We start from the raw sequence: 57,671 nt of genomic DNA, 5'->3' as shown, positions 1-57,671 counted from the left end.
GGAGTTCACCTGGAACAAGATCCGCCAGCAAAACCGCAATCCGCTGCTCAATTCGATGGAAGGCGCTGACGGCCTGAAGACCGGCTACACCAAGGAAGGCGGCTACGGCATGGTCGGCTCCGCCGTGCAGAACGGCACGCGGCTGATCGTCGTCGTCAACGGACTTGACGATCCCGAGGACCGCGCCACGGAAGCCAAGAAGATGCTGGAATGGGGTTTTCGCAATTTCGAGACCCGCACCCTGATCGCAGCCGAGCAGCCGGTCGGCTACGCCAAGGTGTTCGGCGGCGAGAGCCGGTCGGTCAAGCTCATCGCCAAGACCCCTGTGAAGGTGATGGTGCACAAGAACGGCAGCGACAAGCTGATTGCGCGCATCGTCTATAGTGGCCCGGTGCGCGCGCCGATCGAGGCCGGCCAGCGGGTCGGCGTGGTCAGGGTCTGGCGCAGCGGCAACATCGCGGTCGAGACGCCGGTCTACGCCGCGGAGGCGATCGGCACCGGCTCGACCATGCGCCGCGCGATCGACGGCGCCAGCGAGCTCGTGATCGGCATGTTCCGCGCAGGCGCCGAGAAGCTCTGATCATGAGTGAGAGCGCTGCACAGCGGCCGTCCGGACGGGGACGCTTCATCACCTTTGAAGGCGGCGAGGGCACGGGCAAGTCGACCCAGATCAAGAAGCTCGCCGACCGCCTGAAGGCGGCAAAGCTGCGCATCCGCGTGACGCGGGAGCCGGGCGGCTCGCCGGGCGCTGAAATCATGCGTCATCTGGTGCTGTCGGGCATGGGCAAGCTGCTCGGCCCCGAGGCCGAGACGCTGCTGTTTGCCGCCGCGCGCGATGACCATGTCCGCACCGTGATCCAGCCGGCGCTGAGCCAGGGCGTCTGGGTGCTGTGCGACCGCTTCGCGGATTCGACGCGGGCGTATCAGGGCAGCCTCGGCCAGGTGCCCGATGGCCTGATCAACGCGATGCAAAGGGTGACGATCGGCGACCTCAAGCCGGACCTCACCATCATCCTCGATTTGCCGGTCGAGATCGGCCTGCAACGTGCCGCCGCGCGCCGCGGCAGCGGCACGCCCGACAGGTTTGAGGCTGAGAAGCTCAGCTTTCACCAGGGCCTCCGCGAAGCCTATCGCAAGATCGCGGCGGAGGATCCCGCGCGCTGCGTGCTGATCGACGCCAATTCCGATCCGGACACGGTCGCCGCGCGCGTCTGGACGGCGCTGCGCGAGCGCCTGCTGCCAACGCCTGCGTCAGTGGTGTCGGTATGAGCCCGCGTCAGGCCGAGCGCGAAACCGCCATACCGCATCCGCGCGAGACGTCGCAGCTGTTCGGCCATCGCGAGGCGGAGGCCGCGCTGCTTGATGCCTATCGCAGCGGACGCATTCCGCATGCCTGGCTGATCGGCGGGCCACAGGGGATCGGCAAGGCGACGCTGGCCTATCGCATGGCGCGCTTCGTGCTCACCCATGCGCAGCCGCTGGCGCCGGCCGTGCAGCGCGCCGAAAGCCTTGCGATCGATCACGACGACGCCGTGGCGCGGCAGGTGGCGGCCGGCTCGCATGGCGGCCTGCTGACGCTCGAGCGCACCGCCAACGAGCGCGGCGTGATGCGCACCGTGATCACCGTGGACGAGACGCGCGAGACGATCGGTTTCTTCGGCTCGACCGCCGCGGCCGAAGGCTGGCGCGTCTGCATCGTCGACACCGTCGACGAGCTCAATCCGAACGCGGCCAACGCGCTTCTGAAGATCTTGGAGGAGCCGCCGCAGCAATCGCTGTTCCTGCTGGTGAGCCACGCGCCCGCGCGGGTGCTCGCCACGATCCAGTCGCGCTGCCGCAAGCTGCGCCTGCGGCCGCTCGCGACGAACGATGTGATCGGCGCCGCCGCTTCGGCGGCTGAGCTCGATCCGAACGATGCCGCGCTGCGCGAGGCGGCCGAGGCCTCCGAGGGCAGCGTCGCACGGACGCTGACGTTGCTCGGTGGCGAGGCCCTGAAGCTTCAGCAGCGCACGGCGGCGCTGCTCGCGCGCCTGCCGCAGGTCGATCCGCGCGAATTGCACACGCTCGGCGATTCGCTCGGCACCAGCGACCGCGTGGCGCTTGCGGCCTTCATCGACGGCATCGACCGCTGGATTGCGGAGCGCCTGCATGCGGATGAGGCCAATGCCAACCAGAACCTGCCGCGCCTTGCGCGGCTAGCTGAGGTATGGGAAAAGATCGTCCGCGCCGCGCGCGACACCGAAACCTACAATCTGGAGCGAAAGCCCTTGGTTTTCTCGGTGTTCGGCTGGCTGGCGGACGCAACGCGCTAAAGCATGATCCGGAAAAGTGCGCAGCGGTTTTCCGAAAGATCATGCGCAAAACAATAACGGAACGCCGAGCCGTTTCCAAAATTCGAGAAGCCGGTAAAGGAATTCGTGGTGGCAACGCGAGCTAAGAAATCCGTCAAACGCAAGAGCGGCAAGAAGGCTGCGAAGAAGGCCGTCAAGAAAGCCGCGAAAAAGGCCAAGGCGCGCGCGGCCAAAGCTGCCAAGAAGGTCAAGAAGACCAAGAAGGCTGCCGTCAGGAAGAGCGTGAAGAAGGGCGCCGCAAAGAAGGCCGCGAAGAAGCAGGTCGTCGCCAAGAAGGCGGTGAAGAAGGCTGCCAAAAAGCCGGCCAAGGCTCCGGCGAAGAAGGTCGCGAAAAAGGTAGCTTCGCCTGCCGTGACCGCCGCACCGGCTCCCGTCGTGACGCCTATGAAGCCAAAGGCGCGGAAGCCAAAGGCTCCTCGTTCGCCGAAGCCCGTCGCTTCTGCGCAGGTTGCCGCGCCTGCGGTTGCCGCCGCGCGCGACAACGTCTTCTACATCACCACCGCGATCGCCTATCCCAACGGTAGCCCGCATATCGGTCATGCCTATGAGGCGATCGCGACCGACGCGCTGGCGCGCTTTGCGCGGCTCGATGGCAAGGATGTGTTCTTTTTGACCGGCACCGACGAGCACGGCCAGAAGATGATTCAGACGGCGGCGAGCGAAGGCATGTCCACCGCCGCGCTCGCGATGCGCAATGCCGGCCGCTTCAGAGAGATGGACGAGCGCCTGGACGTGTCGTTCGACCGCTTCATCCGCACCACCGAGGAGCAGCATCACCGCTCTAGCCAGGAGATCTGGCGCCGCATGGAAGCGAACGGCGACATCTACGCCGACACCTATTCGGGCTGGTACTCGGTCCGTGACGAGGCCTATTACGCCGAGGACGAGACGCGTGTGAACGACGATGGCGTGCGCTTGGGGCCGCAGGGCACGCCGGTGGAATGGGTGGAGGAGAAGAGCTATTTCTTCCGCTTGTCGGAGTACCAGGACAAGCTGCTCAAGCTCTATGCGGATCAGCCCGACTTCGTCGGGCCGGACTCGCGCAAGAACGAGGTGGTGAGCTTCGTCAAGGGCGGCCTGCGCGATCTCTCGATCTCGCGCACCACGTTCGATTGGGGCGTGAAGGTGCCCGGCGACGAAGAGCACGTGATGTATGTCTGGGTCGATGCGTTGACCAACTACATCACCGGCGTCGGTTTCCCCGATGAGAGCGACAAGAACTGGCGCTATTGGCCGGCCGACGTGCACGTCATCGGCAAGGACATCATCCGCTTCCATGCGGTGTATTGGCCGGCCTTCCTTTTGTCGGCGGGCATCCCGCTGCCGAAACGGGTCTATGCCCACGGCTTCCTGTTCAACAGGGGCGAGAAGATGTCGAAGTCGGTCGGCAACACTGTCGATCCCTTCAACCTCGCCGACCAGTACGGCGTCGACCAGTTGCGCTACTTCTTCTTGCGCGAGGTGCCGTTCGGCCAGGACGGCAACTACAATCACGAGGCGATTGTCGCGCGCATCAACGCCGATCTCGCCAACGATCTCGGCAATCTCGCGCAGCGCTCGCTGTCGATGATCGCAAAACAGCTCGGCGGCGTGCTGCCCGAGCCCGGCGAGTTCAGCGACAACGACAAGGCGATCCTGGCGATGGCCGACGGCATGATCGCTGCCTCGCGTGAAGCCATGGCGACGCAGCAGATTCATCAATGGCTCAACGCCGTCTGGGCCGTGGTCGCGGAGGCCAACCGCTATTTTGCGGGTGAAGCGCCGTGGGCGCTCGCCAAGACGGATCCGGCCAGGCAGAAGACGGTGCTCTACGTCACCGCCGAAGTCGTGCGTCAGATTGCGATCCTGGCTCAGCCCGCGATGCCGACCGCCTCCGGCAAGCTGCTCGACAGCCTCGGCATCCCCGAAGCCGAGCGCAATTTTGACATGCTCGGCGGCGCCAAGCGCATCGCGCCCGGTTCGACGCTGCCGGCGCCGATGCCGGCGTTCCCGCGCTACGTCGAGCCGGCGGCCTGAAGGCGTTCGCACGATGCTGGTCGACAGTCATTGCCATCTGGATTTTCCGGACTTTGCGGAAGATCTCGACGGTATCGTGTCGCGGGCGCGAGCCGCCGGGATCGCCCGCATGGTCACGATCTCGACGCGGGTCCGGCGGCTGCAGGACCTGCTCGCCATCGCGGAGCGCTATGACGACGTCTATTGCTCGGTCGGCACCCATCCGCATCATGCGGACGAGGAGGACGGCATCGCGCCGGATGAGCTGATTGCGCTGACCCAGCATCCCAAGGTCGTCGCGCTCGGCGAGGCCGGGCTCGATTATTTCTACGACAACGGCTCGCCGGAGGCGCAGGCGAGGGGCTTTCGCGCCCACATCGCCGCCGCCCGCACCACCGGCCTGCCGCTGGTGATCCATACCCGCGAGGCCGACGAGGACTGCGCGCGCATCCTGGAAGAGGAGGCCGCAAAGGGATCGTTTTGCGCCGTCCTGCATTGTTACACGGGCGGGCGCGAGCTGGCACTGAAGGCGGTGTCGCTCGGGCTCTATATCGGCTTCACGGGAATCCTGACCTTCAAGAAATCGGAGACCTTACGCGCGATCGCAGCCGAACTGCCGCCCGATCGTATCCTGGTCGAAACAGACTCGCCCTATCTTGCGCCCGGCAAATTTCGGGGCAAGCGCAACGAGCCGGCCTACGTGGTCGAGGTCGCAAAGGTGCTCGCCGAGACGCGCGGCGTGTCGCTCGACGAGATCTCGCGCCAGACCAGCGAAAACTTCTTCCGCCTGTTCTCGAAGGTGAAAGCTTGAGACTGGGAGCCACATGACGCTGACGCTGACGATCCTGGGCTGCGGCTCCTCCGCCGGCGTGCCGCGCCCGGCGCTCGGCTGGGGCGCCTGTGATCCCAACAATCCCAAGAACCGCCGTCGCCGCTGCTCGCTGCTGGTCGAACGGACGTCCGAGCATGGCACGACACGCATCGTGATCGACACCTCGCCGGACCTGCGCGAACAATTGCTCTCGACCAATGTCGACCACATCGACGCGGTGTTCCTGACGCACGAACATGCCGACCAGACCCACGGCATGGATGATCTGCGCTCGGTCGTCATGCACATGCGCCGGCGCATTCCAACCTATTTCAACCAGTCGACCGCCAAGGACATCCTGTCGCGGTTCTCCTATTGCTTCATCTCGCCCGAGGGCAGCGATTATCCGCCGATCCTGACGCGGCATTCGATCGAGGCGGGAGAAAGCCAGACCATTCTGGGGAAGGGCGGCGCGGTGACGATGACCGCCTTTCTGGTGCAGCACGGCAACATCCCCGCGCTCGGCTACCGCATCGGGGATGCGGCCTACACGCCTGATCTCAATGATATCCCGCGCGAGAGCTGGGAGGCGCTGGAAAATCTCGATCTCTGGATCGTCGACGGCCTGCGTTACACCGGCCATGTCAGCCATTTCAGCATCAACGACGCGCTGTCCTGGATCGAGAGCTTCAAGCCGAAGCGCGCGGTCATCACCAACATGACCGCCGACGTCGATTATGAGGTTATCCGACAGTCGCTGCCCCCTGGCGTGGTGCCGGCCTACGACGGGCTGCGGCTCGAGACGCACTAAACCCGCGGTGGAAATTCTCCTGCCAGCCGGCATAGACCTTGCTTGCACCGGCCCCATCATGTTGATCTAACGTCTGAAAGACAGGCGTTGGGCAGGGCGATATTCAAACAGGACCGGCAGTCGGATGCTATCGGTCCGTCGAGTCGCCTCGTGTGAGGATGGGGATCGCGTTGGCAGAGGACGATGTAGCGACTCAGGGACCGGTACGACGCGCGCTGGACCTCCTCTATCTCGGCGCGGGCTATGCCGCGGGCGTCTTCCTGGTCGCGATCTTCGCAATCATGATGGTGATGTCGGTCGGGCGCCAGTTTGCGCTCAACATTCCCGCCGGCGATGATTTTGCGTCCTGGTGCATGGCCGCGATGGCGTTCCTCGGCCTCGCTCACACCTTCAAGCGCGGAGAGATGATCCGCGTCGGCCTGCTGCTGGAGCGTTTGCACGGACGGACCAAGCAGATCGCGGAGGTCGTGGCGCTCGGTATTGCCGCTGCCTTCATTCTCTACTTCACCCGTCATGCTGTGCAGATGACCTACGATTCCTGGCGCTTCAACGACGTGGCGCAGGGCGTGGTCGCGCTTCCGCTCTGGATTCCCCAGCTCGGCTTCGCCGGCGGCCTCGTGATCCTCTCGATCGCGCTGATCGACGAGATGGTCAACGTCATCGGCGGCAACCGTCCGAGCTACGAGAAGGGCTCGCCCGACGAAACTCCGGAAGAGTTCGTCGAACGCATCTCGCAGGGCGGTGGGGGCTGACCATGGCCAGTCTCGGCATGATCGAGCTGTCGTTCGTCCTGCTCGGCGTCATGATCCTGCTGCTGGGAAGCGGCGTCTGGATCGCGGTCTCGCTCGGGCTGGTCGGCTTCGTGGCGATGGCGCTCACCACGAGCCTGCCGCTCGGCACCGTGCTTGCGACCACCACCTGGAGCGCGAGCTCATCCTGGACGCTGGCGGCCCTGCCGTTGTTCATCTGGATGGGAGAGATTCTCTTCCGCACCAAATTGTCGGAGGAAATGTTCCGCGGCCTGTCGCCCTGGGTGCAGTGGCTGCCGGGACGGCTGACACATGTGAACGTGATCGGCTGCGGCATCTTCGCGGCGGTGTCGGGTTCGTCGGCGGCGACCTGCGCGACGATCGGCAAGATCGCGCTGCCGGAGCTCGACAAGCGCGGCTATGATAAGGGCCTGAGCCTCGGATCGCTGGCGGGCTCGGGCACGCTCGGCCTGCTGATCCCGCCGTCGATTCCGATGGTGGTCTATGCCGTCACGGCGAACGTCTCCGTGCTTCAAGTGTTTCTCGGCGGCTTCCTGCCGGGATTGCTCGTGATCGCGCTCTATTCCGGCTACATCATCATCTGGTCGCTGCTCAACCCGACAAAGGTTCCGCCGCGCGATCCGCCAATGCCGCTCCGGCAGAAGCTGCGCGAGTCCGCCAAGCTCGCGCCCTGCCTGCTGCTGATCCTGGCGGTGTTCCTGTCGCTCGTTCTCGGCTTTGCGACGGCGACGGAATGCGCGGCCTGGGGCGTTTCCGGCGCGCTGCTGCTGGCTTGGTGGAGCGGCACGCTCACGCGCAAGAACTTCCTCGAGAGCATCATGAGCGCGACGCGCCTGACCTGCATGATCATGCTGATCCTGGCAGGCGCGGCCTACACCACGGCGGCGATGGCCTATACGGGGATTCCGGCCGCGCTCGCCACCTGGGTCCAGGGCCAGCAGCTCACGCCGAGCATGCTGGCGCTGTATCTGAGCATCATGTACATCATCCTGGGTTGCCTGATCGACGGCATCTCGATGATCGTTCTGACCGCTGTCATCGTCCTGCCCATGGTCAGGCAAGCCGGCCTCGACCTGGTCTGGTTCGGCGTCTATCTGATCATCCACGTCGAAATGGCGCAGATCACGCCGCCGGTGGGGTTCAACCTGTTCGTGCTCCAGAACATGAGCGGCCGCGATACGTTCACGGTCGCGCGGGCGGCCTTCCCGTTCTTCGTGCTGTTGCTCGCTGCGGTCTTCATCATCACGGAGTATCCGCAGATCGTGACGTTCCTGCCGAAGCTCGCTTTCCCAGACTGAGCGTACCCGTTCTCTAGATCGACTGTGAGGAGAAGTCCGATGATGTCTCGTTTATTCCACGCATCCTTGATTGCCGGCGTTGTGCTGGCCGCGACACCTGCCTCGGCTCAGAGCAAATGGAACCTGCCGGCAGCGTATCCTGCGGACAATCCGCACTCCGAAAACCTGGTCGCGTTCGCCAAGGACGTCGAAGCCGCCACCTCGGGCAAGCTCCAGATCACGGTTCATCCGGGCGCCTCGCTGTTCAAGGCGCCCGACATCAAGCGCGCCGTGGTGACCGGGCAGGCGCAGATGGGTGAGGTGCTGCTGTCGATCCACGAGAACGAAGACCCGATCTTCGGCGTCGACGTCGTGCCGTTCCTCGCGACCAGCTTCCCCGAGGCGACGAAGCTGTATCAGGCCTCCAAGCCTGCGATCGCCAAGAAGCTCGACGCGCAAGGTCTCAAGCTGCTGTTCGTGGTGCCGTGGGCACCGCAGGGCGTCTACGTCAACAAGCCGCTGGCCACGATCGAGGACATGAAGGGTCTGAAGTGGCGCGCCTACAATGTCGGGACCGCGCGGATCGGCGAACTGGTCGGCGCGCAATCGGTCACGATCCAGGCTGCGGAACTGCCACAGGCGTTGGCGACCGGCGTGGTGAACTCCTTCATGTCGTCGGGCGGCACCGGCTACGATTCGAAGGCGTGGGAGTCGCTCAAATACTTCTATGACGTGCAGGCCTGGATTCCGAAGAACTACACTTTCGTCAACAAGGCTGCGTTCGAGGCGCTCGACAAGCCGACCCAGGAGGCCATCCTGAAGGCCGCCGCCACCGCGGAGACGCGCGGCTGGAAGGCTTGGGAAGAGAAGGCCAATTGGTACCTCGGTCAGCTCAAGGCCAAAGGCATGACTGTCGAGCCGCCGAGCCCGGCACTGAAGGCCGGCTTCCAGAAGATCGGCGACCAGCTCACGGCCGACTGGCTCAAGAAGGCAGGGGCCGACGGTCAGGCGGTGCTCGACTCCTACAAGAAGATGTGAGGATGAGAGAGCTTCCGCCCGCCGCAGGCGGGCGGAAGCTTCTTTGGCCGCTGGTCAGGCCGAGATCGCCTTCACCGAGCCGACTTCGTTGCGCAGCAGGAACTTTTGGATCTTGCCCGTGGACGTCTTCGGGATCGGCCCGAACACGACCGCCTTCGGCGTCTTGAAGCCGGACATCTGGCTGCGGCAGAAGGCGATGATATCCGCCTCGCTGGCACTGGCGCCCTCTTTCAGTTCGACGAAGGCGCAGGGCACTTCACCCCATTTCGGATCGGGCTTTGCCACCACGGCCGCGAACAGCACGGCCGGGTGCTTGTAGAGGATGTCCTCGACCTCGACCGAGGAAATGTTCTCGCCCCCGGAGATGATGATGTCCTTGGAGCGATCCTTGATGATGACGTAGCCGTGCTCGTCGAGCACGCCGAGATCGCCGGTGTGGAACCAGCCGCCTTCGAAAGCTTCCCTGGTCGCCTTCTCGTTCTTCAGGTAGCCCTTCATCACGATGTTGCCGCGGAACATGACCTCGCCGATCGTCTCGCCGTCGCGCGGCACCTGCTGCATCGTTTGCGGGTTGATCACGGTGACGCTTTCCTGCAGCGGGTAGGGCACGCCCTGCCGGCGCTTCATGCGCGCGCGCTCGGCGGCGGGCAGGTCATCCCAGCCCGGCTGCTCGGCGCAGACGGAGGCGGGGCCGTAGACCTCGGTCAGGCCGTAAACATGCGTCAGCTTGATGCCGATGCTTTCGGCGCCTTCCAGCACCGCGACCGGTGGCGCTGCGCCCGCGATCAGGCCGACGACGCGGCGGGCCGCATCGCCCTTTGGTGCATCGGGCGCGTTGATCAGCGTGTTGTAGACGATCGGCGCGCCGCACATATGGGTGACGCCGTGTTGCTTGATCAGCTCGAAGATCCTGGTCGGCTCGACCTTGCGCAGGCAGACATTGATGCCGGCGGCCGCCGCAATGGTCCAGGGAAAGCACCAGCCGTTGCAGTGGAACATCGGCAGCGTCCAGAGATAGACCGGATGCTGGCCGAGATTGCCGGCGAGGATGTTGCTGACGGCGTTCAGATAGGCGCCGCGATGATGGGTAACGACGCCCTTGGGATTGCCCGTCGTGCCCGAGGTGTAGCTCAGCGCAATCGCGTCCCATTCATCGCTCGGCGTGATCGGCGCGAAGCCTGGATCGCCTTCGGCGACGGCTGCCTCGTATTCGATCTCGCCGATGCGGGTGCCGCCCTTGAACGATGCATCGTCGACGTCGACCACCAGCGGCTTGGGGCCGGTCATCTGCGCCAGGGCCGCAGTGATGACGCCTGAAAACTCTGGATCGACCAGGATGATTTTCGCGCCGCCATGATCGAGCTGGAACGCGATCGAAGGCGCATCGAGGCGGATGTTGAGCGCGTTGAGCACGGCGCCGGTCATGGGCACCGCGAAGTGCGCCTCGTTCATCGCGGGAATGTTCGGCAGCATCGCCGCGACGGTGTCGCCGACGCCGATGCCCTTGCTCGAAAGCCACGAGGCGAACCGCCGGCAGCGCTCATAGGTCTGAGCCCAGGTGAAGCTGCGGCCTTCATAGACCGTGCTGACGTGATCGGGATAGACCGCGGCGCTGCGCGCGAGGAAGCTCAGCGGGCTCAGCGGCACATAGTTGGCTTGCGTCTTGTCGAGGCCGATATTGTACGGATTCTGTCGCTCGCTCATCGACACCCTCCTTAAACCGCATCAAAGAAATCCGATCGAGATCCACGGGAAGATCGCGACGATGATCAATCCCACCAGCAGCGCCAGCAGATAGCCCCAGATCGGCCTGATGCCTTCGGCCGGATCGACGCGCCCGATGGCGCAGGCGGCATAATAGCCGACGCCGAAGGGCGGGGCGAATAGCCCGATACCCATGGCGAGAATGATCACCATGGCGTAGTGCACCTCGTGCACGCCGACGGCGCGGGCGATCGGAAACAGCAGCGGTCCGAACAGCACGATCGCCGGGATGCCCTCCAGCACGCTGCCGAGGATGGTGAAGGCCAGGATCGACACGGCGATGAAGGTCGCAGCCCCGCCCGGCAATCCCGTCATGGCTGCAGCCAGCGAGCGCGAGAAGCCGGATTGGGTCAGGCCCCAGGCCATGCCGGTCGCCGTGCCGATGATCAGGAGGATCGCACCCGACAGCGCGGCGGTCTCGACGAGCATCGGAAACAGCCGCCGCCAGTCGAAGCGGCGGTAGATCAGAAGGCCCACGAAGGCGCCATAGACGATGCCGATGGTGGAGACTTCGGTGGCGGTCGCGATGCCCTCGACCACGGCATAGCGGATCACGAAGGGCAGAGCGAGCGCGGGCAGGGCGACGACGAAGGTCTTGCCGATCTCGGATGCCGTCGCGCGGCGGACGTGGCTCATGTCCTCGTGGCGGTAGCGCCACCACACCAGCATGCAGAGCGTTACGGCGAGCACGACGCCGGGCAGGAGGCCGCCGGTGAAGAGGGCGGCGATCGAGACGCCCGTGACCGAGCCGATCGTGATCAGCACGAGGCTGGGCGGGATGGTCTCGGTCTGGGCGCCGGTGGCCGCCAGCAGCGCGACGAGATCGCCGGGCTTGGCGCCGCGCTCTTTCATCTCCGGGAACAGCACGGGCGCGACTGCCGCCATGTCGGCCGCCTTGGCGCCAGAGATGCCGGAGACGAGGTACATCGCGCCGACCAGCACGTAATGCAGGCCGCCCCTGATATGGCCGAGCAGGCTTGCCAGGAACGCCACCATGGCCCGCGCCATGCCGGTCATCTCGATCAGTAACCCCAGAAACACGAACAGCGGCACGGAAAGCAGGATGAGGTGGCTCATGCCCTCGTCCATCCGCCCGACCAGCACCATGACCGGCGTGCGCGTGGTCAGCGCGAGATAGCCGTAGATCGCAAGACCAAAGCCGAACGCAATGGGAACCCCGGCAAACACGCAGAAGCCGGCGACGCCGACGAAGAAGATGATGAGGTTGAGATTGCCGAGCGGTCGCAGCAATGGCTCGGCCAGCCAGAACAGGCCGATCACGACCGCAACCGACAGCACGGCGGCCGCAACCATGCGGTGGTCGGCGGCGCGCGCGAGCCGCAGCAGGGCAAAGGCCGCCATCAGGCCGATGCCGGCCGGCAGCGCGGCGGCGCGCCACATATTGGAGATCTGCAGCGCCGGCGTCGTGATGTAGCTTTCTTCATAGGCGTAGTCGCAGGCCGGCCACGCAATCAGGATCAGGAACGCCAGGGCCGCGGAGGTCGCGACCAGATCGAGATAGGCGCGCATCGCCGGCCTGGCGCTGGCGACGACCGCCGTCATGCGCATGTGCTCGGAGCGGCGGAACGCAACCGCCGCGCCCAGCATGGCGAGCCACAGGAACAGAATCGAGGCGAGCTCGTCCGACCAGATCAGCGGCCGGTGCAGGCCATAGCGTGCGACCACCCCGGCAAACAGGATCACGATCTCGGCGATCACCAGGATCGCCGTCGGGATTTCGACGACGAGGCCGAGCACGCGCTCAACTGAGGCCAGCAGCGAAGGTCGGCGAGGGGACTGCAACGTCACCTCGCCCACCGCTTCGGTCAACTCGATCTCGACGTGAGCCATCCTGATACCGACCTCGACGGCCCCAATGCGCTACGACAGCTTGCCGACGGCTTTCTCCAGAAGCTCCCAGGCCTGATCGCCATATTTGCCCTTCCATTCGGCATAGAAGCCGGCGGAGCGCAGCTTGTCGCGGAACGGCGCGATGGGCGGCTGGTTGAAGGTCAGGCCCTTGCCCGCGAGTTCCTGCTGCAGGTTGGCGTTCAGCTTGGCGGTATCCTCACGCTCCTTGACGGCGGCGGCATTGATGTTCCTGGCGACGACGGTGCGCACGTCCTGCGGCAGCTTTTCCCAGGCTCTGCGGTTGGCCAGGAACCAGAAGCCGTCCCACATGTGGTTGGTCAGCGAGCAGTACTTCTGCACCTCGTAGAGCTTGCCGGTCGAGATGATGGCCAGCGGGTTCTCCTGGCCCTCGACGATCTTGGTCTGGAGTGCGGAATAAACCTCGCTGAAATTGATCGAGGCGGGCGCGGCATCGAACGCCTTGAACATCGAGGTCCACAGCGGCGAAACCGGCACGCGGATCTTGAAGCCCTTGAGATCGTCAGGCCCGGCGATCGGCCTGGTCGACGACGTGGTCTGGCGGAAGCCGTTGTCCCAGATCTTGTCCATGACCTCGAGGCCGGCCTTCTTGATCTCGCCGCGGACATGGGCGCCGAGATCGCCGTCCATGGCCTTCCAGACCGTGTCGTAGTCCGGGAACGCGAAGCCGATGCCGTTGATGGACGCCGCCGGCACCAGGGTCGACAGGATCAGGCCGGACAGCGTGAAGAACTCGACGCCGCCGGAGCGGATCTGGCTCAGCATGTCGGTGTCGGAGCCGAGCTGATTGTTCGGGAAGATTTGCAGGTCGAACTTGCCGCCTGTCTCGGTCTTGATCGCCGCCGCCATCTCCTTGGCACGGACGTTGAGCGGATGGGTGTCGGGCAGGTTATTGGCGTACTTGTAGGTGAACTCGGCGCTCTGGGCGCGGGCCACATGGGGCGCACCGAGGCCGCCGAGGACCGCGGTCGCGGCGGAAGCCTTGAGAAGCGTGCGTCGGGAATAGCGCGTGGAAAGGACCATGGGTCTGCTTCCTCGGAAGGTTTGTTGTTGTTCTGAGATGCAAACCTATACGGGCGGTCGGCCTTAGGGTCATCTGCGATCTCGCGGATGCCTCGCTTATTGCAGCCGGACAAGGTCACGGCAATATCGGCTTTCGCAGACCTCGACCCGTTTCAAAACCTGAAAAACAACCCCATGCACAGTAGACATCAAGAGCTAAGACGACGGCCGACGCGCAGACGGAGATACGGGCTTTGGCGAAGGTCGGATGTCAGCAATTCCGCCTAAATAACTGATCCGATTGTACATAAATATATTCCATAATATACCTTATGCGAATTGTGGATTTTGCTCTGGCGACGGCATCCGACCGCTCGCATCGCACCGAGGCCCACCTTGAGATTCCGTCTGGGACGCTTTCGACGGCCTGCCGGCCACTGTCCTTCGGACAAGCCGCCATGCGATCGACGGCACCCATAGCCACGATTGCCGCAAGCGCGTTACGCCGCCGACAGCGATCGGAGCCAAGCCAATCTCGAGATCGCTTGCTCTGCCAGTCGCTGCAGGCGTTCGAGGTGGGCCGCATCGGTCGCCCGTTCGGCGCCTTCGAGGTAGCCGTCGACGAGCGCTTCGGCGACCTCCAATGGGCCTTTGCGTTCCATGGGCGCCGGAAAGCTTCCCGCACCCACGGCGGCGTCGGCCATCTCGATTGCCTGTTGGCGAATGCCCCTTATCCGGACCGCCGCTGGCCCGCTCAGGCGTGGTTCCATCTCGGCAAGTTGCGCGGCCAGGCGGAGCTCGAGCCGCTGCGCGTCGATATGCGGCGGTCGAGGCTCCGCCGACGTCTCGGCACGGCTCCGTTCGTGTTCGTGGCGATATGCGCGCCGCCTCTCCTTCCGCAGCGCGGCGACATGGCCGAGTTCCTCCCTTGCCATGGCCTCAGACGCCTTCTTGACTTCAGGATCCCGGGAATAGGCTGCCAGGTAGGACCAGAACGCGAAGGCCCGTTCCTCATTGCGCACTGCCATCGCTAACGCGCGGTACGGCGTCAAAAGCCGCGAGGTGTTCACCTCAGCGGCGGTCTCTGCATCGAAGGTCTCGGGCGCTTCCCAGCGCACCAGCGCAGGATCCGGATCCTTGCCGCAGCGCGATTGCGACCATCGTGCGACGCTGTCGACGTGCTCGCGTTCCGCGGCTGCGAGTTGGGTGAATACCGCCGCCAAGTCGTTCTTGTTCTGCCGACGCATCTCATCGGCAAATCCGCTGTACCTGTTCGCGGCCTCCTGTTCCATGGCATGCGCGAGCGCGAACAGCTCATCAAGCGACTGCAAGGTACCGGTCGGCTCGGCTCCCAGGAGAGCCTTTCGAAGCAGAGGCATTGCCGAATTCCTTCGCTGTTTGATCCAGCGCAATGAGGCATCGTGTCCGGATACTAACAAGGCTGTATTGACGCGAGTCAATTCGGCTCAGGCAATGAGCCTGCCAACCCGGCGTCAGCGGCGATCCCGGGACATCAAACTTTCGAAATCGAATGAAAAGCTGTCCTCGTTTGGGGCGGCTGTTCCACCTGTGGTGCTCATGGCCCGGAGTTGTTCCGCAACCGCAAACGATTGGCTCGGCGGCCCGTTGCTCGCCGTCCTCTTTGCGATCTGTGCAACGCTGTGGCTCGAACCCGCATGCGCCGCAGGAAATCTTGCCGGTTATCTTTCCAAAACATCGCCTGCTGACTTCTTCCCAAGCGCCGAGCGGTTCGGACCTCCGCAGGGCGATCCGCCCATCGTGCCCGTCTATCGTGGCGACCAGCTCCAAGGTTTCGTGTTCCTGAACTCCGACTTCGCCAACACCGTCGGCTACTCCGGCAAACCGATTCACTTGCTGGCTGGAATCGACCCCAACGGCGTCATCACCGGCATCAAGCTCGTCGATCACAAGGAGCCGATCGTGCTGGTCGGCATTCCCGAGGCGCGCATCATCGCTGCCGTGAACGCGCTGATCGGCAAGGACATGAAGCCGGTCGCAAGTGGTGCCGAGAGGCCACCGCAGGTCGACATCGTCAGCGGCGCAACCGTCACCGTGCTGGTGATGGGCGACAGCATCGTTCGTGCGGCGTCCAAGCTGATCCGAAGCGGCCGTGTTGGCGGCGGCAACGGCGCGGCGGTTTCAGCTGCCCTGCCCCCCGCCATCAAGACGCTGGATCTCGAACACAGCGAAGTCCGCGACTGGGAGAGCCTCGTCGGCGACGGTTCGATCCGCCGGCTTCATCTCGGGATCGGCGACATCAACGACGCCTTTGCAAAATCCGGCAGCGCGGCGGCGACTCAATATCCCGAACCGGGTGACGCGAACGACACCTTCATCGATCTTTACGTCGCCCTCGCGAGTGCGCCCACGATCGGCCGCAGCCTCCTTGGCGAGGATGGCTATCGACGCTTGAAGGAGGGCCTTAAGCCCGGACAGCAGGCGATCATCGTCGCCGGCAACGGCCCCTACTCCTTCAAGGGCTCGGCCTATGTGCGCGGTGGTATCTTCGATCGGATCGAAATCCTGCAGGAAGGCAACAGCACCCGCTTCCGCGACCGGAACCATACCCGCCTTGGTGCGCTGGACGCGGTCGGCGCGCCGGAGTTCAGGGAAGTCGCGCTGTTCGTCACGCCTCCCGAGTTCACGCTGGATCCAACGCAGCCGTGGCAGCTTCAGCTCCTGGTGCAGCGCAGCCTCGGCGGCCGCGACAAGGCATTCCTGACCTTCGACGTCAACTACACCCTGCCCGATAGCTACATACGCCGCGAGCAGCGGGCCGTGACCGTGCCAGAGAGCGCAGCGCCTCCGCCCTCGCAGGCAGCCGTCGCGGCCGCCCCGCCGGCGGAGGCGGACGAGCCACTCTGGATGCGGATCTGGCGATCGAGCACGGTCTCGATCGCCATCACCGCCTTCATGCTGGCCGCCCTCACCGGCGTCTTCTTCTTCCAAAACCTCTTGGTGCGCCGCCCGGTGCTCTACACCTGGGTGCGGCGGGGCTATCTCGCCTTCGTTCTGGTCTGGCTCGGCTGGTACGCCAACGCGCAGCTCTCCGTCGTCAACGTCGTCACCTTCACCAACGCGCTGGTGACCGGCTTCCACTGGGAATTCTTCCTCGCCGCGCCGCTGATCTTCATTCTATGGGCGGCGACGGCCGGCGGGCTCCTGTTCTGGGGGCGCGGACCGTTCTGCGGTTGGCTGTGTCCCTTTGGCGCACTGCAGGAGCTCACCAACACGGCTGCGAAATGGCTGAAGGTGCCGCAAATAACGGTGCCGTGGGGACTGCATGAACGGCTATGGCCGATCAAGTACATCATCTTTCTCGGACTGTTCGGGCTGTCGCTCTACTCCGTCGAGATGGCCGAGCGATTTGCCGAGGTCGAGCCGTTCAAGACCGCGATCATCCTGAAATTCTCACGAAGCTGGCCGTTCGTGGCCTATGCAGTCGCCCTGCTCGTCATCGGCCTCTTCATCGAGCGCTTCTTCTGTCGCTACCTCTGTCCGCTCGGCGCGGCGCTCGCGATTCCCGGGCGCATGCGGACGTTCGAATGGCTGCGCCGCTGGGAAGAATGCGGCTCGCCGTGTCAGCGCTGCGCCAAGGAATGCCCGGTGCAGTCGATCCATCCCGAGGGGCACATCAACGTCAACGAATGCATCTACTGCATGCATTGTCAGGAACTCTATTACGACGACCACCGCTGCCCGCACATGATCCAGGTGCGGCTCAAGCGCGAGAAGTTCGCGGCGATGTCGTCGCCCTCGATGCGCTCCGGCGGCAAGGGTCCCGCGACCGTCATTACCGCCGGTGGCAAGCCCGTTGCCGCATCGGCAGTCCTCTCTCCACCCCCAAACTGAACCCGAACCCGAGGAGGCAATCATGAGTGAAAACGAAAAAACCAAGGGCGTCAGCCGACGAACCGTGCTCGGAACGACGGCGGCCGCAGCGGGCGTGGGCCTTGCCGGCGGAGTGATGCTGAAGGACGGCGGATTCGTCGCGCCTGCGGACGCGCAGACCAAGAATGCCGCGCCGAAAGCACCGGCAGCCCGGCCGGCCGTTCACAAGGCCGAGGTCGCGCCCGGCGAGCTCGACGAATATTACGTGTTCTTCTCCAGCGGCCAGTCCGGAGAGATGCGGGTCGTCGGCCTTCCCTCGATGCGCGAATTGATGCGCGTTCCGGTTTTTAATCGCTGCAGCGCGACCGGCTGGGGGCAGACCAACGAAAGCATCAAGGTTCTGACCGAGGGGATGCAACCTGCGACCCGCGAGTTCCTGAAGAACCGCGGCGGCACCTACCTGAACGGCGACCTCCACCACCCGCACATTTCGTTCACGGACGGCACCTATGACGGTCGCTATGCCTTCATGAACGACAAGGCCAATAGCCGCGTCGCGCGGGTGCGGCTCGACATCATGAAGTGCGACAAGATCATCGAACTGCCGAACCAGCACACTGTTCACGGCCTCCGCCTGCAGAAATATCCGCGCACGGGCTATGTCTTCGCCAACGGCGAGGATGGCGTGCCGCTGCCCAATGACGGCAAGATCCTGGACGATCCCAAGCAGTATCGCTCGATCTTCAGTGCGATCGACGGCGACACGATGAAGGTAGCCTGGCAGGTGATCGTCAGCGGCAACCTCGACAATGTCGATGCCGATTACCAGGGCAAGTACTGCTTTGCGACCTGCTACAACGGTGAGGAAGGCGTCACTCTCGCGGAAATGACCGCCAGCGAACAGGACTGGGTCGTCATCTTCAACATCAAGCGGATCGAAGAGGCCGTGAAGAAGGGCGACTTCAAGGAGATGAACGGCGTGCCCGTGATCGACGGCCGCAAGGGTTCGGCCTACACCCGCTACGTTCCGGTCTCGAACAATCCGCATGGCATGAACACCGCTCCGGACGGCATCCACATCGTGGCGGCCGGAAAGCTCTCGCCCACCGTGACTGTGATGGACGTCCGCAAATTTGACGACCTGTTCGATGACAAGATCAAGCCGCGCGACGTTGTCGTTGCAGAACCGGAGCTTGGCCTTGGCCCGCTGCACACGGCCTATGACGGCAAGGGCAACGCCTACACCACCCTTTTCCTCGACAGCCAGGTCTGCAAGTGGAACATCGACCTCGCCAAGCGCGCGTTCAAGGGCGAGAAGGTCAACCCCATCCTCCAGAAGCTCGACGTGCACTATCAGCCGGGCCACAACCACACCTCGATGGGCCAGACCAAGGAGGCGGATGGAAAATGGCTCATCTCGCTGAACAAGTTCTCGAAGGACCGCTTCCTGAACGTCGGCCCGCTCAAGCCGGAGAACGATCAGCTGATCGACATCTCGGGCGATCAGATGAAGCTCGTGCATGACGGCCCGAGCTTCGCCGAGCCGCATGACGCGACCATCGTCCACCGCTCCAAGATCAACCCCGTCTCGATCTATGACCGCGCGGATCCGATCTTTGCGGATGCGGTCAAGCAGGCCAAGGCCGACGGCATCAACCTCGAGGCGGATTCCAAGGTGATCCGCGACGGCAACAAGGTGCGGGTCTATATGACTTCGACCGCGCCGGCCTACGGACTCGATCAGTTCCAGGTCAAGCAAGGTGACGAAGTGACCGTCTTCGTCACCAACATCGACGCGGTCGAAGACCTGACGCACGGGTTCTGCATCGTCAACTACGGCATCAACATGGAGATCGGGCCCATGGCCACCGCGTCGGTGACCTTCACGGCCGACAAGCCAGGCGTCTACTGGTATTATTGCTCCTGGTTCTGCCACGCCATGCATATGGAGATGAAGGGCAGGATGTTCGTCGAACCGAAATCGGTCTGATCGGAGTGACTTCGTGCGACTTCTGTTACGCATGTTTCCGGCGGCGCTGGCCGCCGCCGGATTGTCGGGCTTCGCCGAAGCGAAGACCTTGACGGCTGCGCCCGGCCAGCCGCTGCAAGTCGTGCTGGATCATGCGCGCGCCGGCGACGTCGTCGAGCTTGCGCCGGGCGAATATCATGGTCCGATCCGGATCGACCGCTCCTTGCAGCTGGTCGGGAGTCGGGACGCTGTGCTCGATGGCGATGGTTCCGGCAACGTCATTACCGTCAGCGCGGCCGATGTGACCATTCGCGGCTTGACCATTCGCGGGTCCGGCCGCGACTTGCAGGCGATGAATTCCGGGATCTTCCTGCAGAAGACGGCCGAGCGCGCGAGGATCGAGGACAACCGGCTGGTGGAAAACCTGTTCGGTGTCTATGTGCATGGCGCCAGGGGCTCGCGGGTGGCGCGCAACGAGATCGAGGGACTGCGCGGCGGGCGTCTCAGCGAGGCCGGCAATGGAGTCTCGCTGTGGAACGCGCCCGATGTCACCATCGCTAACAATACGTTCCGCTATGGCCGCGACGGCATCTTCTCGATCTCCAGCAGCAAGGACCGCTTCATCGACAACCGCTTCGAGCAGGTTCGCTTCGCGGTCCACTACATGTACACCAACGACAGCGAAGTCAGCGGCAACGTGTCGATCGGCAACCACGTCGGTTACGCCATCATGTACTCGAACCGTCTGGTGATCCGCGGCAACAGCTCCGATCGCGATCGCGACTATGGACTTCTCTTCAACTACGCAAACTACGCCGTGATCGAAGGCAACCGGGTCACCGGCGGCCAGCTGAACCCGACGATGCAGAAGCCGGAGGACGGGCCGGCCGAGGAGCGAGGCATGCTCCCGCAGCAGAAGCGGGAGAGCTCTCTCAAGACCGGCCCGGAAAAGTGCGTGTTCATCTACAACACCAACCACAACAAGTTCCGCAACAACTGGTTCGAGCGCTGCGCGATCGGCGTGCACTTCACGGCCGGCTCCGAAGGCAACGAGATCACGGGCAACTCCTTCGTCAGCAACGCCAACCAGGTGAAATATGTCGGCACCCGGCATCTCGACTGGTCGATCGGCGGGCGCGGCAATTACTGGAGCGACAATCCGGCTTTCGACCTGAACGGAGATGGTATCGCCGATACGGCGTATCGGCCGAACGACCTCGTCGATCGCGTGCTGTGGACCGCGCCGGCCGCGAAGGTCCTGATCAACAGCCCCGCAGTGCAGGTGATCCGCTGGGCGCAGGCGCAATTTCCCGCGCTGCTGCCTGGCGGCGTCGTCGACAGTCATCCCCTGATATCTCCGCCCGGGCGTCGCGTCGCCGAGGAGGCGCGACGATGAAGACGGTGCGCCTCTGCGACGTCACCAAAGACTACGGCAGCGTCAAAGCCGTCCGCGGCGCCTCATTCGAGCTCGGCCACGGCGAGCTCGTGGCGCTGATCGGCCACAACGGCGCCGGCAAGACCACGCTCATGAAGCTCATGCTCGGGCTGATCCGGCCGACCAGCGGCTCCATCGAGGTTCTCGGGGACAATCCCGCGGCTGGCGAGTTCGCCGGACGTCAGCAGCTCGGCTATCTGCCTGAAAATGTCTCCTTCGACGCCGCCCTCACCGGCCGCGAGACGCAGGCTTTCTACGCACGGCTGAAGCGGGAGCCGGTCGCAAGGGCTATGGAGCTGCTCGATGTCGTCGGCCTGGGCGCCGCCAGCTGCCGGCGGGTCGGCACCTATTCGAAGGGCATGCGCCAGCGGCTCGGGCTCGCGCAGGCGCTGCTGGGTCGACCGCGCGTGCTGCTGCTGGACGAGCCGACCACCGGCCTTGATCCGGAACTGCGCCAGACCTTCTACGATGTCATCGCGCGGCTCGCAGCCGAGGGCGCGACCGTGCTGCTGTCGTCGCACGCGCTCACCGAGCTCGAGGAGCGCGCCGGGCGGGTCATCATCATGAACCGCGGTCTCAAGGTCGCGGACGGCACCATCGACGAGCTGCGCCGCCTCGCCCGGCTGCCGACCCGGATCCGTCTCAAGGTTTCCGGGCTGGCCCCGCACGAGATGCCGGCCTGGGCGCCGACCGACACGACCTGCCGCCGCTTGAACGGCCACATCGTCGAGATCGACGCCGCACCGGAGCGGAAGATCGAGCTGCTGCATCGCGCCACCGCCTCCGGCAATGCTGTCGAGGACGTCGACGTGGTCCCGCCGAGCCTCGACGAGCTCTACGCTCACTTTCTCCGACGATCGGAGCAGGCCTCATGAATATCCTGATCATCGCAGCCAAGGAGATCCATCAGGCGATCCGCAATCGCTGGGTGCTTGCGGCAACGCTGCTGCTGGCCGGGCTTGCCCTGTCGCTGACGTTTCTCGGCAGTGCGCCGACCGGCAATGTCGGCGTGCGCACGCTCGACGTTGTCATCGTCAGCCTGTCGAGCCTGACCATCTTTCTCGTTCCGCTGATCGCGCTGCTGATGTCTCACGACGCCATCGTCGGCGAGATGGAGCGGGGGACGATGCTGTTGTTGCTCAGCTACCCGGTGGCGAGGTCGCAGGTGCTGTTCGGCAAGTTCCTGGGCCATCTCGCCGTTCTCGCCTTCGCGACCTGCCTTGGCTACGGACTTGCCGTGGCGGCGCTGGCGGCGACGGGCGGCCGTATCGATGGCGACAGTCTCGTGGCCTTCGTGGCCATGATCGGCTCCTCGGTGCTGCTCGGAGCTGCGTTTGTGGCGATCGGCTATCTGGTCAGCGCGCTCGTGCGTGATCGCGGAACGGCTGCCGGCATTTGCATCGGATTGTGGCTGCTGCTGGTGCTCATCTACGACATGGCGCTGCTGGGCGTACTTGCGCTCGACCAGGGTCGCAGCATCTCTGCGGTCGCGCTCAACGTCATGCTGCTGGCGAACCCGACCGACGCCTACCGGCTGATCAATCTGACCGGCTTCGCCAATGTCAGCACGTTCGCCGGCATGGCCGGCCTCGCCCAAACCACGTCGCTGACGGTGCCGGTCCTGCTGACCGCCCTGCTCGGCTGGACGCTGCTGCCGCTGGGCCTGGCCGCGCTCGCCTTCTCGCGGAGGGAGCTATGAGGCGCCGAACGCTGCTGCTCGCCCTGCTGCTGCCGCTCGCGCTCGCGGGCTGCAACGACAAGCAGGCTGCCAATATCCCGCCGCCGCATCGGATGACCGCGGAGGACATCGGCCACTACTGCGGCATGAACGTGCTCGAGCATCCCGGACCCAAGGGTCACATCTTCGCCGCGAGCTTGATCCAGCCCGTCTGGTTCTCGTCGGTGCGCGATGCGATCGCCTTCACCATGCTGCCGGATGAGCCCAAAGACATTTTGGCGATCTACGTGTCCGACATGGGCAAGGCGCCCGACTGGGACAAGCCTAGCGCCGACAATTGGATCGAGGCGCGCAAGGCGCTGTTCGTGATCGAGAGCCGAGTCAAGAGCGGCATGGGCGGCGACGAGGCCGTGCCGTTCTCGGACCGGGCCGCCGCCGAGAGATTCGCAAGTGAGAACGGCGGCAGGATCGTCGGCTTCGACGAGGTGCCGCGGGACTACGTCCTCGCTTCCGCGAATGCCGGCGGCGCGGCGCCGGACGAAGCGTCCGAAGGGGCGCCGGGTGACGGAGCGAGGAGGACGCCATGACGCCAATGCTGTCCCGCCGACGCTTCATCCGGATCAGCGCCGCTGCCGCGGGGCTCGGCGCGCTGTCCGTCGGACGTCCCGTTTGTGCAGAGGCCGCGCCGGTCACCTGGCGCGGCACGATGCTGGGCGCGGTCGCAGCGCTGGAGATTCACGACGAAGACCGCCGCCGGGCCGAGCGGCTGATCGCGCTGGCCTGCGCCGAGGCGCGCCGGCTCGAACGGCTGTTCAGTCTCTATCTCGACGATTCCGCCCTGGTCGCGCTGAACCGGACGGGTGTCCTGGTTGATCCGGCCGCCGAAATGGTCGATCTGCTTTCAACCTCGCAGCGCTACGCCAGGCTGACGGGCGGTTTGTTCGACGTCACGGTGCAGCCGCTGTGGGAGCTCTATGCCCGCCATTTCGCGCGAGCTGACGCCGATCCGGCCGGCCCTCGCCTAGCCGAGATCGAGGCTGCGCTGGCGCGCGTCGACAGCAGCCGGCTGTCGGTCAGCCGCGACCGGATCGTGATGCCCAAGGGCATGGCCGTCACCCTGAACGGGATCGCGCAGGGCTACGTTACGGACAAGGTGGTCGACCTGCTGCGGGCGCACGGCATCTCGCACAGCCTGGTCGACATGGGCGAGGCCCGGGCGATCGGCGCGCGTCCGGACGGACGCCCCTTTGACGTCGGTATCGCCGATCCGGACAGCGCGGGCCACACCAAAACGGTGCTGCCGATCGTCGACCGCGCCGTCTCCACCTCAGGCGGTTACGGTTGCCAGTTCGATTCCGGGGCGCGCTTCAACCATTTGTTCGATCCCCGATCGGGCGGCTGCGCCCACCGCTATCGCAGCGTGACCACTGTTTCCCGCAGCGCGACTGCAGCGGACGCCTTGTCGACGGCGTTCAGCCTGATGCCGGACGGCCAGATTCGATCGCTGTTGCGGCGTGTCGATATCGACCGCGTGCACGTGATCGACGCGGCCGGCAAGTCGGTCGAATTATTGGCATAATACCCAACGACGACGCTCGTTTCCTTCCGGCGACTTCCCGGTTTGCGACCGCGAAGAAAGTTCGGAATTGTGGGCCAGTTCATAAAAGCTGGAGAGCCGCAGCCGCAGAGTTGATCCGCTCTGGCTCGAGCTGCCGCAACGACCAACTTCGCGACCGAAATGCCTGCATTAAGTCCATGAGCGCATTGGAAACATTGCGAGCCAGATTGCACGTTTGAGGAAGTGAAGCCGTAATTTTCACATTTTGGGAGCGCGCAGCGAAGAGACGCTCGCAGCAGGGGAGCCAAAAACATGCGTCGTGATTTGACCATCAAGACCGGCAGCATGGCCGGCACGTCCGATTTCAGGGTGATGGCTCCGATCAAGAAGGGGTTCGTGCCGTCCCTGGATGCGACCACGTACAAGACCCGCGTCAAATACGTGCTACGGGCGCTGAATGGCGGACGCGCCAACGCGTATGAATACGAGCTCGCCCGCGTGCTGACCGATTCCGTTGACCGCGTCGGGCGGATCCACTCGGTGGGCATCGCCGTGCTCGAACCCGAGGACGAATCCGCCGACGGCGTGGACTATGTGCTGCTGACCGCCACGTTCGACGGCTCCTGGGAAGCCTATGTCCGCGTCATCTGGCAGAAGGCCGCCCGGCTGCTCGACCTCATCTTCTGCAATACCGAAGGTTATGTGCTCGGATACGAGAACACGTACGAAAACTGGGGTATCTGGCTCAAGAGCAAGCAGACCGAAGCCTATTTCCTCTATGCCACCCCCGACCTGACCGTGGATGACACGCGCTTCCTGCGGATGGAGGAGCGGGTCTATCGGCGCGCCTCTGGCGCCGGCGCCGACAAGATCGTCACGCGGATCAGGATTCCCTCGCCGGAAGACATCGCGCGACACTCGATATTCGAGGTCGACGGCCAGGTCGGCGTCGATCCGAGCAATGCCGGCTTCAGCAAACCGCTCAGCATCGAAGCCGCCGCCCGGCCTCCGTTTCGCCACGGCATCCGCGCACTGGCGGGACTCTACCGTCTGGCCGACTTCTATCCGCCGGGGACGCATGACGGGGTGCTTCTGCATCGGGCCGGCCACGAGCTGCTGCCGGAATTCGTCACCATGATCAACGACCCCACCTACGCGGAAGGCGTCAAGCGCGCCCGCCGGCGCTATGATGAGGCCCTGCGCTGGTTGATGACCCCGCCCGATGTGGCGCCGGTACGGCGCAACCTGCCCCTCGCCCCGCCGGCAAAACTGCCGTTGCAGGATCCCGGCAACGTGCAGGGCGGAATTCTGACCGCCTACAATTCAGATCACGGCTGCCTGCTGCTGCTGCAGTTCGCCAACCCGGCCGCACTGGCCGCGTTTCTCGACGTCCTCGAGGTGACGTCCGAAGCCGACGTTCTGACGCCGGGGCAGATCGTCACCAACATCGCATTCACGGTCGAGGGACTGCGTCAGGCCGGCCTGTCCGACGAAGAGGTGCGCACTCTGCCGGAAGAGTTCGTGCAGGGCATGGAAAGACGCGCCGGCCTGCTCGGCGACGTGCGCTGGAATCATCCGCAGCGATGGCGCCTTCCCGCCAGCAACTGGGCGCTCGGGACCGACGCGCCGGACCTGCCCGAAGGCAACCCGGCGCCGCGCATCAGCATGAGCTCGGTCCATGCCGTCCTCCAGCTCCGCCTGTTGCTGTCCAAGGATGCGCAGCCGACGGCGGATGCGAGACAGGCGTTGATGGCCGAAATGAACCGCCTGGTCGGGGTCGATGCGGGTATCAGGCCCCTTTCGATCCAATGGATGCAGCGGCAGCGCGACAAGAGATCCCGCGACATGCAGGACCATTTCGGGTTCGCCGACGGCAGTTCGAACCCGGTGCTGCGAGAGTGCGAGGCCGGCACGTACTATTCCAATCAGGTGCATCTCGGCGAAATTCTGTGCGGCTATCCGAACATCGCCGACGAGACGGCGCCATTCGGCAACGCGACCAATCGTGCTCACGCGATGCTCCGCGACGGCAGCTTCATGGCGCTGCGCAAGCTGCGACAGGACGTCGAGCAGCTCGAGGATGTGCTCGCCCGCGCGACGCGACAGGCAGCCGAGATGGCCGGACCGGACGCACCTGCCCTGACGCGCGAGACGCTGATGGCCAAGATGATGGGACGCTGGCCGACCGGCCATCCCCAGGCCGGGCAACCCCTGACCCCTACTCCGCCCCCTGACAAAGGCCACAACGACTTCAACTACGACGCCGACCCGCAGGCCCAATCGTGTCCGTTCCACGCGCACATACGGCGCGCCAATCCGCGCGTGTCGATCACCAAGGCGGATGCCGGCGCCCGGCCCCCACGGATCGTCAGGCGCGGCATGTCCTACGGTCCGCCCGTCGACCCGCAAGCCGCTAAATCCGGCCAGCAAGCAGAGCGCGGCCTGGTTTTCATGGCCTACAATGCCAGCCTCGGCGAGCAGTTCGAGGTGGTGCAGAGCTGGCTCTCCGGCGGCAACAGCGCGGGTTCGTCCTCAGGGGTAAGCGATCCTTTCCTCGGCCTCGCCGAGCCTGGCCGGCTCCGGCATTTCCGGTTCGAGCATGAAGGCAAGACCATTCGCGTCGCGCTGGACGGCTCGGACCGGCTCCACGACGAACCCCGTCCGTTCGTTCGGCTGGAATGGGGAGCGTATTTCTTCGCGCCATCGAAGAAAGCGCTTGCCGATCTGCAGCAATGGGCGGCGAGCCGGGGGTATAAACCGGCGGTGACATGGTGCGCGGATCGGGGAGAAAAGGAGATCGCGCGTCTGCGCCTGATCGAGCGCCGGCAGGGCGAAGCCGCGGCGATGGCCGCATGGAAGACAGCGCTCGAAGATCCGGATTCAGCCTCGCATTTCATCAACGCGTCGATCTGGGCTGCGATCCGCGAGCGCCACGGCGGCGCGCTCCGCACGCCCTTCGGGGTCCTGGTGGCCGACCGCGACATGGTCGACAAGGTGTTCGCCGATTCCGACACCAAGCTGACCATCACCGGCTATCTTCCCCGCATGCTGCGGTCGTTCGGCATCCTCTATCTTGGCCGCGACGCCGGGCAGCCAGACCAGGTCTACGAGCAGGAATCCGAGGCCTGCAACGCCGCGATCATGGCCCTCGACCAACCCGCCGCATTCGAGCTGGCGCGCGCGGTCACACAGAAGGTGCTGGGCTTCATGGTCAAGCAGACGATCGACTATGCCGCCAGCGACGGCGAAGCGAGCTGGGAGCTGACCGTCGACGTGCACGAATTGGTGGATCCGCTGCTCGCCGCCTTCTGCGAAGCGTGGTTCGGGTTGAGCGAGGACGGGGGTCATTTCCGCCGCGTCGGCTATCGCTGGGATTGGACGCCGGGCGAGCCGCCCGGCTATCCCGGCCATTTCCTGTCGCCTTCGCGCTACATCTTCCAGCCGCACCCGAACGCGACAGTGGAGGCGATCGGCGCGGCGCATGGCGACGCTGCGCGCCGTGCGATGGAAGGTTTCCTGACGCAGTTCGGGCCGACAAACGGTCCGGTGACGAAGGCGGTTTACAACTCGCCGCGGGGCAACGGCGACATTCCGTTCGTGGCGCGCACGGTCGCAGGCGCCATGATGGGATTCATTCCGACCGTCGACGGCAACCTGCGGCGGATACTGAACGAATGGCTGCGCGAAGGAACGCTATGGGCGTTGCGCGCTCGCTACGCCGGCACGAAGGCAAAGAACTACATGGACGCCCTCAACCGGCTAAGAGACGACTTCATTCCCGCGATGCAACTTCGCGCGGTGCCCGAATTGATCTGGCGGACAGCCGTCGTTTCGCAAAGAATCGGAGGAGTCGAGGTGAGGCCTGGCGACGTCATCGTCGCCGGCGCAGTCTCCGCCACCCAGCAAAGTCTCGCCGAAGGCCGCCAGGACATCTACCACGCCTTCGGCGGCAACCGCAGGGTCACGGGGCATCCGACGCATTCATGTCCCGGAGCAGACCCGGCACTGGCGGTGATGCTGGGTTTCTTCAGCGCACTGGTGGAGACGGAGCTACCCTTGCGGACCGGCCCCATTCCAATGAGCCTGACGATGGACGGAAGAGTTCCCGCACCGAGCCCACCTCCACCCTAGAGCCGTGTAAGGAAAGGTGCGCAGGGGTTAGACGGCACAATGCCGAGCGAGCTGATCGTTGGCGTAGCCGACGGGTATGCCAATGACGAGCCTGATCGTCTCCTCCGCATGCCAGTGCATGCCGAGCGCGCGCAGCTTCTCGGCGGCTTCCATCATGGTCTGGCGGGCCGCCTCGCCCCGGCCCTGCCCTGCGAGAAGCTCGCCGCGCAGGGAGAGGTTCAGAGCCGCATCGCGCAGCGAACCGCGCCAGCCTGCGGAGGTTTCAGCCCGTCGCAACCAGCGCTCGCTAAGGCCGAGATCCTGGCGCAGGGCTGCGAGCTTCGCCAGCGAGCGGCATGCCGCCGCCTCGCCCAGTCGCTCGCCTTCGCGCGCACGGCGCAGGACATGGGCGGCATACCGCCGCGCCGTCTCGACATCGCCTTGGGCCGTCGCCGCCTCGACGAGCCAGCTATATTGAACCGACGTGTAGAATTGAAAATTGCGCCGCTCCATCCATTCGGCGGCGTTCCGCAACTGCAGCAAGCCATCGGCGTCGCCGGTCGCCGACAAGCGGGCAAATCCGGAGGCGGCGCGGCAATCGGCCAGAAGCAGCAGGCTGCGCGTGTTCTCGGCGATGCGCGCCCCTTCCACGGCGAGCTGCTCCGCCTCCTGCCAGCGACCCTGCCAGATCAGTGCGACCGCAATCCAGTTGCGCACGGAGTTGACGACTGGGTGGGTCGAGCCTCCGACCAGAGCCATGGCTTCACCGAAACAGGCGTGGGCGCCCTCGAAATCGCCGCGGTCCGCCAGGATACCGCCCTTGCACGACAGCGCGTAGGCCGCTCCGAAGGATATCGCACCATGCCGCCGGCTGCGCTGCTGCTTGGTCGAAATGGCAGCGTCGATCAAGGCGATCGCTTCGTCGTACTGACAGCTTGCAGCCAGAATCTGCCCGAGCGTCGCTTCGATCTGGGCGATCAGGCGACGATCTTCGAGCTTGCGCGCCAATTCCAGTGCCGTCCGTGTGTGGGTCACGGCCTCCCGGAAGCGACCGAACCCGTAACACATGTAGCCGAGCCATTCATAGGCACTGGCCATTGCGGCGGTCTCGCCGAGGGAGGACGCGATCGCAACCGCGCGTTCGAACACAGAGGTGTCGTCGGTCAGCGACAGCGGGTCGAAGATGTTGGCCATACCCAGCTTGTTGGCCAGCAGGCACCAGCGCAGCGATTGCTCGCGCGAGCGATCGGGCACGCGATCCAGCGCCTGCATCGCGACCTGGTACTGCGCACTGGCACGATCGAGCGCAAATGCAGCCATGGCCTTGTCGCCGGCACGTTCGGCATAATGGGCTGCGCTTTCCCAATGACCTGCGCCTTGCGAATGGTAGGCCAGAGCTTCCATCGCATCCTCGCGATCAGCCTGCTCGGACCGCGCCAGCAGGGTGTCTTCGATCCGCTTGTGCAAAGCTTGACGCTCGTGCAGGCCAATGGTGTCGTAGACCGCATCGCGCGTGATGCCGTGCTTGAAGCGAAGGACGCCGCCCGCTGGATCCGCAAAGAGAAAGTCCGCATCCGCCAATGCCCGCACGATGGCCGGGTCGGGTTCGCTGCCGCAGGCCGAAACCAGCAACCCGTGCGGCACGGTGTTGCCGATAACGGCCGCGGCGCGCACCACCTTCGCCTCATCGGGCGGCAGGCGTGCCAGGCGCGAAGCGACCAGGGTTGCGATCCAGCCCTGTTTGCTGCGCGCTTCGAACGGGGCAGGATCGTTGGCGGCGATGGAATGGCAGAGCTCTTCGATGAACAACGGCACCCCGCCCGCGTAGGCATGGATGCGGGCTACGAGGAAGGGATCGGCCTGCGGGACCCAACGTCGTACGGCAAAGTCGGTTTCCGGCCCCTGAAACGGTTCGAGGAACAGGTGCGGCGCGCCGGAAATCCATTCGGTGCCGTCCTCGCGCGGCCGGCTGGCGAGGATGACGCGAGGTCCGTTGGGCAATTCCAGCAAAGCCTGCAGCAATTGGCGGCTCGCGTCATCAGACCATTGCCAGTCGTCGATCACCAGCACCAGCGGGCCATGTGCCGACAGTCCGGTGAAGAACCCGAGCAGATCGCCGACGACGCCGTCGACGGTGATGCGGCCGCCACGCGCATCGGCGCCGGCCGACGCCAGTGCCAGGATCGATTCTGCATTCGGACCGAGCTGGGCCGCCCATGGCTCCAGAGCCGCGCGCGCTGTCTCCTTTGCCTCGACGAGGGAGGCGTCCGCTCGAATTTCCAGCGCAGCGCGCAGCATTTGCAGGAATGGTTGCAGAACCTCGGCACCGACGTAACTCTCGCAACTGCCTCGCAGCAGCCTGATGCGCTCGGTGCCGACGTGCCCCAGCACTTCTTCCAGAAGGCGCGTCTTGCCGAGTCCAGGTCCGCCGACGACCACCGCGCAGCGTTGCGCCTGCGCAGGTGCTTCGCTCAGAAAGCGCGTCAGGAAGCCGAATATCTCGTTGCGGCCGATGAAGGGTGTCAGGCCGCGGCGCGAGGTTGCTTCGAAGCGTCGGGTCGCCGTGCTTCGACCCAACACCAGCCTCGCCTGCGGCATTCCCGAAGCCGCCGGGAGGTGGGCGGCGAGCTCGAAGAAGTTGGCATGCGGCCCAAGGGCATCGAGGCTGGCCAGGATCTGATCCGGACCGGCGTGGCGCGACAGGTGCGCTGCCGTGTTCACGACATCGCCGATCAGGTCATACCGGCCGGACTCGATGTCGCCTTGGGTCAGGAGCACGGTGCCGGCATGGATACCCGAATGCATTCGAAGCGGCATCAGCGCCGGCGATACGCCATCGTGGCGCAGCTCTCCGACCCATTCGTGAATATCGAGTGCTGCTTCCGCAGCACGACGACCTTCATCTTCGCCGGATTGGGGATAGCCGAAAATGGCGAGCGCACCGTCTCCCTGCGTTCGGATGATGCGACCACCGTGCTTCGCCACCGCGCGATGCCAGATCTGCCGCAACTGGCTGAGGAGTTCGGAAAGGTGCTCGGACTCGACATCCCGGCCCAGGGCGGTTGATCCGACAAGGTCGGAGAACAGCACCGTCAATCGATGACGTTCGCCTCTGGGGTCGCGGGTCTGCGTAATCATCGTCAATCGCAGCCAACTCGTTGACGAACCGCAAGAACGGTCTCCAGCGGGTGCCAGACCGGATGCAGCAAGTATCGCAAAAGGCCATAGTAACTCGCCCAACCCGCAAGTGGAAGCTCGCCGGGATTGCATCCGCCGAATATGACGATCAGGACGACCGCATTGGCCTAACCTATTAAAAAACCTCATGTCTTCCGTTTGCCGACGGCGCGGCGCCGCCTCGCCTGCGCAGGCCAAGGCGTGGTTCAAAGCCGGTGGTTCACAGCCGGAGGATCACGGCGGAGAATATCGAGCTGACATTCCTAGGGAAGCGGCAGCCGGTCCAGCTGGCTCTGCGCCTTCTTGACGGCGGCCGCATACCAGCTCTGGCTCGGGGCTTCCTTGGCGAAGCACGCCGTGAAGGCGGTCATTGCCTTGTCCTCGCGGGCCATCTCGCCGCGCGGGTCTTTCTTGTCGACGGGCTTTGCCATCATCTGCTTCCAGACCTTCTCGCAGGTCGGGATCGGGGCGGTCTTCACGGCCTCCCTTGCCGCGAGGAAATAGACCTTGTCGCCCTGGATCGCGACGACGTCGATTTCGTCCGGCGGGCCCTTGAGGCCGCCATTGCCGCGCACGCCGAGCACAGCGACTGCGACGCTCGCCCTTGCCGGCTTGGTGATCGGCAGCTCCGCGTAGATCGCGAAGGCGGCGTCCTGGATGGCGTAATAATAGAAGCGGTCGGATTTCAACGCGGCGCCACTGTCCTGAGGCATGCCGTCGGCGCGATGCTCGCCAAGCCAGTGCTTGAGCAGCCCGGTCGTGGTCACCACAGCCTGCATCTTGTCGCCTTCGGATGCGAAGCTCAGCCCGTCGAGATGGCCGAAGCCGATGTCGTCCTTGAACAGCGTATCGACGTTCGACTTGCCCTCGGCCGGGAGTCCCTTGATCGCGACCGGACCGACCAGGCCGCGCAGCACGCCGGCCAGCTCCTTCAGGGCCGCATCGTGCTGCTTGTAGATCTCGTCGCTCTCCTTGGCATTCGAGAATTTTGCGATGTAGCGGTCGCGCAGGTCGAGATAATGCTGCTCGGGCGCGGCCGCCCCGGCGGGCGCGGCCAGGACGAGCAGGCAGAGCAAGGCAAGCAATCTCATTGCAATTCCGGGAAGACTGGAGAGCGATCTCCATCTTTGTGCCGACGCCGCGTGCCAAGGTTCATCCATTGGCGGAACGCGGGTGCCCTACTCTGCCGGCGTCAGTTGCTCCCGGTTCAGCCGCACGGCCGCCGTCTCCCGCACGCGAACGCGGGCGCGGCGCTTGCGCCACCAGATCACGACGCCGGTGACAGAGAGCGCGGCGACCACGAGGCCCATCACCGAGATCAGGATACGCCCGAACAGTCCGACGATGCGGCCCGAATGCAGCGGAAACTGCGCCTGCACGAAGATGTCGGCGGCGGTGCCGACCCAGGGCAGCCGCTCGCCAATGGGGCGGCCGTCCTCGCTGTCGTAATAGAGCTGCGCCGGGCCGACGCCGCCGGCACCGTGATCGTCGCCGGGATGGAAGAACGCGGCGGCGTAGACGCCATGGGCCGGGCCGTAGCTGAGCGCGCCGACCGGGGTGGTCCAGCCTCGCGCCTTGCCGTCGGCGGCCGCGCGGGCAGCAATCTCGGCGAACGTCATCTTGGGCTCGATCGGATTATCGAGATCGCGATAGGGCCGCTGCTCATAGGGTGTCGGGGTGTAATTCGACACCATCTTCATCAGCGGCGAGAACACCTCGAAGTAGAGGTTCAGCGAAAACGCGGTGAAGGCGATGATGAACAGTACGCCCCACGTCCACAGGCTGAATGCGCGGTGGATGTCGAAATTGATCCGGTAGGCGCTGCCCGAGGTCTTGATGGTCCAGGCCGGCGCCCAGCGCGCCCAGAAGCCGCGCTCGAGCTGGCGCGTGACCTCAGGCGCCCGCGCGGCCTTGGCGCGCCGGCGCGAGGGCAGCGTCAGATAGAACCCGACGAAGCAATCGATGGTCCAGATGATGGCGATGATGCCGAGCACGCGCATGCCCCAGCGGTCGCTGCCCCAGAATTCCGGGATGTGCATCGTGTAGTGCAGCTTGTAGAGAAACGAGACGAAGTTTTCCCGCGTGACGGGCCAGACCGCGCCCCAATAGCGCCGGCCGAGCTCCGCACCCGTGTTGGGATCAAGAAAGACCTGGTTGTAGTCGAGCGGGTAACGCTTGCCGGTCGCGGGGTCGATTCGCGGCATGACGAAGAACCACAGCGAGTGGCCCTGCTCCGGCGTCATGAAGAGGTAGACGACGCGCGCGCGGGGATCGCGCTGCTCGATCATCTTGGCAAGCTCGAGCGAGGGAATGGCCGGGCCCTTCGTCGAGACATCGAACAGATGGCTGTTCAGGACGTCGTCGAGCTCGTGATCCCAAGAGATGATCGCGCCGGTGATGCCGGAGAAGAACAGGAAGGCGGCTGTCAGCAGTCCCGCCCAGCGATGCAGTTTGCCGAATATCGCTCTCATCGCTCAGATCTCATTCCCACTGGGCCCGGCCCCTCATTTGCCGGACCGCTTTTCGATTGGACTCGCCGCCGGCAGTTCAGCCGGTGGGCCTTCGGCCTAACGCAGGGACAGTTGCAGTGCGAGAGGTCCGACATTAGAATTTATCGAGACTGGCCAATCAGCTGCGCGACAAAGCGTCCATGCGTGATCGGGTGTCGACGCAGCCGCGTGCGTTACGGCCAATCGGCAAAATTCAGCGTCGGTCTCGATCGCCCCGCTCTCGCGCGTGCCGCAACGCGCCGACGCCATACGCCCGGTGCCTCGCCGGTGTGCTTGCGGAAAAAGCGGCTGAAATAGGCGGTGTCCGTGAAGCCCAGCGCAAATGCGATCTGCTTGACGGCGATGGTTCCAGCCTCCAGCCGCGCCGCCGCTTCCTTGACGAGGCGCTGCTGAATCAGCTCGCTCGGCGAGCGCTTCAGCTCGCGGCTGCACAGCGCGTGCAGGCGATCCGGCGTGGTGCCGAGTAGCCTGGCGTAATCGCTGACGCGCAAGTGCTGTTGATAGCGCTCCTCGAGCAGCCTGCGGAACCGGCTCAGGATCTCGGTGCTGCTGCTCTCCTCGTTGCGGTTCCCGTCGCCAGCGAACAGGCGCCAGAATCGCAGCACGCACAGCGTCAGCTCCGCCGACATGATCGACGCTGCACCGCTGCGTGCGGGCGTGGCGACCTCGGCGGCGATCGCCGCGATGGAACGCGCGATCGTGGCCGCGAGATCGGCCTCGACCTGCAACGCCAAGGTGCCGCCCGCCCCCTCGAGCGCGAGATAGGCCGCCTCTGCCGATGGCGGGAGATAGCGATGCCAGATACCGGCGCGCAATTGCAGCAGCTGCGCCGTCGTGCCTGCCGACACCTCCAGATAGTCGGCGGATCCCGCCGGGAGCCAGACCAGCGCGGATCCGACCGTCCGCATGGTCCTGCCGGCCTGACCGATCTCAGCGGTCCCGCCGCCGGGAAGGCAGAGCAGATGAATGAACGGACGGGCCGCTTTCGAGGTCAGCGTCCATCGCCGCGCGACGTAGTGCGCCGCGATCAGCTCGGCGCCCACAGGCACAGCCCCACTCGGGGCGGTTGCCGGTGCCGGATCTGGGCCCGCGACGCCTCGACGCACTTGGCCACCGAGACCAGAACCGTCCAATCTTTCACCGGATTTGTCCATTGTGCGAGCAAAGCTTGGGATGCTTGCTAGGTCAAGTCCCGGTGGCGGCCGGCTCAATGATGCCGCCCTAGAGAAAGTTGGGATCAAGAGGAAACGACCACTCACTGCGATGCCGACCATCGCTTGAGTGCAACAGGAGGGAGACACGATATGTTTTCAGCGAACCGTCGAACGTTGCTGCGCGTCGTTGGCCTTGCGGCTCTGGCCGGAACGCTGGGGACGTCCTCGGCCGATGCGCAGGAGAAGATCCGGATCGGCTACCCCATTTCCAAGACCGGTCCCTATGCCGGCGGCGCCGGCATCACCACCCTGCCCAATTATGAGCTGTGGGTGAAGGACGTGAATGCCGCCGGCGGCATCAAGCTCGGCGACAAGAAGCTACCGATCGAGGTGGTCGAATATGACGACCGCAGCAGCTCGGAAGAAGCCGTCAAGGCGATCGAGCGCCTCGCCAACCAGGACAAGGTCGATTTCATTCTTTCGCCGTGGGGCACGGGTCTCAATCTCGCGGTCGGCCCGACTCTGAACCGTCTGGGCTACCCTCACCTCGCGGTCACGTCGGTGACCGACAAGGCGCCGGAGCTTGCCAAGCGCTGGTCGAACGCGACGTTCTGGCTCGGGACGTCGGCCCAGATATCCGAGGGGCTCGCCGATCTGCTCGGCAAGCTGAAGAGCGAAGGCAAGATCGGGGCGAACATCGCGATGGTCAGCATCGCCGACCAGTTCGGCATCGAGCTATCCGCGGCGGGCCGCGAGGCCTTCAAGAAGCACGGCTTCAAGCTTGGCTATGACAAGACCTATCCGATGGGCACGCAGGATCTCCAGCCTCTGTTGAAGGATGCGATCGCGTCGAACCCGGACGCGTTCATCGCCTTCAGCTATCCGCCGGACACGATCGCGCTGACCGAACAGGCGCAGCTGTTGAAGTTCAACCCGAAGGTTTTCTATGTCGGCGTCGGCACCGCGTTCCCGCTCTACAAGGGCAAGTTTGCCGCCAACAGCGACGGCGTGATGGGCATCGGCGGCTGGAATGCCGAGTCTCCGCAACTGAAGGAGTATCTCGCGCGCCACAAGGCCGCCACCGGCAAGGAACCGGATCGCTGGGCGAGCTCGATCACCTATGCGAGCCTGCAGGTGCTCCAGCAGGCGATCGAAAAGGTCGGCAAGCTCGATCGCACCGCTGTCGCGGCGGAAATCCGCGCGGGCACGTTCGAGACCATCATCGGCAAGGTCAAGCTGAAGGACGGGCTGCTCCAGGAGGTCTGGAGCGTCGGGCAGTGGCAGAACGGCGAGTTCTACGCCCTCGCGCCAACCTCGCTGCCGGGCGCACGTGCCGCGGTCGTGCCCAAACCGCAGTGGCAGTAAGGCTGGTTGGCAGGCCTTGCGTCCGCAAGGCCTGCCTGCCGTTCAAGGGGACGCCGTTTCATGCTGCTTGTCGACATCATCCTGCCGGGCCTCGTGCTCGGCGGCATGTACGCGTTGATCGCGCTCGGGCTGACGCTGCAATATGGCGTGGCGCGGATCATGAACCTCTCCTATGGAGAGTCGCTGGTCGCGGCCGCCTTCGGCGCGTTCTCGCTCTATGGCGGCCTTGGGCTGAGCCCGCTCGCGGCGCTGCTGCTGGCGGTCCCGGTCGCGATGGTGCTGAACTGGCTACTGTATCGCTTGCTGCTGGAACGGCTGATGCGGCGCGGCAAGGACCGGGGCGCGCAGGAGATCGACAGCATCCTCGTCACCTTCGGCGTGCTGTTCGTGATCCAGGGCGCCATGCTGGTCGCCTTTGGCGGCCAGTACTACAGCTATAGCTATCTCTCCATTCCGCTGACGATCATGGGCTCGACGCTTGCTGTCAATCGGCTCGTCGCGCTGCTGTTCGCGGCGCTGGTCGGCGGCGCCGTGTATCTCGCCCTCACCCGCACCCGGATCGGAACTGCGGTACGCGCCATCGCAGTCGATGCCAACGCCGCGCGGCTGGTCGGCATCGACGTTGCAGCCCTGTCGGGGCTGGCGTTTGCCTTTGGCGGCGGCCTCGTCGCCATCGGCGGCGTGCTGATCAGCATGTTCCTCACCTTCAATGCCGCGATGGGGGTGGTCTTCACCATGAAGGCGCTGGTCGTCGTCATCATGGGCGGTGTCGGCAACGTCATCGGTGCGCTGGTCGCCGGTCTGCTGCTTGGTGTGGTCGAGACGGCGGTGGCGCGGCTGGTCGATCCCGGTCTGACGCTGGCTGCGACCTACGCGCTGTTTCTCGGCGTGCTCGTGATCAAGCCGACCGGCCTGTTCGGCAGGGCCGCGTCATGACGAGACCCGTCCGGATTTTGCTATGGTGCGCCGGCCTCGCCCTCGCCGCCTGCCTCGTCACCTATCCGCTCTATGCCAACGGCTATTATCTCGCGCTCGGCATCAGCGTGCTCTATTTCACGATCCTGGCGACCGCGTGGGCGATGTTCTCGGGCCCGACGCGCTACATCTCGCTTGCCACGGTCGCGTTCTTCGGGCTCGGCGCTTACACGGCCGCGGTGCTCGGCGAGACCATGCCTTGGCCGGTCGTGCTGCTGGCCGCAGCCGGCGTGGGCGCACTCACCGCCGCAATCACCGGGCTTTCGACGCTGCGGCTGTCCGGAATCTATTTCGTGATCTTCTCCTTCGGCCTGGCCGAGCTGATCCGGCAGCTCGTGATCTGGTACGAGGTCAACATCCACAAGTCGGTCGGCCGCTATCTCTTCAGTGCGGTGACGCAGGACGTTCTCTACTGGCAGCTCCTCGGTTTGACCACGATCGTCTTCCTGGTGGGGTGGATGCTCGGGCGCTCGCGCTACGGGCTGGCCCTGCGCGCCATCGGCGCCGACGAGACCGCGGCGAGCCATTCCGGCATCGATGCCACGCGGATCAAGCTCGGCGTCTTCATTCTGAGCGCGACCTTCATGGCGGTGACCGGCGCGGTCATGGCGCCACGCTGGACCTATATCGATCCGGCCATTGCGTTCAATCCGACCATCTCGTTCCAGGTCGTGATCATGGCCCTGCTGGGCGGCGCGGGCTCGCTGTTCGGGCCCGTGCTGGGCGTCATTCCCCTGGTCCTGCTGTTCGAGGTGCTGACGGCGACGCTGCCCAACCATTTCAGCATCGTGCTCGGCGTCATCTTCGTGTTCATCGTGATGGTGTTGCCGAACGGCGTGATCGGCCTGTTCGGGGCGGGCCGCTGGCGTGTTCCGGCCGGCGGTCCCGCCGCCGCGCCCGTCCCCACGAGCGATGCACCGCTGCTCGCGGTCGACGGCGTCAGCAAATCGTTCAGCGGACTACGCGCCGTCGACGGTGTCAGCTTCACGGTCACGCCGGGCGAGATCATCGGCATCATCGGCCCGAACGGATCCGGCAAGACGACGCTGCTGAATACGCTGTCCGGGGCGCTGCGGCCCTCCTCGGGCACGATCCGGCTGGGCGGCATCGTCCTCAACGGTATGCGCGCGCACCAGATCGCGCGCCTTGGCCTTGCGCGCACGTTCCAGCTGGTGCGCGTGATGCCGGACCTGACGGTGGTCGAAAACGTTGCGGCGGCGCGGCTGTTCTCGACGACGAACGGCTCGGGCGCAACGGCAAGCGAGCTGCTGGACCTCGTCGGGCTCGGCAAGCTGCAGGAAGCGCCCGCGAGCGAGCTGACCTATATCGACCAGAAGCGGCTCGAGCTTGCCCGCGCGCTGGCGCTGCAGCCGCGCCTCGTGCTGCTCGACGAATGGCTGGCGGGCCTCAATCCGAGCGAGCTCGAGACCGGCATCGCGCTGATCGCGAAATTGCGCGATCGCGGCCTCACCATCATCATGGTCGAGCATGTCATGGATGCGATCCGAGCGCTGTGCAGCCATTGCATCGTCATGAATGCCGGCAGCGTGATCGCGCGCGGCGCGCCGGAGGCCGTGTTGTCCGATCCAAAAGTCGTTGCAGCCTATCTCGGAGGCGACGATGCTTGAGGTCGCCGCCCTCTCCCATTTCTATGGCAAGCACCAGGCGCTCGCCGACGTTGCGCTCGGTATCGGGCAAGGCGAGATCGTCGCGATCCTCGGCGCCAACGGCGCCGGCAAGTCCACCCTGCTCAAGAGCATCGCCGGGCTGGTCAAGCCTGCCCCCGGCGCAACGATCCGGTTCGAGGGACATCACATTGGCGAGCTGCCCGCCCACCTGATCGTGGAGCGCGGCATCGCGCTGGTGCCCGAAGGCCGCGGCGTATTCGGCGATTTGACGGTTGCCGAGAATCTGCAGCTCGGCGCCTACCCCGCCCGCGCCCGCGCAGGCGAGGCAGACCGGCTCGTGAGGATCCTGCGACTGTTCCCGCGCCTTGCCGAGCGTATGGCCCAGGCCGTTCGCACCATGAGCGGCGGCGAGCAGCAGATGGTGGCGATCGGCCGGGCGCTGATGTCGAACCCGCTGCTGCTCCTGCTCGATGAGCCTTCGCTCGGCCTGTCGCCCCTGCTCAGCCGCGAAGTGTTCCGTGCACTGGCGGAGATCCGTAGCAGCGGCCTCAGCGTGTTGCTGGTCGAGCAGAATGCGCGGGCGAGCCTCGACATCGCCGACCGTGTCTACCTGATCGAGTCCGGCCGCAACGCCGGCAGCGGGCCGGCCAGTGCGATGAAGAACGATCCGGAGGTCCAGCGCGCCTATCTCGGCAAGGCCCGCGCGGCCCCGTCCCCACCATAATCGCTCAATCCCGCCTGCAACCTTTGGAGTGCATCATGAACGCGATCGACCTTCTCATCGGCGGCAAGGACCAGTCGGCCAGCCATCAGCGTACCTTCCAGCGCCACAACCCGATCTCCGGCGACGTCGCGACGATCGTGGCGGCGGCCTCGATCGACGACGCGATGCGGGCCGCGGACGCTGCGGCCGCCGCGTTCCCGGCCTGGTCACAACTCGGCCCGTCGGAGCGCCGCAAGCGGCTCAATGCGGCCGCCGACATCCTCGCGCGCCGTGCCGCGGAGTTCACCGCGCTGATGGTCGCCGAAACCGGCGCCACCGCGGGCTGGGCCGGATTCAACGTGCACCTGGCCGAAGGCATGCTGCGCGAAGCCGCGGCCATGACGACGCAGATATCCGGCGAAGTCATACCGACCGACAAGCCCGACAACCTCGCCATGGCGTTTCGCCAGCCGGTTGGCGTCGTGCTCGGCATCGCGCCCTGGAACGCTCCCGTGATCCTCGGCGTGCGATCGGTCGCGATGCCGCTCGCCTGCGGCAATACCGTGGTGCTGAAGGCGTCCGAGATGAGCCCGGGCGTGCATCGGCTGATCGGAAGCTGCCTGGCGGAGGCCGGCCTCGGTGACGGCGTCGTCAATGTCGTCACCAACGCGCCGGAGGATGCGCAGGCGGTGGTCGAGGCGCTGATCGCCCATCCTGCGATCCGCCGCGTCAACTTCACCGGCTCGACCCGCGTCGGCCGCCTCATCGCACTCGCATGCGCCAAGCACCTGAAGCGCGCGCTGCTGGAGCTCGGCGGCAAGGCCCCGCTCGTGATCCTCGACGATGCCGATCTGGACGCCGCCGTGAATGCGGCAGCGTTCGGCGCCTTCATGAACCAGGGGCAGATCTGCATGTCGACCGAGCGGATCGTGGTCGACGACAAGGTGGCGGACGCCTTCATCGCCAAGTTCGCCGCCAAGGCCAGGAGCCTTCCCTTCAGCGATCCCCGCAAGGGCAATGTCGTGCTGGGCTCGCTGGTCAGTGACGCCGCCTGCGAGCGGGTCCGGGGCCTGATCGACGATGCCGTCGCCAAGGGCGCCGTGCTCGCTGCCGGCGGCCACGGCAGCGGCACCATTATGCCCGCCACCATCGTCGACCATGTCACGCCGGCGATGCGGATCTATGGCGAGGAGAGCTTTGGTCCGGTCGTGACCGTGGTGCGCGTGAGCGGGATCGACGAGGCCGTGCGCGTGGCCAACGACACCGAATACGGCCTCTCCTCGGCCGTGTTCGGCCGCGACATCGCCCGTGCGCTCGGCGTTGCCAGGCGGATCGAGGCGGGCATCTGCCACGTCAACGCTCCGACCGTGCATGACGAGCCTCAGATGCCGTTTGGCGGGACCAAGGCGTCAGGCTATGGCCGCTTCGGCGGCAAGGCCGCAATCGACGAGTTCACCGAACTGCGCTGGATCACCGTGCAGACCGGGCCCCGGCACTATCCGTTCTGATCGGCGGGATGCAGGTCCGGTCTCCAAGGCCGGACCGTCCTCGCATTGTGCTCACCAGCGGTAGGTCAGCCTGGCGATGGCTTTCCGCCCTTCCGCGTAGAAGCAGCCCGACATGCTGTAACATGAGGCGACATAGCGGGTGTCGGCGAGATTGGTGACGTTCAGCGCCAGGCGCCAATTGTCCCTGTTGTAGGCCAGCAGCGCGTCGAGAACGGTCGACGATCCCACCTTGAACGTGTTGGCCTCGTCGCCCCAGGTCGCGCCGACATAGCGGATGCCGCCGCCGAACTGCAGGCCGGCGAGCGGCCCGTTCTGCAGCGTATAGTCGCTCCACAGCGAAGCGCGGTTGAGCGGCACCGTAGTTGGCGCCTTGCCGACATTCACCGGATCCTGCGTGACCATGGCGTCGACATAGGCATAGGCGGCGCGCAGGTTCCAGCCATCGGCGAGCGACATCGTGCCTTCGAGCTCGATGCCGCGCGACTTCACCTGCCCGATCTGTTCGTAAAAGGTGGCCGCGGGCACGTACACAGCGACGTTATCGCGCGTCAGGTCGAAGGCGGCGAAGGTGAACAGCGCGTTCCAGCCGATCGGCTGATACTTGACGCCGACCTCGTATTGGACGCCGGTCTCGGGATTGAGCATTTGTCCGCCAAACCCGGTCGCGAGCAGCGGCAGGAACGATTCCGAGTAGCTGAAATAGGGCGCGATGCCGCTATCGAAATTGTACATCACGGCGGCTCGGCCGGTGAAGGCCGAGGCGTCCTTCGCGGCCGTGGTATTGGCGATACCGTTATCGACCTGCGTGGTCACGAAATCCTGACGGCCGCCGAGCTGGAACGAGAGCCGGCCGAGCTTGATCTGATCCTGCGCATAGACGCCGACCTGGGACTGCTTGACGCCGGTGTTGTCGTACATGGCGCCGATGGCGTAGTCGTAGCTGTAGTTCGGGTTGAAGACGTTGATCTCGGGGGACGAGGTCGTGACGCCGAAGGCGGTGTCGCGGAAGGAGGTGTTGCGATAGTCGACGCCAACCAGCGTGGTGTGGCTGAGAATGCCGGTGGTGAACTTGCCCTGGAGCTGGTTGTCCACGGCGAATGAGTTGATGTAGGAGTTGCTGTAGCTGCCATAGCGCGCGAGCTGCCCTGCGGCTTCGTTGGTATAGCCGCCGCCGTAAAACACCTTCTCCTCGTTGTGCTGATAGGCGTAGCGCAGATTTTGCCGGAACGTGACGTTGTCGGTGAAATTGTGCGCGAGCTGGTAGCCGACGGTTGCGATCTCGGTGTTGAATGCGTCGAAGCCCGGCACGCCCGCGAAGAACGAGACCGGGATGGTGCGGCCGTTGTTCGGCCAAACCGTGCCCGAGGCCGGCAGGAACTGAAGGCCCCACCCTGCCCGGTCCCGCTGATAATTGGCGAGCAGGGTGATGGTGGTGTCCTCGTTCGGCTTGAAGGTGACGGCGGGCGCGATGAAGACGCGATTGTCCTTGCTGAAATCGACCTGGGTCTCGCCGTCGCGCACGACGCCGGTCAGGCGCCACAGCACCGTGCCTTCCTTGTTGGCGGCGCCGCCCATGTCGAACTGGCCCTGATAGCGGTTGAAGCTGCCACCCGAGATCGAGACCTCGCCGAACTGCTGCGCCGTCGGCAGCTTGGTCACGTAGTTGAGAACGCCGCCTGTGCCGCTGCCGCCATACATCGCGGAGGACGGACCCTTGAGCACCTCGATACGCTCGGCCCCATAGGGCTCGAGGCCATTGAAGTGCACGTAGTTGCTGGAGGGAATCCGCAAGCCGTCGACGAAGAGGCCCGGCATCGTCATGTCGAAGCCGCGGATCTGGAGGCCGCCGAAGCGGGTGTCCGAGCCGCCATTGACGTCGCCGCTGACGCCGGCGGTGTAGCGCAAGGCCTCGCCGATCGAGACCGCGCCCTGGTTTCTGATCTGGTCGGTGGTGATGACCGACACCGACTGCGGCGTTTCGATCAAGGGCGTATCGGTCTTGGTGGCGGTGCCGCTGCGCGTCGCGACGAAACCGCGTACCGGGCCATTGGCGCGTTCGCCCGTTGCACCGTTCGATGAGGCCGACTGGGTTGGCGCAGCCTGCTGCTCCGTGCTGCGACGATTGGCGCGTGCGGTACGTGTCGCCCCCGCCCTTCGCGACGACGCAATGGCCGCCGGACGAGCCCGCTGCGTCGGCGCTTCGACGGTGACAGAGGGAATCTGCGTCTGGGCTTGGGCAGAGCCGAAGACCACGGCGAGAGCGAATGTGCTGGCCGCACCTAGGAAGAGCGTCTGAATCTGTCGGCGGCGCGTGTTCTTACGCGAAGAACGTTGGAAATCGGTCACGTCTGTTGAGCCCCACGCACTGCCGGCTTTGCCGGTATCGATCTTGATGGCCCGCCCTAACTCAGGCGGTTTCGGAGTGCGATAGGAACGGCGTTAGAATTTCTCCAGACGTGTGCACAGCACGTGCGACGCATGCGCTCATGCGCGCTGCTTCTTTGGGATTGGAATCCCTCTAAAATGATTCTGTCAGTGTGTTAGGAGCCCGACCGGATGCGACAGCCGCGTCGCGCAATCAGCGTTGCGACCAAAGCCAGGGGTGCGAGCGGATGAAGGTCACGTCCGGTCAGCGTGACAACAGGTCGTGCTCTTCTCGCCAGCCAGCACGCTGCGGCTGTTGCGGTCCGGCGGAAGGTCGCCAGCCGCATTCGCCGCAAAGAATCCGATTGGCTTCAACACGAAGCCGGCATATTCCACCGGCATGATCGGGAAGTCTTCGGGCTTGCAGACATGGGTGTGGCCGAAGGAGTGCCACACCACGATGTCGGCATTCTCGATATTGCGATTCTGCGCGGCATAGCGCGGCAGGCCGTCACCGCCGGCGTGAACGTTGGGATAGTCGCCGCTGGCGTATTTCTCGGCCGAATCGAATGCAGTCACCCAGACATGCTTGGTGGCGAAGCCGCCGCGCTTGCGCACGTAACTACCCTCCTGGGCCAGCATCAGCGGGCTGGGATTGACGACGAGCTTGTAGGCCGGTGCACCGCCGACCGAGTTGATCTCGTTCGGATTACTGATCTTCCAGAATCGGCCGGTCTCGCCATTGGCGACCGCTGCGGCGTCGCGCTCGCGCGACAGCACGCGCGTGGTGGTGTCGAACACGTTGCCGCGCGGATTGTCGTCGCCCCAGGGCCGCGGCACGAACTCGTGCTCCGTCACCGTGTTACCGCCGCCGTCGAGATCCATATGCAGGCGGACGTTGAAGAAGTGCTGGTGCGTGGGGCCGCCGAGATTATCGTCGACCATGCCGCCCCATCGGTACTTTTCGCCCGGCCGCACCGCGGCGGTCTGGATGATGCCGGTGAGTTTCGTCTCCAGCTGAATCGTGCCGTCCTGATAGAGATACCAGTAGAAGCCGTAATCGTAATTGCCGACGGTGGCGAAGAACGAGATCACGAGCCGCCGGGATCTCCGCACCTCGAACAGGCCGTTGCGAAACTCGTAGTGCTTCCAGGCAATCCCGTAATCCTCCTCATGCATGCAGATCGCGTTCTGCATGACGAAGGGCTCGCCCTTGTTGTCGGCGGCAGGCACGTCGAAATAGTGGATGTTGCCGAGGCAGTCGCAGCCCAGCTCCAGCGCGTTGGCGAGCATACCGAGCCCGTATTCGCCGGCATCGAAGGCCGACTTCCAGAAGTGGCTAGCGGTCGGATCGGCGTAAGGCACCACCATCTCGGTAACGCTGGCGCGGTGGATCAGCGACCGCTTACGTGCGCCGTCCTGGTAGGCGAGCTGATGCAGCACGAGGCCCTCGCGCGGCGTGAAGCCGACTCGGAAGCTCCATTTCTGCCAGTCGACTTTCCAGCCGTCGACCTTGAAGCTCGGCCCTTCCGGCTGCTCGATATGCAGCGGCTTGATGTCGGTGCGCGGGTTTGGCACCTCATGCGCGCCGTAGTTCCGTTTCTTGCGCGGAATCGGCACGATCGGATCTTCATCCGTGAGCTCGATGACCTTGCCCCCGATGAGGTCGACCACAGCGACAACGCCCTCGATCGGATGGGCGTAGCCGTTGTCCTGAAGGTGCTCGCGAAAATAGCTGACGGCCCGCACGATGCGGGCGCCGCGCTCGAACTCCTTGTCGAAGAATCCGGAGGAGAACGGGTCGACCTGGACCAGCTCGATGTCCTTGTCGGTCAGCCCGCGCCGAACCATCGCCGCCCGCCAAGCGGGATCGGCCTTCACGACGGCATCGCACTTGAACAACTCTTCCAGCATCACCGGCGGCTGCCCATAGGGCGCCTCGCGATTCGGCACGACCTTGCGGCCGACGATCTCGCCGCGGCCGAGGTCGACGATATGCTCGATCGCCTCGCCCGTGGCGACGTCGAGCGTCAACGCGAAGGCACGGCGTCCCACCTCGCCTGAAGCCAGCTCCTGCTTGGTCGGCTCCTCCAGCCGCACCGTCGGGAAACGGCAGTTCGCCGCTGAGGCGGCCGCCGCCCGCACCAAAGCGCAAGCCGCGGTGATCTCGTCGGCCGTCAGCGGATCGAGCGGATGCGGTGTCGCGGTCTGCGCTTGCGGTTGGGCTTTGGCGGTTTCAAGCATGAGGACGTCCAAATATCAGGCGAGATGTGCGGTGATGGCGCGGAAGGCAGCAAACCAGCGCTGGTCGATCGACACGTCCATCGCCTTGGGCTGTGTTGCGAGCTTGACGATGACGGTGTCGGAGTCGAGGTCGACATAGAGGTGCTGGCCGTGAATGCCGATCGCGGTGAGCGCGTTGCGCGAAGGATCGATGGTGAACCATTTGCTGCGGTAGCGCGCGCCCGGGAAGAACTCGGCGAGGTCGCCATCGGCCCACGCCTTGGGATCACCGTTCTCGCGGATGTCGTCGATCCACCAGCCCGGCACCACCTGCCGGCCCTCGACGACGCCGCGGCAGCGGATCATCTCGCCGAAGCGGACGAGATCGCGCGCGGTGACCGAGATGCCGCCGGCGATGCGGCCCATGCCGTGGCTATCGAGTGTGAGAGAGCCGTCCTCCTCCGCGCCCAGGGGCTGCCAGAGAAACTCGGAGAGAATAAGATGGTAGGGCATCCCGCAGGCGCGTTCATACACCCAGCCGAGCACCTCGGTATTGGGCGAGACGTAGTGGAACACCTTGCCGTGCGGTTTGCCGCTGCCGCGCAGCGTCGTCAGATAAGCGCGCTGATGGCTGGGCTCGACGTCCGGCGGCGGCACGTCCCAACCCGAGGAGAACCGATAGCGCGCGAGGTCGCCGGCGGGGTCCTCGTAATCCTCCTCGAACTTGATGGCGACGGCCATGTCGAGCAGGTTGCGGACGGTGCAGCCGGCGTAGACCGATGTCTCTAGCTCCGGCACGTAGCGCAGCACCCTCGCCTCCGGATCGACCAGGCCGCGCGCGGCCAGCACGCCGCCGAGCGTGCCAGCGATCGCCTTGCTGATCGAGCAGATCAGATGCGGCGTGGTCGCGCTCATGCCGTCACCGTACCATTCATGAATCAGCGTGCCCTGATGCATCACGAGGAGCGTGTCGGCAAAGGTTTCGCGCAGCGCGCATTCGATCGTGGTCGCTTTGCCATCAGGCCCGGTGAAGCCGAGCTTTGCCAGTTCACGCGGGGCGCTTCTCATCGGCGTCGGCTGGGCGGAGCGGCGGATCTCTGCGGTCGGCAGCACTTCGCGGGTGTGGGTAAAACCCCAGCGGATCGCGGGAAAGCTGCGCCAATTGGCGCGCGTCACCTGAGCCTCGGGTACGGGCGGGCTGCCGCGCATGACATCGGTCGGTCGCATCTCGATCCCTCCGCGAAGCGCCGTCCCGGCAGCGATGTCGGAGCGGCAGGACGGAAGCCTGCACCGCGGCGCTGTCAGGCGTTATCGAGATCCGGCAATATTTTGCTGGACAGCGCTCATGGCCGTGCCAGTCTGGCGTGGTTCCTGCTCGGTGCTGGACTCAAGGATTTCGACGTATTGCCATGGCCTTAAGGGCAACTCTTCCGATTCAAGACTCGGCTGCCGGCTTGCTCCAGGCGAACAGCACGGATGTCGATGAGCATTGCGCAAGCCTCGGCCGCTGGCGGCTGAGCTACGATCAGATCAGCGCCGGCGCGTTCCGGGGCAGTTTCACGCAACTCTCCTTGCCGCGGCTGGAGGTGTTCTGCGAGATCACCAGCCAGCAGGTCCGCCAATATGGCCAGCTTGGCGCCGACAGTTTTGGCATCGGCCTGCCCTGGCACGGCGACGGCGAGCTCAGCTTCAACGGGACCGGTGCCAGCGGCGCCCGCGTCCTCGCCAGCATCGACGCCGAGATCGACATGTGTACCCCGAAGGCCTTCGAGCTGCGCGGCGTCGTTGCCAGCACGGTGTTGATCGCAGAGCTCGCCGCCCGGCTCGACATCGAGCTGCCGCGCACCGCCTGGCACCGGCTGCAGGTGATCGAAATGGCGGAAGCGCCGGTCGCGCGGCTGCGGGCGCATCTGGCCGCCATTCAAGCGACGATCACGACCGCTCCGGCAACGTTCAACGATCCGGCGGCGAGGCAGGCCCTGGAAGATGCCCTCCTCGTCGAGATCATGGACATGCTGCCGACCGCACGCCCGAGCGATCCCGGCCGCAGCGCGGCGGCTCGGAAGCGAACCGTGGATCGTGCCCGCGAGCTGATGCATGGCAGGGGCGATCGCTCGCTCTCGCTGCTGGAGGTCTGCAAGGCCGTCGGCGCCAGCCCGCGCAAGCTCGGCTATTGCTTCCAGGAGGTTTTGGGCACGAGCCCGATGCACTATTGGCGCGCGATGCGACTGAACCGTGTGCGGCGCGATCTCAAGGGCGCCGGCGGCAACGAGACCTCGGTCTACGACGTCGCGGTGCAGCACGGATTCTGGCACTTCAGCCAGTTCTCGCTCGACTACAAGCGTCACTTCGGCGAGCTGCCCTCGCAGACGCTGCGTCGCGCGAGGTGTGCCGCCTGATCGGATTCAGCGATGCCGCAGCCGGCGGTTGACCCGGCGCGCCAGGTAATCGCCGGCGCTCTGGACTATCTGCACCAGTGCGATCAGCACGACCACGACGGCCAGCATCATCTCCGGCATGAAGCGCTGATAGCCGTAGCGGATGCCGAGATCGCCAAGGCCGCCGCCGCCGACTGCGCCGACCATCGCGGAATAGCCGAGCAGGCTGACCACCGCGAGCGTCAGCGCCAGCAGCAGGCCGGGCAGCGCCTCCGGGATCAGGACCTTGAGCACGATCTGAAGGGGCGAAGCGCCGAACGAGGACGCGGTCTCGATCAGGCCGCCGTCGACCTCGCGGATTGCAGCCTCGACGAGGCGCGCGATGAACGGCGTCGAGGCGATGGTCAACGGCACGATAGCGGCGGTCGAGCCGATCGAGGTGCCGGCAACGAGGCGCGTGAACGGGATGATGGCGACGACGAGGATGATGAAGGGCGTCGAGCGCGTCGCATTGACGACGATGCCGAGCACGCGATTGACGATGGGCGCCGCGAACAGCTCGCCTTTGCGGCTGGTGGCCAGGAACACGCCGAGCGGCAGGCCGAAGGCGGTGCCGAGCAGCGCCGCGATGCCGACCATGTACAGGCTTTCGAAGGTAGCCTGGACGATCAGGTTGATGAGTTCAGGCGACATAGCCGAGACGCTCCGCCGAGAATTGATATTGAGAGAGCCAGGCGAGCGTCCGCGTCACCGCGTCCTCGCCGCCGGGAATGCCGAGCGTGAGCGAGCCGACATGCTGGCCGCCGATCTCGTCGATGCGCGCAGACAGCAGCGCGACGTCGAGCCCGAGCTCGCGCGCGAGCCGGGCCACCACGGTGTCGCCCGCCCCTGCCCCGCGCACCTGGATCCGGATCACGGCCTGCCCGCCGGCAGGCTGCTTCGAAACGATTCGGCTCTCCAGCGAGACCGGCAGGCTGTCGCCGATCACCTCGGCCAGGAAGGACTGCGTGATCGGATGTCTTGGCTGCGTGAAGATGTCGGCGACGTGACCACTCTCGACGACGCGGCCGGCGTCCAATACCACCACCTCCTTGGCGAGCTGGCGCACCACGGACATCTCATGCGTGATCAGCACGATGGTCACGCCGAGCTCGCGGTTGATGTTCGCAAGCAGATCGAGGATCGCGCGCGTGGTCTGCGGATCGAGTGCCGAGGTCGCCTCGTCCGACAGCAGCACGCTCGGCCGCGTCGCCAGCGCGCGGGCGATGCCGACGCGCTGCTTCTGGCCGCCGGACAGTTCGGAAGGATAGCGGTCGTGCTTGTCGGCGATGCCGACCAGCGCGAGCAGCTCGGCGACGCGGGCCTTGATGTCGGTCTTGGTCCAACCGGCGATCTCCAGCGGCAGCGCGATGTTGTCGGCCGCGGTGCGCGAGGACAGCAGGTTGAAATGCTGGAAGATCATGCCGATCGAGCGCTGCGCCAGCCGCAGCTCGCGGCCGGCCAAGGCCGAGATATCGCGGCCGTCGACGATCACACGGCCCGTGGTCGGCTTCTCCAGGCCGTTGATGAGCCGGACCAGGCTCGACTTGCCGGCGCCGGAGCGGCCGATCACGCCGGTGATGGAGCCGCGCGGAATGGCGAAGTCGATGTCTTGCAGCGCGTTGACGCCGGGCTTGCCGCGATAGGCCGGATAGGTCTTGGAGATGCCGGCGAAACGGACCATCGCGTCCGGCACGGCGAGCGCGGGTGAAATCGCTTCGATCGTTTCGATCGGTCGTCCGATCGCGAGCGATTGGTGGGCATTCATGGAGATGGCCTTCATGCACGATAGCTCGGTCACCCGCATGCCCAGGGCACATGGGAACCGGTCGCGTCTGCGACGGGGTGAAAATGGCGATGAGGGCTCAATCGAGCGCGCTGCACCGCAGCACGCACCTTCGCTGTTTCCGGTCTTCCTTGCAATCTCAGATATTTGGAAGGACTTGGACGAAATTTTCCCGATCGCTTCCTGGCGGAGAAGATTATCCGCCGAGTATCGGCGCTGTGATCACCGACCTCGGAACCGCGGCTTGCGGCGCATCAGGAACGCCTCCACGCCCTCCTTGTGGTCCTCGCTGAGGCTGGCGAGCGCGAACTGGTCGACATCCATGTGGCTTGCAAGATCGTCCAGTGCATGCGCGAGCCGGTTGACGGTCAGTTTGGTCATGGCAACGGACAGCGGCGGTTGCGCGGCAACCTTGCGGGCAAGCTCCATGGCGGCATCGAACGCGTGGCCGGGATCCGCCACCTGCTCGACGAGCCCCCATTCATAGGCCTCGTCCGCACTGATGCGCTGGTCGGCCAGGATCACCGCCTGCTTGGTGCGGGCCGGCCCAATCAGATGCAGCATGCGCGGGATGCTCTGCCAGCTCATATTCATGCCGAGCCCGATCTCGGGCACGCGCAGATGCGCATCGCGCCCCATCACACGGAAATCGAGCGCCACCGCGAGGGCAACGCCGCCGCCGACGCAAAAGCCTTCGATCGCGGCGATGGTGATCTGCTCCATCTCTTGCCAGGCTTGGGTGAGGCGCGGCCCGAGCTTGAGGTGCCGCCGCAGCGCGCCGAGGTCCATCTCCTTCCGCGAGCGTCCCTCGGCGTCCTTGAGGTCGAAGCCGGCGCTGAAGGCGCCCGAGCTGCCGGTCAGCACAACGACCGAGGTCGCTGCATCGTCCTCGAAGCTGCGCGCGGCCGCCGTGAGCTGGCGCAGCGCCTCCGGCGAGAGCGCGTTGATGCCGTCGCCGCGGTCGAAGCGCACGACCGCGATCCGCCCCTCCGGCCCGAGATCCTTCTCGATCTTCACGTAGTCGGTCACCATCATCTCCACCATGTTTGCGGGATGCTAGCGCACAACTGCCCTCACGCATACGTGCCAGGACTGCACTGCAACGAGCCCTCGACAGCCCCTAGCCATTGCGCCTATCTTCCGCCGCATGAGCCAAGATCACGACCATCATCACCACGATCACGATCATTCCGAGCTGTCCGAGACCGAGCTGCGCGTGCGCGCGCTCGAGACGATCCTGACCGAAAAAGGCTATGTCGAGCCGGCTGCGCTCGATGCCATCATCCAGGCCTATGAGACCAAGATCGGCCCGCACAATGGTGCGCGCGTGGTCGCCAAGGCCTGGACCGATCCGGCGTTCAAGACAGCGCTGCTGCAGGACGGCTCCAAGGCGATCGGCACGCTCGGCCATGTCAGCCGCGTCGGCGATCATCTCGTCGTGGTCGAGAACACGCCCGAGCGGCACAACATGGTCGTGTGCACGCTATGCTCCTGCTATCCCTGGGAAATGCTCGGGCTGCCGCCGGTCTGGTACAAGGCCGCGCCCTACCGCTCCCGCGCGGTGAAGGATCCGCGCGGCGTGCTCGCCGATTTCGGGGTCGCGCTGCCGAAGGATACGGAGATCCGGGTGTGGGATTCCACCGCCGAGACGCGCTTCCTGGTGCTGCCGATGCGGCCCGCAGGCACGGAGGGCTGGAGCGAAGAGCAGCTTGCCGAGCTCGTGACGCGCGATTCCATGATCGGCACCGGTTTCCCCAAAACGCCGGGAGCACCGTCGTGAACGGCGTGCACGACATGGGCGGCATGGACGGCTTCGGCAAGGTCGAGCCCGAGCCGAACGAGCCGATGTTCCACGAGGAATGGGAGTCGCGCGTGCTGGCCATGGTGCGCGCGATGGGCGCGGCCGGCGCCTTCAACATCGACACCTCGCGCTTCTATCGCGAGACCTTGCCGCCGCACGTCTATCTCTCGAGCTCCTATTACAAGAAGTGGTTTCTGGGGCTCGAGGAGATGCTGATCGACAAAGGCTATCTCACCCGCGAGGAGGTCGCCGCCGGCCATGCGATCCAGCCGGCAAAGGCGCTCAAGCACGGCAAGTTCGACCGCGCCAACGTCGAGCGCGTGATGGTGCGCGGCAAGTTCGGCCGCCCTGCCCCGGCTCCGGCGAAATTCAACATCGGCGATCGCGTCCGCGCCAAGAATATTCATCCAGCCACGCACACGCGGCTGCCGCGCTATGTCCGCGGCCATGTCGGCGTGGTCGAGCTGAACCATGGCTGCCACGTGTTTCCTGACACGGCGGCGATGGAGCGCGGCGAGAACCCGCAATGGCTTTACACCGTCGTGTTCGACGGCCGCGACCTCTGGGGCGAGGACGGCGATCCCACGCTGAAGGTCTCGATCGACGCGTTCGAGCCCTATCTGGATCCGGCGTGATGAGCAGCGCGCTTGCGGCCGCCGCAACGGCGGCGATCCCGAGCATTCCGTGCGACGACGACGGCCCGGTGTTCCGTGCGCCCTGGGAGGCGCATGCCTTCGCGATGGCCCTGAGCCTGCACGAGCGCGGCGTGTTCACCTGGCCGGAATGGGCCGCCGCCCTCGCCGACGAGATCAAGCGCGCCCAGGCCGCCGGCGACCCTGATACCGGCGAGACCTACTATCTGCACTGGCTCGCCACGCTGGAGGGCCTCGTCGCCCGCAAGGGCGTCGCGTCGATGGAGACGCTGCACCGCTATCGGAATGCGTGGGACCACGCCGCGGATCGCACGCCACACGGCAAGCCGATCGAGCTCAGGCCAGAGGATTTTGGCTAGCTGATTGCTCCGTCGTCATTGCGAGCGCAGCGAAGCAATCCAGAATCCCTCCGCGGTGGCAGTCTCGATTGCTTCGTCGCAAGGGCTCCTGGCAATGACGAACAGAGCGAGCTTACCGTCCCGCCACGTACTCGTTCCACCCCTTCGCCCGCAAACTGCAGGCCGGGCACTCGCCGCAGCCGTAGCCCCAATCGTGCCGTGCGCCGCGTTCGCCGAGATAGCAGGTGTGGGAGTGCTCGCGGATGAGATCGACGAGGCCGTCGCCGCCGAGGTCATGGGCGAGCTTCCAGGTCGCGGCCTTGTCGATCCACATCAAGGGCGTGTGCAGCTCGAACTGCCTGGCCATGCCGAGCGAGAGCGCGGCCTGCATGGCGCGGATGGTCTCGTCGCGGCAATCGGGATAGCCGGAATAGTCGGTCTCGCACATGCCGCCGACGATGTGGCTGATGCCGCGCCGGTAGGCCAGCGCCGCCGCAAAGGTCAGGAACACGAGGTTGCGGCCCGGCACGAAGGTGTTCGGCAGGCCATCCGCGCCCATCGCGATCGCGACGTCGCGGGTCAGCGCCGTCTCGGAGACGGCCGCCAGCGTCGGGATCGACAGCGTGTGGCTCTCGCCGAGCCTTGCGGCCCAATCGGCGCGCACGCCCTTGATGCCGTCGAGCAGGCGGTCGCGGCAGGCAAGCTCGATGGCGTGGCGCTGGCCGTACTCGAACCCCAGCGTCTCCACGCGGGCGAAACGGCTCAGCGCCCAGGCGAGGCAGGTGGTGGAATCCTGGCCGCCGGAGAACAGCACCAGCGCGGTTTGTGAGGAAAATGCATCACTCATGGCCCGCGCTTTAGCATCGCACGACTTGCCCGCCAATCGGTGGAAATCGGCCAGTTCCGCCGCCTTGTGCTGGGATCGGAGGCCCGCTTTTGGCATAAGGCTCTGGATCCCAGGAGACTGCCCGGCAATGACCCCTTCCCGCGACATTTCCCGCCTGATTGAGATCATGGCGGCGCTGCGCACGCCGGTGACCGGCTGCCCCTGGGACCTCGAGCAGGATTTTTCGACGATCGCGCCCTACACGATCGAGGAAGCCTATGAGGTGGTCGACGCCATCACCCGCGGCGATCTCGACGATCTCAGAGAGGAGCTTGGCGATCTCCTGCTCCAGGTGGTGTTCCACGCCCAGATGGCTTCTGAGCAGAACGCGTTCAATTTTGGTGACGTGGTCCTGGCCATCACCCGCAAGATGATCCGCCGTCATCCCCACGTCTTCGCCGACAAGGACGGCAATCTCGCCTCCTCTCACGTCAAGGAGGTCTGGGACCGCATCAAGGCGGAGGAGAAAGCCGAACGCGCCGCGCGCCGGCCGCCGGAGGAGGCGCCGACGCACAAGTCGCTGCTCTCGGGCGTGAAGGCCGGCCAGCCCGCGCTGACGCGTGCGATGGAGCTGCAGCGCAAGGCCTCCACCGTCGGCTTCGACTGGAACGACCCGCGCGCGGTGCTGCACAAGATCCGCGAGGAGGTCGACGAGATCGAGGCGGCATTGGACCGCAACGACAAGCGGGAGATTGCGGAAGAGACCGGCGACCTGATGTTCGCCCTCGTCAACCTCGCCCGCCATGTCGATGCCGATCCGGAGGCTGCGCTCCGCGCGACGAATGCAAAATTCGAGCGGCGCTTCGCCTATATCGAGCGCGCACTGGAGGCGCAGGGCCGGACGCTCGAGCAGGCCTCGCTGGCGGAGATGGATGCGCTGTGGAATGCCGCGAAAGTGGAGACGAAGGTGACTTCGGAGACGCGAACCGCGTAGTCCAGATGCGCGCCGGCCTCACGCCGGCAGATGTGGCACCGCGTCGAACCTGTTCACCACGATATCCCGCTTGGTCTCGTCCACCCGCACGGTCATGTCGAAGCGGCCGTCGTGGAGCTCCTTCGACAGCACCTCGGCATTGCGGTGCAGCCAGCTGATGCCGGCGCCGTCGGCGGCGTCGATGGAGAGATCGAGCGTGGTCCTTTTCGCCGCGAGCCGCTGCTCGATCGCGGCGAGCAGAGCATCGACGCCCTCGCCCGACACGGCTGAGACCAGCATCGCCGGATGATCCTCCGGCCTGCGCGCGGCGATGTTGAGCAGCTCTTCGCGTTGCTCGGGGTCGAAACGATCGATCTTGTTCCAGACCTCGATGATGCGGCCGGAATCGTCCGGGTTGATGCCGAGCTGGCGCAGCACCGCATCGACGTCGCTCTGCTGCGCTTCGGCGTCTTCATGCGAGATGTCGCGGACATGCAGGATGACATCGGCTTCCAGCACCTCCTCCAGCGTGGCGCGGAAGGCGGCGACGAGCTGCGTCGGCAGGTTGGAGATGAAGCCGACGGTATCCGAGAGCATCGCCTTGCCGCCATGTGGCAGGTTGAGCGCCCGCAAGGTGGGATCGAGCGTCGCGAACAGCATGTCGGCCGCCTGCACATCGGCGCGGGTTAGGCGATTGAACAGCGTCGACTTGCCGGCATTGGTGTAGCCGACCAGCGCGACGACACGATACGGCACGCGCTGGCGGCCGGCGCGATGCAGACGCCGCGTCGCCTGCACCTTTTTCAGCTCGCTCTCGAGCTTGGAGATGCGCTCCTGGATCAGGCGGCGGTCGGCCTCGATCTGGGTCTCGCCGGGACCGCCCATGAAGCCGAAACCGCCGCGCTGGCGTTCGAGATGGGTCCAGGAGCGCACCAGGCGCGAGCGCTGGTAGTTGAGATGCGCAAGCTCGACCTGCAGCGAGCCTTCCCGGGTCTTGGCGCGGCGGCCGAAGATTTCGAGAATGAGCCCAGTGCGGTCGAGCACCTTGGCGTGCCATTCCTTTTCGAGATTGCGCTGCTGGATCGGCGACAATGCGCAATCCATCACAACGAGCTCGACCTCGAGGGTCTTGATCAGCCCGGCGATCTCCTCGACCTTGCCCTTGCCGATATAGGTCGCGGGGCGGATCTGGCTGACCGGCGCGACGATGGCGTCGGCAATGACGAGATCAATCGCCCGCGCGAGGCCCGCGGCTTCATCAAGCCGGGCCTCGGTATCGCGCAAGGCATGAGTCACCGATTGCACGTCGGCGCTGCCCGCGCGCACGCGCAAGTAGGGGCCGATGACAAGCACCCGCCCCGTCTGCGTAGCCCCTGCCGACCGCGGACGGTCGGCATCCCCGTCGAAATTCCGGGGTTCCAATCAGGTCACTCTCAAGCCGGCTGGTCCTCGCCGCCTTCGAACAACTGAATCGGAGCGCCCGGCATGATGGTCGAGATCGCATGCTTGTAGACCAGCTGCGAATGACCGTCGCGCCGAAGCAGCAAACAGAAATTGTCGAACCAGGTCACGATGCCCTGGAGCTTCACTCCGTTGACCAGAAAGATCGTCAGTGGCGTCTTGGTTTTGCGAACGTGATTAAGGAAGGTGTCCTGTAGGTTTTGTGCGCGGTCTGCCGCCATTGTTTTTTTCTCGCTTTGAGTTTCTTTTTATTGCGCCGAATGCGGCCCTCTTTGTGGAGTTCGGGGCCTCCTCCGGTTGCCGTCCCTCATGAGATCCCCCTCGGAAGGAACAGCGGTTCGATTAGAGGACAGGTCGGGGTATTAGGCAAGCCGCTTGAAGCGGCAGGCGTGGCCCTATTGCCCCGAAAAATTACGGAAATCGATGATTTTCTTTGCCTATTCCCGAGATGCCGTCGCAGCATTAGCCGACGCCGAGCGCTTTCAACTTCCGGTGCAAGGCCGAACGTTCCATGCCAACGAACTCGGCCGTTCGAGAAATATTTCCTGAGAAACGGCTGATCTGTGCAATCAAATAGTCGCGCTCGAACACCTCGCGTGCTTCGCGCAGCGGCAGGCCCATGATGTGCTCGCCATTGTTGCTGGTCGGCATCGCCGGCACCATCGAGCCGACATCCTGCGGCAGCATGTCGGCGGTGATGATGACTTCCGGCCCGCCGGCGGCCAGAATCATGACTCTTTCAACGTTGTTGCGGAGCTGGCGCACATTGCCGGGCCAGACATGCGATTGCAGCACCGCCATCGCGTCCTGACCGATCTGGCGCTTGGGCAGGCCGCTGCCGGCCGAGATCTGCTCCATGAAATAATCGATCAGTTCCGGAATGTCCTCGCGCCGCTCCGACAGTGCGGGCACGCGGATCGGCACCACCGAGAGCCGGTGGTAGAGGTCCTCGCGGAAACGGCCGGCCGCGATCTCCTCCTCGAGATTGCGGGCGGTCGATGAGATGATGCGCACGTCGACCTGCACCTTGGCGGTGCCGCCGACGCGCTGGAACGACTGCTCCACCAGCACGCGCAGGATCTTGTTCTGGGTCTCGCGCGGCATGTCCGCGATCTCGTCGATGAACAGCGTGCCGCCATGCGCCTCTTCGAGCGCGCCGGGCTTGCGCGGCTGCTCGCCATTGGACTGCTCGACGCCAAACATCTCATGCTCCATTCGCTCGGGCGTGATCGCGGCGGCGTTGATGACGACGAACGGACCGTCGGCGCGGCCCGAAGCGATATGCAGCGTGCGCGCGGTCAGCTCCTTGCCGGCCCCGGCGGGGCCGACGATCAGGATGCGGCTGTTGGCCTTGGCCGCCCGCTCGATGGTTTGGCGCAGCTGGTTCATGCTGGGCGAGCGGCCGACGAGCTGGCTGGCGCTCGGGGCGAGCTGCTTCAGTTCCTTGACCTCGCGCTTCAGCCGCGAGTTCTCCAGCGCTCTGGTCGCGACCAGGATG

At 65.2% G+C, this 57,671-nt stretch carries 45 protein-coding genes (2 of these 45 only partly in view); 27 read left to right on the top strand and 18 right to left on the bottom strand.

What is annotated here, in order from left to right; all coding sequences use genetic code 11:
- The 9 genes from I6F33_RS08930 to I6F33_RS08890 form a co-directional block, all read left to right on the top strand.
- Positions 1–580, top strand: the end of a protein-coding gene (locus tag I6F33_RS08930) for a D-alanyl-D-alanine carboxypeptidase family protein (RefSeq protein WP_035999217.1). Its footprint begins 683 nt before the window's first position; only the last 580 of its 1,263 coding nucleotides appear in the window; its start codon lies beyond the left edge, outside the window; its stop codon occupies positions 578–580.
- Positions 581–582: 2 nt separating this feature from the next.
- Entirely contained in the window at positions 583–1,269 is a 687-nt protein-coding gene (tmk, locus tag I6F33_RS08925; protein ID WP_225112893.1) for a dTMP kinase, read from the top strand.
- Positions 1,266–2,312 carry a DNA polymerase III subunit delta' gene (locus tag I6F33_RS08920; protein WP_225142001.1) on the top strand — a complete coding sequence of 349 codons (1,047 nt, stop codon included), beginning with the start codon at positions 1,266–1,268 and terminating at the stop codon, positions 2,310–2,312. Before tmk ends, I6F33_RS08920 begins: the two co-directional genes overlap by 4 nt.
- Before the next feature lie 108 nt (positions 2,313–2,420).
- Positions 2,421–4,367 carry a methionine--tRNA ligase gene (gene metG / locus I6F33_RS08915; protein ID WP_225141999.1) on the top strand — a complete coding sequence of 649 codons (1,947 nt, stop codon included), beginning with the start codon at positions 2,421–2,423 and terminating at the stop codon, positions 4,365–4,367.
- A gap of 13 nt (positions 4,368–4,380) precedes the next feature.
- Positions 4,381–5,157 carry a TatD family hydrolase gene (locus tag I6F33_RS08910; RefSeq protein ID WP_225141997.1) on the top strand — a complete coding sequence of 259 codons (777 nt, stop codon included), beginning with the start codon at positions 4,381–4,383 and terminating at the stop codon, positions 5,155–5,157.
- 13 nt (positions 5,158–5,170) lie between these two features.
- Entirely contained in the window at positions 5,171–5,968 is a 798-nt protein-coding gene (locus I6F33_RS08905) for an MBL fold metallo-hydrolase (RefSeq protein WP_225141995.1), read from the top strand.
- 158 nt (positions 5,969–6,126) lie between these two features.
- A complete protein-coding gene (locus tag I6F33_RS08900) occupies positions 6,127–6,720 on the top strand; it encodes a TRAP transporter small permease (protein WP_035999231.1) in 594 nt (197 codons plus the stop codon).
- Positions 6,721–6,722: 2 nt separating this feature from the next.
- Positions 6,723–8,036, top strand: coding sequence for a TRAP transporter large permease (locus tag I6F33_RS08895; protein WP_035999234.1), 1,314 nt, complete (start codon positions 6,723–6,725; stop codon positions 8,034–8,036).
- A gap of 39 nt (positions 8,037–8,075) precedes the next feature.
- The gene (locus I6F33_RS08890; RefSeq protein WP_225141993.1) at positions 8,076–9,053 is read left to right on the top strand and encodes a TRAP transporter substrate-binding protein; all 978 of its coding nucleotides are present in this window, start codon (positions 8,076–8,078) and stop codon (positions 9,051–9,053) included.
- Between the two features lie 54 nt (positions 9,054–9,107).
- Here the strand turns inward: I6F33_RS08890 and I6F33_RS08885 are convergent, their stop codons facing one another.
- The 4 genes from I6F33_RS08885 to I6F33_RS08870 form a co-directional block, all read right to left on the bottom strand.
- Positions 9,108–10,757 (bottom strand): acyl-CoA synthetase, encoded by a 1,650-nt coding sequence (locus tag I6F33_RS08885; RefSeq protein WP_225141990.1) that lies wholly within the window; start codon positions 10,755–10,757, stop codon positions 9,108–9,110.
- 21 nt (positions 10,758–10,778) lie between these two features.
- Complete coding sequence (locus I6F33_RS08880; RefSeq protein WP_225141988.1) at positions 10,779–12,668, bottom strand: TRAP transporter large permease subunit; 1,890 nt, start codon at positions 12,666–12,668, stop codon at positions 10,779–10,781.
- 30 nt (positions 12,669–12,698) lie between these two features.
- A complete protein-coding gene (locus I6F33_RS08875; protein WP_225141985.1) occupies positions 12,699–13,730 on the bottom strand; it encodes a TRAP transporter substrate-binding protein in 1,032 nt (343 codons plus the stop codon).
- Positions 13,731–14,209: 479 nt separating this feature from the next.
- Positions 14,210–15,088, bottom strand: coding sequence for a ferritin family protein (locus tag I6F33_RS08870; RefSeq protein ID WP_109143764.1), 879 nt, complete (start codon positions 15,086–15,088; stop codon positions 14,210–14,212).
- Positions 15,089–15,287: 199 nt separating this feature from the next.
- Here I6F33_RS08870 and I6F33_RS08865 point away from each other — a divergent pair, with 199 nt between their 5' ends.
- The 8 genes from I6F33_RS08865 to I6F33_RS08830 all read left to right on the top strand — a co-directional run bounded on the left by I6F33_RS08865 (position 15,288) and on the right by I6F33_RS08830 (position 28,332).
- Positions 15,288–17,582 carry a NosR/NirI family protein gene (locus tag I6F33_RS08865; protein WP_225141983.1) on the top strand — a complete coding sequence of 765 codons (2,295 nt, stop codon included), beginning with the start codon at positions 15,288–15,290 and terminating at the stop codon, positions 17,580–17,582.
- Positions 17,583–17,604: 22 nt separating this feature from the next.
- A complete protein-coding gene (gene nosZ, locus I6F33_RS08860; RefSeq protein ID WP_225141981.1) occupies positions 17,605–19,551 on the top strand; it encodes a TAT-dependent nitrous-oxide reductase in 1,947 nt (648 codons plus the stop codon).
- Positions 19,552–19,564: 13 nt separating this feature from the next.
- Positions 19,565–20,926, top strand: a complete 1,362-nt coding sequence (locus I6F33_RS08855) for a nitrous oxide reductase family maturation protein NosD (protein WP_225137294.1) — start codon at positions 19,565–19,567, stop codon at positions 20,924–20,926.
- Positions 20,923–21,840, top strand: a complete 918-nt coding sequence (locus tag I6F33_RS08850) for an ABC transporter ATP-binding protein (protein WP_225141979.1) — start codon at positions 20,923–20,925, stop codon at positions 21,838–21,840. The genes I6F33_RS08855 and I6F33_RS08850 overlap by 4 nt, the downstream gene beginning before the upstream one ends.
- Positions 21,837–22,664: an ABC transporter permease subunit gene (locus I6F33_RS08845; protein WP_225141978.1), complete on the top strand. Its 828-nt coding sequence runs from the start codon at positions 21,837–21,839 to the stop codon at positions 22,662–22,664. Before I6F33_RS08850 ends, I6F33_RS08845 begins: the two co-directional genes overlap by 4 nt.
- Positions 22,661–23,230, top strand: a complete 570-nt coding sequence (locus I6F33_RS08840; protein ID WP_036039555.1) for a nitrous oxide reductase accessory protein NosL — start codon at positions 22,661–22,663, stop codon at positions 23,228–23,230. The genes I6F33_RS08845 and I6F33_RS08840 overlap by 4 nt, the downstream gene beginning before the upstream one ends.
- Positions 23,227–24,222, top strand: a complete 996-nt coding sequence (locus I6F33_RS08835) for an FAD:protein FMN transferase (protein ID WP_225141976.1) — start codon at positions 23,227–23,229, stop codon at positions 24,220–24,222. Before I6F33_RS08840 ends, I6F33_RS08835 begins: the two co-directional genes overlap by 4 nt.
- A gap of 291 nt (positions 24,223–24,513) precedes the next feature.
- Positions 24,514–28,332 (top strand): Dyp-type peroxidase domain-containing protein, encoded by a 3,819-nt coding sequence (locus I6F33_RS08830; RefSeq protein ID WP_225141973.1) that lies wholly within the window; start codon positions 24,514–24,516, stop codon positions 28,330–28,332.
- Between the two features lie 27 nt (positions 28,333–28,359).
- On the opposite strand, the gene I6F33_RS08825 is transcribed toward I6F33_RS08830, so the two are convergent.
- The 4 genes from I6F33_RS08825 to I6F33_RS08810 all read right to left on the bottom strand — a co-directional run bounded on the left by I6F33_RS08825 (position 28,360) and on the right by I6F33_RS08810 (position 35,047).
- A complete protein-coding gene (locus I6F33_RS08825; protein ID WP_225142050.1) occupies positions 28,360–31,449 on the bottom strand; it encodes an AAA family ATPase in 3,090 nt (1,029 codons plus the stop codon).
- 302 nt (positions 31,450–31,751) lie between these two features.
- Entirely contained in the window at positions 31,752–32,579 is an 828-nt protein-coding gene (locus tag I6F33_RS08820; RefSeq protein WP_225137280.1) for a hypothetical protein, read from the bottom strand.
- An 87-nt stretch (positions 32,580–32,666) separates the two neighbouring features.
- A complete protein-coding gene (gene fsrB / locus I6F33_RS08815) occupies positions 32,667–33,959 on the bottom strand; it encodes a siderophore utilization protein FsrB (protein ID WP_036039542.1) in 1,293 nt (430 codons plus the stop codon).
- Positions 33,960–34,171: 212 nt separating this feature from the next.
- Positions 34,172–35,047: a helix-turn-helix domain-containing protein gene (locus I6F33_RS08810; protein WP_225141972.1), complete on the bottom strand. Its 876-nt coding sequence runs from the start codon at positions 35,045–35,047 to the stop codon at positions 34,172–34,174.
- 255 nt (positions 35,048–35,302) lie between these two features.
- Between I6F33_RS08810 and I6F33_RS08805 the strand changes: the two genes are divergently transcribed.
- From I6F33_RS08805 to I6F33_RS08785, 5 genes are read left to right on the top strand one after another with little or no spacing between them, the layout of a single operon-like run.
- Positions 35,303–36,517 (top strand): amino acid ABC transporter substrate-binding protein, encoded by a 1,215-nt coding sequence (locus tag I6F33_RS08805; protein WP_225141970.1) that lies wholly within the window; start codon positions 35,303–35,305, stop codon positions 36,515–36,517.
- Positions 36,518–36,577: 60 nt separating this feature from the next.
- Entirely contained in the window at positions 36,578–37,453 is an 876-nt protein-coding gene (locus I6F33_RS08800; protein WP_035999294.1) for a branched-chain amino acid ABC transporter permease, read from the top strand.
- The gene (locus I6F33_RS08795; protein ID WP_225141969.1) at positions 37,450–39,120 is read left to right on the top strand and encodes an ATP-binding cassette domain-containing protein; all 1,671 of its coding nucleotides are present in this window, start codon (positions 37,450–37,452) and stop codon (positions 39,118–39,120) included. Before I6F33_RS08800 ends, I6F33_RS08795 begins: the two co-directional genes overlap by 4 nt.
- The gene (locus I6F33_RS08790) at positions 39,113–39,844 is read left to right on the top strand and encodes an ABC transporter ATP-binding protein (RefSeq protein ID WP_225141967.1); all 732 of its coding nucleotides are present in this window, start codon (positions 39,113–39,115) and stop codon (positions 39,842–39,844) included. The genes I6F33_RS08795 and I6F33_RS08790 overlap by 8 nt, the downstream gene beginning before the upstream one ends.
- Positions 39,845–39,879: 35 nt before the next feature.
- Positions 39,880–41,331 (top strand): aldehyde dehydrogenase, encoded by a 1,452-nt coding sequence (locus tag I6F33_RS08785; RefSeq protein WP_225141965.1) that lies wholly within the window; start codon positions 39,880–39,882, stop codon positions 41,329–41,331.
- A gap of 51 nt (positions 41,332–41,382) precedes the next feature.
- Here the strand turns inward: I6F33_RS08785 and I6F33_RS08780 are convergent, their stop codons facing one another.
- From I6F33_RS08780 to I6F33_RS08770, 3 genes are all read right to left on the bottom strand, one after another.
- Positions 41,383–43,677 (bottom strand): TonB-dependent siderophore receptor, encoded by a 2,295-nt coding sequence (locus tag I6F33_RS08780; RefSeq protein WP_225141963.1) that lies wholly within the window; start codon positions 43,675–43,677, stop codon positions 41,383–41,385.
- Positions 43,678–43,950: 273 nt separating this feature from the next.
- Positions 43,951–45,939, bottom strand: a complete 1,989-nt coding sequence (locus I6F33_RS08775) for a primary-amine oxidase (protein ID WP_225141961.1) — start codon at positions 45,937–45,939, stop codon at positions 43,951–43,953.
- Positions 45,940–45,954: 15 nt separating this feature from the next.
- Entirely contained in the window at positions 45,955–47,145 is a 1,191-nt protein-coding gene (locus I6F33_RS08770) for a serine hydrolase (protein WP_225141959.1), read from the bottom strand.
- Between the two features lie 182 nt (positions 47,146–47,327).
- On the opposite strand from I6F33_RS08770, the gene I6F33_RS08765 reads away from it, so the two are divergent.
- On the top strand, positions 47,328–48,317 hold the full coding sequence (locus tag I6F33_RS08765; RefSeq protein WP_109143779.1) for a helix-turn-helix domain-containing protein: 990 nt from the start codon (positions 47,328–47,330) through the stop codon (positions 48,315–48,317).
- Positions 48,318–48,323: 6 nt separating this feature from the next.
- Here I6F33_RS08765 and I6F33_RS08760 read toward each other — a convergent pair whose 3' ends face one another.
- The 3 genes from I6F33_RS08760 to I6F33_RS08750 form a co-directional block, all read right to left on the bottom strand.
- The gene (locus I6F33_RS08760) at positions 48,324–48,989 is read right to left on the bottom strand and encodes a methionine ABC transporter permease (protein WP_057029183.1); all 666 of its coding nucleotides are present in this window, start codon (positions 48,987–48,989) and stop codon (positions 48,324–48,326) included.
- On the bottom strand, positions 48,979–50,118 hold the full coding sequence (locus I6F33_RS08755) for a methionine ABC transporter ATP-binding protein (protein ID WP_225141957.1): 1,140 nt from the start codon (positions 50,116–50,118) through the stop codon (positions 48,979–48,981). The genes I6F33_RS08760 and I6F33_RS08755 overlap by 11 nt, the downstream gene beginning before the upstream one ends.
- A gap of 225 nt (positions 50,119–50,343) precedes the next feature.
- Positions 50,344–51,150 (bottom strand): enoyl-CoA hydratase/isomerase family protein, encoded by an 807-nt coding sequence (locus tag I6F33_RS08750; protein ID WP_225142048.1) that lies wholly within the window; start codon positions 51,148–51,150, stop codon positions 50,344–50,346.
- Between the two features lie 118 nt (positions 51,151–51,268).
- On the opposite strand from I6F33_RS08750, the gene nthA reads away from it, so the two are divergent.
- The 3 genes from nthA to I6F33_RS08735 are packed head-to-tail and all read left to right on the top strand — an operon-like array spanning position 51,269 to position 52,934.
- Entirely contained in the window at positions 51,269–51,901 is a 633-nt protein-coding gene (nthA, locus tag I6F33_RS08745; RefSeq protein WP_035999337.1) for a nitrile hydratase subunit alpha, read from the top strand.
- Positions 51,898–52,557 (top strand): nitrile hydratase subunit beta, encoded by a 660-nt coding sequence (gene nthB, locus I6F33_RS08740; protein WP_225141955.1) that lies wholly within the window; start codon positions 51,898–51,900, stop codon positions 52,555–52,557. Before nthA ends, nthB begins: the two co-directional genes overlap by 4 nt.
- Positions 52,557–52,934 carry a nitrile hydratase accessory protein gene (locus I6F33_RS08735; RefSeq protein ID WP_036028031.1) on the top strand — a complete coding sequence of 126 codons (378 nt, stop codon included), beginning with the start codon at positions 52,557–52,559 and terminating at the stop codon, positions 52,932–52,934. The genes nthB and I6F33_RS08735 overlap by 1 nt, the downstream gene beginning before the upstream one ends.
- 112 nt (positions 52,935–53,046) lie before the next feature.
- On the opposite strand, the gene queC is transcribed toward I6F33_RS08735, so the two are convergent.
- Positions 53,047–53,760, bottom strand: a complete 714-nt coding sequence (queC, locus tag I6F33_RS08730; RefSeq protein WP_225141953.1) for a 7-cyano-7-deazaguanine synthase QueC — start codon at positions 53,758–53,760, stop codon at positions 53,047–53,049.
- Positions 53,761–53,887: 127 nt separating this feature from the next.
- On the opposite strand from queC, the gene mazG reads away from it, so the two are divergent.
- Positions 53,888–54,733 carry a nucleoside triphosphate pyrophosphohydrolase gene (gene mazG, locus I6F33_RS08725; RefSeq protein ID WP_225141951.1) on the top strand — a complete coding sequence of 282 codons (846 nt, stop codon included), beginning with the start codon at positions 53,888–53,890 and terminating at the stop codon, positions 54,731–54,733.
- Positions 54,734–54,751: 18 nt separating this feature from the next.
- Here the strand turns inward: mazG and hflX are convergent, their stop codons facing one another.
- The 3 genes from hflX to I6F33_RS08710 all read right to left on the bottom strand — a co-directional run.
- On the bottom strand, positions 54,752–56,134 hold the full coding sequence (gene hflX / locus I6F33_RS08720; RefSeq protein ID WP_198399778.1) for a GTPase HflX: 1,383 nt from the start codon (positions 56,132–56,134) through the stop codon (positions 54,752–54,754).
- Between the two features lie 11 nt (positions 56,135–56,145).
- On the bottom strand, positions 56,146–56,394 hold the full coding sequence (gene hfq, locus I6F33_RS08715) for an RNA chaperone Hfq (protein ID WP_007591126.1): 249 nt from the start codon (positions 56,392–56,394) through the stop codon (positions 56,146–56,148).
- A 241-nt stretch (positions 56,395–56,635) separates the two neighbouring features.
- On the bottom strand, positions 56,636–57,671 hold the 3' portion of the coding sequence (locus I6F33_RS08710; protein ID WP_225141949.1) for a sigma-54 dependent transcriptional regulator. Its footprint extends 335 nt past the window's final position; 1,036 of the gene's 1,371 nt are visible here — the last part of the coding sequence; its start codon lies beyond the right edge, outside the window — the gene reads right to left on this strand; the stop codon is at positions 56,636–56,638.

The organism is Bradyrhizobium sp. BRP20, from assembly GCF_020194215.1.
GTDB classification, from domain to species: domain Bacteria; phylum Pseudomonadota; class Alphaproteobacteria; order Rhizobiales; family Xanthobacteraceae; genus Bradyrhizobium; species Bradyrhizobium yuanmingense.
This window is presented reverse-complemented; position numbering and strand designations above follow the sequence as displayed.

What these genes read in the sequence shown, in the direction of transcription:
- tmk (WP_225112893.1), top strand. Translation starts at nt 583, where the DNA reads ATGAGTGAGAGCGCTGCACAGCGGCCGTCCGGACGGGGACGCTTCATC.
- I6F33_RS08920 (WP_225142001.1), top strand. Translation starts at nt 1,266, where the DNA reads ATGAGCCCGCGTCAGGCCGAGCGCGAAACCGCCATACCGCATCCGCGC.
- I6F33_RS08910 (WP_225141997.1), top strand. Translation starts at nt 4,381, where the DNA reads ATGCTGGTCGACAGTCATTGCCATCTGGATTTTCCGGACTTTGCGGAA.
- I6F33_RS08905 (WP_225141995.1), top strand. Translation starts at nt 5,171, where the DNA reads ATGACGCTGACGCTGACGATCCTGGGCTGCGGCTCCTCCGCCGGCGTG.
- I6F33_RS08900 (WP_035999231.1), top strand. Translation starts at nt 6,127, where the DNA reads ATGGGGATCGCGTTGGCAGAGGACGATGTAGCGACTCAGGGACCGGTA.
- I6F33_RS08895 (WP_035999234.1), top strand. Translation starts at nt 6,723, where the DNA reads ATGGCCAGTCTCGGCATGATCGAGCTGTCGTTCGTCCTGCTCGGCGTC.
- I6F33_RS08890 (WP_225141993.1), top strand. Translation starts at nt 8,076, where the DNA reads ATGATGTCTCGTTTATTCCACGCATCCTTGATTGCCGGCGTTGTGCTG.
- I6F33_RS08885 (WP_225141990.1), bottom strand. Translation starts at nt 10,757, where the DNA reads ATGAGCGAGCGACAGAATCCGTACAATATCGGCCTCGACAAGACGCAA.
- I6F33_RS08880 (WP_225141988.1), bottom strand. Translation starts at nt 12,668, where the DNA reads ATGGCTCACGTCGAGATCGAGTTGACCGAAGCGGTGGGCGAGGTGACG.
- I6F33_RS08875 (WP_225141985.1), bottom strand. Translation starts at nt 13,730, where the DNA reads ATGGTCCTTTCCACGCGCTATTCCCGACGCACGCTTCTCAAGGCTTCC.
- I6F33_RS08870 (WP_109143764.1), bottom strand. Translation starts at nt 15,088, where the DNA reads ATGCCTCTGCTTCGAAAGGCTCTCCTGGGAGCCGAGCCGACCGGTACC.
- I6F33_RS08865 (WP_225141983.1), top strand. Translation starts at nt 15,288, where the DNA reads ATGGCCCGGAGTTGTTCCGCAACCGCAAACGATTGGCTCGGCGGCCCG.
- nosZ (WP_225141981.1), top strand. Translation starts at nt 17,605, where the DNA reads ATGAGTGAAAACGAAAAAACCAAGGGCGTCAGCCGACGAACCGTGCTC.
- I6F33_RS08850 (WP_225141979.1), top strand. Translation starts at nt 20,923, where the DNA reads ATGAAGACGGTGCGCCTCTGCGACGTCACCAAAGACTACGGCAGCGTC.
- I6F33_RS08845 (WP_225141978.1), top strand. Translation starts at nt 21,837, where the DNA reads ATGAATATCCTGATCATCGCAGCCAAGGAGATCCATCAGGCGATCCGC.
- I6F33_RS08840 (WP_036039555.1), top strand. Translation starts at nt 22,661, where the DNA reads ATGAGGCGCCGAACGCTGCTGCTCGCCCTGCTGCTGCCGCTCGCGCTC.
- I6F33_RS08835 (WP_225141976.1), top strand. Translation starts at nt 23,227, where the DNA reads ATGACGCCAATGCTGTCCCGCCGACGCTTCATCCGGATCAGCGCCGCT.
- I6F33_RS08830 (WP_225141973.1), top strand. Translation starts at nt 24,514, where the DNA reads ATGCGTCGTGATTTGACCATCAAGACCGGCAGCATGGCCGGCACGTCC.
- I6F33_RS08825 (WP_225142050.1), bottom strand. Translation starts at nt 31,449, where the DNA reads ATGATTACGCAGACCCGCGACCCCAGAGGCGAACGTCATCGATTGACG.
- I6F33_RS08820 (WP_225137280.1), bottom strand. Translation starts at nt 32,579, where the DNA reads ATGAGATTGCTTGCCTTGCTCTGCCTGCTCGTCCTGGCCGCGCCCGCC.
- fsrB (WP_036039542.1), bottom strand. Translation starts at nt 33,959, where the DNA reads ATGAGAGCGATATTCGGCAAACTGCATCGCTGGGCGGGACTGCTGACA.
- I6F33_RS08805 (WP_225141970.1), top strand. Translation starts at nt 35,303, where the DNA reads ATGTTTTCAGCGAACCGTCGAACGTTGCTGCGCGTCGTTGGCCTTGCG.
- I6F33_RS08800 (WP_035999294.1), top strand. Translation starts at nt 36,578, where the DNA reads ATGCTGCTTGTCGACATCATCCTGCCGGGCCTCGTGCTCGGCGGCATG.
- I6F33_RS08795 (WP_225141969.1), top strand. Translation starts at nt 37,450, where the DNA reads ATGACGAGACCCGTCCGGATTTTGCTATGGTGCGCCGGCCTCGCCCTC.
- I6F33_RS08790 (WP_225141967.1), top strand. Translation starts at nt 39,113, where the DNA reads ATGCTTGAGGTCGCCGCCCTCTCCCATTTCTATGGCAAGCACCAGGCG.
- I6F33_RS08785 (WP_225141965.1), top strand. Translation starts at nt 39,880, where the DNA reads ATGAACGCGATCGACCTTCTCATCGGCGGCAAGGACCAGTCGGCCAGC.
- I6F33_RS08775 (WP_225141961.1), bottom strand. Translation starts at nt 45,939, where the DNA reads ATGCTTGAAACCGCCAAAGCCCAACCGCAAGCGCAGACCGCGACACCG.
- I6F33_RS08770 (WP_225141959.1), bottom strand. Translation starts at nt 47,145, where the DNA reads ATGCGACCGACCGATGTCATGCGCGGCAGCCCGCCCGTACCCGAGGCT.
- I6F33_RS08765 (WP_109143779.1), top strand. Translation starts at nt 47,328, where the DNA reads ATGGCCTTAAGGGCAACTCTTCCGATTCAAGACTCGGCTGCCGGCTTG.
- I6F33_RS08760 (WP_057029183.1), bottom strand. Translation starts at nt 48,989, where the DNA reads ATGTCGCCTGAACTCATCAACCTGATCGTCCAGGCTACCTTCGAAAGC.
- I6F33_RS08755 (WP_225141957.1), bottom strand. Translation starts at nt 50,118, where the DNA reads ATGAAGGCCATCTCCATGAATGCCCACCAATCGCTCGCGATCGGACGA.
- nthA (WP_035999337.1), top strand. Translation starts at nt 51,269, where the DNA reads ATGAGCCAAGATCACGACCATCATCACCACGATCACGATCATTCCGAG.
- I6F33_RS08735 (WP_036028031.1), top strand. Translation starts at nt 52,557, where the DNA reads ATGAGCAGCGCGCTTGCGGCCGCCGCAACGGCGGCGATCCCGAGCATT.
- queC (WP_225141953.1), bottom strand. Translation starts at nt 53,760, where the DNA reads ATGAGTGATGCATTTTCCTCACAAACCGCGCTGGTGCTGTTCTCCGGC.
- mazG (WP_225141951.1), top strand. Translation starts at nt 53,888, where the DNA reads ATGACCCCTTCCCGCGACATTTCCCGCCTGATTGAGATCATGGCGGCG.
- hfq (WP_007591126.1), bottom strand. Translation starts at nt 56,394, where the DNA reads ATGGCGGCAGACCGCGCACAAAACCTACAGGACACCTTCCTTAATCAC.